Genomic DNA, 57,671 nt, shown 5'->3' with positions numbered 1-57,671 from the left:
TGTATTACAACAAAGATGCCTTTAAAAAAGCGGGTCTGAACCCGGATCAGCCGCCGAAAACCTGGCAGGATCTGGCCGAATACACCGCCAAGCTGAAAGCAGCCGGGATGAAATGCGGCTACGCCAGCGGCTGGCAGGGCTGGATCCAGATTGAGAACTTCAGCGCCTGGCATGGCCTGCCGGTTGCGACCAAAAACAACGGCTTTGACGGTACTGACGCGGTACTGGAGTTCAATAAGCCGGAGCAGGTGAAACACATCGCCATGCTGGAAGAGCTGAACAAAAAAGGCGATTTCAGCTACTTCGGGCGTAAAGATGAGTCCACTGAGAAGTTCTATAACGGCGACTGCGCCATTACTACTGCCTCTTCTGGTTCGCTGGCAGATATTCGCCATTACGCCAAATTCAATTATGGCGTTGGCATGATGCCGTATGACGCCACCGTGAAAGGTGCGCCGCAGAACGCCATCATTGGCGGCGCAAGCCTGTGGGTGATGCAGGGTAAAGACAATGCCACTTACAAAGGCGTTGCCCAGTTCCTCGACTTCCTGGCGAAACCGGAAAACGCAGCGGAGTGGCACCAGAAAACTGGCTACCTGCCGATCACTACCGCAGCGTACGATCTGACGCGTAAAGAGGGCTTCTATGACAAGAACCCGGGCGCAGATATCGCTACGCGTCAGATGCTGAACAAGCCGCCGTTGGCGTTCACCAAAGGTCTGCGTCTGGGCAACATGCCGCAGATCCGTACCATTGTTGATGAAGAGCTGGAAAGCGTGTGGACCGGTAAGAAAACCCCGCAACAGGCGCTCGATTCCGCCGTTGAGCGTGGTAACCAGTTGCTGCGCCGCTTCGAGCAGTCAACCAAGTCTTGATGTAGCGCTTTGCCGGGGAAGATGCACTTACCCCGCAGACAAACACGGCCTACTTTACGGTAGGCCGTTGCTATCCGGCCTATCTGAAAAGAGTTGCTTATGTCCTCATCCCGTCCGGTGTTTCGTTCGCGCTGGCTCCCATACGTGTTAGTAGCGCCGCAGCTGGCGATCACCATTATTTTCTTTATCTGGCCTGCGGCTGAAGCGCTGTGGTATTCGGTACAAAGTGTCGATCCCTTCGGCCTCTCCAGCCAGTTTGTCGGGCTGGATAATTTCGTCGCGCTGTTTCACGACAGCTATTACCTGGACTCTTTCTGGACCACCATGCGCTTTAGCGCGTGGGTGACGTTCAGCGGCCTGCTGGTTTCCCTGTTTTTTGCCGCGCTGGTGGATAACGTGGTGCGCGGCAGCCGCATTTATCAAACGCTGATGCTGCTGCCCTACGCCGTTGCGCCAGCGGTTGCCGCTGTGCTGTGGATTTTTCTCTTTAACCCCGGTCGCGGCTTGCTTACCCATTTTCTGGCGCAGTTTGGCTATGACTGGAACCATGCGCAAAACAGCGGCCAGGCCATGTTCCTCGTGGTTTTTGCTTCGGTATGGAAGCAGATCAGCTACAACTTCCTGTTCTTCTTTGCCGCTTTGCAGTCAATTCCGCGCTCATTGGTTGAAGCCGCCGCCATTGACGGTGCCGGGCCGATCCGTCGCTTCTTCAAATTGTCACTGCCGCTCATTGCGCCGGTGAGTTTTTTCCTGCTGGTGGTTAACCTGGTGTACGCCTTTTTTGACACGTTCCCGGTGATCGACGCCGCGACAGCCGGTGGCCCGGTTCAGGCGACGACGACGCTGATTTATAAAATTTACCGCGAAGGTTTCGCCGGGTTGGATCTCTCCACGTCTGCGGCACAGTCGGTGGTGCTGATGTTTTTGGTGATAGTGCTGACGGTGGTCCAGTTCCGTTATGTTGAAAGTAAGGTGCGCTACCAATGATTGAGAATCGCCCCGGGCTGACGTTATTCAGCCATATCATGCTTATTCTCGGGATTGCGGTGGTGCTGTTCCCACTGTATGTCGCCTTCGTAACGGCGACGCTGGATATCAACGCCGTGTACGACACGCCCATGACGCTTGTCCCCGGCACCCACTTGTGGGAGAACCTGCGCAACATCTGGGTCAAGGGTATTGGCGCGAATAGCGCGCCGTTCTGGTTGATGCTGAGCAACAGCTTCATCATGGCGTTTGTCATCACCGTCGGCAAAATCGCCGTATCGATGCTCTCTGCCTTCGCCATTGTCTGGTTCCGCTTTCCGCTGCGTAACCTCTTCTTCTGGATGATCTTCTGCACACTGATGCTGCCGGTTGAGGTGCGTATTTTCCCAACGGTGGAAGTGATTGCGAACCTGAAAATGCTCGACAGCTACACCGGTTTGACGCTGCCGCTGATGGCCTCCGCAACAGCAACGTTTTTGTTCCGCCAGTTCTTTATGACCTTGCCGGACGAGTTGATGGAAGCCGCGCGAATTGATGGCGCATCGCCAATGCGTTTTTTCCGTGACATCGTGTTGCCGTTGTCAAAAACCAACCTCGCGGCGCTGTTCGTCATCACCTTTATCTACGGCTGGAACCAGTATTTGTGGCCGCTGCTGATCATCAGCGACGTCAATCTTGGCACCGCCGTGGCGGGGGTAAAAAGCATGATTGCCAGCGGTGAAAGCACCACGCAATGGAACCAGGTCATGGCAGCGATGTTGCTGACGTTGATCCCCCCGGTCGTTATCGTTTTAGCCATGCAGCGCGCCTTTGTGCGTGGCCTGGTCGACAGTGAGAAGTAGGTTGTATCCCTTGATTGTGCGTGACGTCGACGCTGAGCCGAAATCGTGTAATCAAGGCGGAGGATGATGGACATAGTGGGCCTATGTCCAAATCCGACAACGTAGAGTACGCGGTTTCGGCACGCGTCCCGAAGGACTGGGGCCATTTTTGCCCAAAGCTGCGTTACTCGCGTTTTATTTGGGCCCACCAAACTTCGCCGCTCGCGCCTTGCCTTGGGCAAAAATGGCCGCCAGCGACGTTCACGAACAATCAAGAGATGCAACCTTATATGGCAGGATTAAAATTACAAGCGGTCACCAAGAGTTGGGACAGCGGCAAAACCCAGGTGATCCAGCCGCTGACGCTGGATGTCGCCGATGGTGAGTTTATTGTGATGGTTGGCCCGTCGGGCTGTGGTAAATCAACGCTACTGCGCATGGTCGCAGGCCTGGAGCGCGTAACCAGCGGGGATATTTGGATTGATACCCAGCGCGTCACCGAAATGGAACCCAAAGATCGCGGTATTGCGATGGTGTTCCAGAACTATGCGCTCTACCCGCACATGAGTGTGGAAGAGAATATGGCGTGGGGGCTGAAAATTCGCGGCATGGGTAAAGAGCATATCGCCGGGCGTGTCGCGGAAGCGGCGCGTATTCTTGAATTAGAGGGCCTGTTAAAACGCCGCCCGCGCGAACTCTCTGGTGGCCAGCGCCAGCGTGTGGCGATGGGCCGTGCGATTGTCCGCGATCCGGCGGTGTTTCTCTTCGATGAACCGCTTTCCAACCTCGATGCTAAGTTGCGCGTACAGATGCGCCTTGAGCTGCAACAGCTGCATCGCCGCCTGAACACCACTTCGCTGTATGTTACTCACGATCAGGTGGAAGCCATGACGCTGGCGCAGCGCGTGCTGGTGATGAATAAAGGCGTGGCGGAGCAAATCGGTACGCCGGTTGAGGTGTATGAAAAACCCGCCAGCCGCTTTGTGGCGAGCTTTATCGGTAGCCCGGCGATGAACCTGCTTGATGGCCGTATCAGCAGCGCCGGTACGCACTTTGAACTGGAGAGCGGCATGGCGCTGCCGATCAACTGGTACTATCGCGGGTATGCAGGCCGCAAGATGACGCTGGGTATCCGCCCGGAACATATTGCGCTAAGCTCACAGGCCGCAGGCGGTGTACCGCTGGTGATGGACACGCTGGAGATCCTCGGCGCGGATAACTTAGCGCATGGTCGCTGGGGCGAGCAGAAACTGGTGGTGCGTTTGTCGCATCAGGATCGCCCGACAGCGGGCAGCACGCTGTGGCTCCATCTGCCGGAAAATCACCTGCACTTATTTGATGGTGAAACAGGACAACGAGTATGAGCAACTGGCCATATCCCCACATTGTCGCCCATCGCGGCGGCGGTAAACTGGCACCGGAAAACACACTGGCCGCCATTGATGTTGGCGCGCGTTACGGGCACACGATGATTGAGTTCGATGCCAAGCTGTCGAAAGATGGGCAGATTTTCCTGCTGCATGACGACAATCTGGAGCGTACCAGTAACGGTTGGGGCGTCGCGGGTGAACTGGCGTGGAACGATCTGCTGAAAGTGGATGCGGGTGGCTGGTTCAGCGGTGAATTCAAAGGCGAACCGCTGCCGCTGCTTTCTGAAGTGGCCGAGCGCTGCCGCCAGCACGGCATGATGGCGAATATCGAAATTAAACCGACCACTGGCACCGGGGCGCTCACCGGTAAAGTGGTGGCGCTGGCCGCGCGCGAGCTGTGGGACGGAATGACACCGCCGCTGCTTTCATCGTTTGAAATTGACGCGCTGGAAGCGGCACAACAAGCTGCGCCGGAACTGCCGCGTGGTCTGCTGCTTGATGAGTGGCGCGATGACTGGCAGGCGCTCACTGAGCGGTTGGGCTGCGTGTCGATCCATCTGAACCATAAACTGCTGGATGAAGCCCGCGTGCGTATGCTACGCGATGCGGGCTTGCGCATCCTGGTCTATACCGTCAATCAGCCCGCACGGGCGGCGGAACTTCTGCGCTGGGGCGTTGACTGCATCTGCACCGATAAAATCGACGATATCGGGCCGCACTTCCAGTACTAAGGTGTTGTCGACGGCGATGTGCTTTGCAGCATGTCGCCGTTTTGCGTTTGCGGCAGCATATGTTGCTGCGTCATACCGCTGCTAGTTGTTCCCCCGCTGAGCATCCCGGGACTGTTGTTGGGGAGCACTTGCTGGCCGCCGGGATTGAACTCCCCCGGCTGCGCCTGCCTTACCCGTTGGGAATTGTTATTCATCTGCATCTGCAATTGTTGCTGTTGTAGCTGGGTTTGCGTCTGCATCTGCTGTTTCAGCATTCCTTGATGCTGTTGCTGCTGGTTGAGCATCTGCGTCTGCATCCGCTGCTGGCTTGGGATCACATACCCAGGCTGGTGCGGATCATTGGTGGTGTTTAATGACTGTGCGAAAGCGCTAAAGGGCAGCAGCGCCGCCAGAATCAGTAATCGTTTCATCGTCCTGTCCTCCATTGAGGTTTCCTATCAGTTTACTCGCTTTCATTCGTGACAATGCATTTTTAAGAGTTGTGAACCAGGCTTAAGCGGGGACTGTAGCCCTTACCTGGGAGAACGACGATGATGAAACAGAAGTTTGCGCGTTGGCTGGCGATTGCCGCGCTGATGGCGGGAGGATGTTTTGGCGTTGTGGCAGCGCCGCCAGAAGGGCAGGCAACTGCGCCGCCTCCTGTGTCTTACGGGGTTGAAGCCGATGTCTTTCATCCTGTTGTAGCGAAACAAGGCATGGTTGCCTCGGTGGATGAAACCGCCACGCGCGTCGGTGTCGATATTCTCAAGCAGGGCGGTAACGCGGTGGATGCTGCGGTGGCGGTTGGTTACGCGCTGGCGGTCACGCACCCGCAGGCTGGTAATCTTGGCGGTGGCGGCTTCATGCTGATTCGTAGCAAAGAAGGGAACGTTACGGCGATTGATTTCCGTGAAATGGCACCCGCTGGCGCGACACGCGATATGTTTCTCGACGATCAGGGCAACCCGGACAGTAAAAAATCCCTGACGTCCCACCTGGCGTCCGGCACGCCCGGCACCGTTGCGGGGTTCTCGCTGGCGCTGGAAAAGTACGGCACGCTGCCGCTGAACAAAGTGGTACAACCGGCCATCAAGCTGGCGAAACAGGGCTTTGTGGTGAACGATGCGCTGGCGGGCGATTTGAAAACCTATGGCAGCGAAGTGTTGCCTAACCACGAAACCAGCAAAGCCATTTTCTGGAAAGATGGCGAACCGCTGAAAAAGGGCGACAAGCTGGTGCAAAGCAATCTCGGCAAAAGTCTGGAGATGATTGCGGAGAAAGGCCCGGATGCCTTCTACAAAGGCGCGATTGCTGAGCAAATCGCCCAGCAGATGAGCAAAAATGGCGGGCTTATCACCAAAGAGGATTTAGCCAACTACAAAGCCGTGGAGCGCACGCCGATAAGCGGCAGCTATCGCGGTTACGAGGTTTACTCCATGCCACCGCCCTCATCAGGCGGGATTCATATCGTGGAAATCCTCAATATCCTGGAAAACTTCGATCTGGCGAAGTATGGCTTCGGCAGTGCGGATGCGATGCAGGTGATGACCGAGGCGGAGAAATATGCCTACGCCGACCGTTCGGAATATCTGGGCGACCCGGATTTTGTCAAAGTGCCGTGGCAGGCGTTAACCAACAAAGAGTACGCCAAATCGATCGCCGCGCAGATTGATGTCAACAAAGCACGCCCCTCCAGCCAGATCCGCCCCGGCAAGCTGGAACCTTACGAAAGTAACCAAACCACGCACTTCTCGGTGGTGGATAAAGATGGCAATGCGGTTGCGGTCACTTATACGCTGAATACGGTATTCGGCACCGGGATTGTCGCTGGCAATACCGGCATTCTGCTGAATAACGAAATGGATGATTTCTCTGCCAAACCGGGTGTGCCGAATGTCTACGGGCTGGTGGGCGGCGATGCGAATGCGATTGGGCCGGGCAAACGTCCGCTCTCTTCAATGTCGCCAACCATTGTGCTGAAAGATGGCAAAACCTGGCTGGTCACCGGCAGCCCCGGCGGTAGCCGAATTATCACCACGGTGCTGCAAATGGTAGTGAATAGCATCGATTTTGGGATGAATGTCGCCGAAGCTACTAATGCGCCGCGTTTTCATCATCAATGGCTACCGGATGAACTGCGCGTCGAGAAAGGCTTTAGCCCGGATACGCTAAAACTGCTTGAGCAGAAAGGACAAAAAGTGACGGTGAAGGAAGCGATGGGCAGTACGCAGAGCATTATGGTCGGGCCGGACGGTACGCTGTATGGCGCGTCGGATCCGCGTTCGGTGGATGATTTAACCGCCGGATACTGAACAAATCCTCTCCCCGTTGGGGAGAGGATATCTTTTTAGCCTTTCATGCGTGCCATAAAGTACGAATCAACAAATTCGCCATTACGCAGCGCATAGCGCTTAGCGGTGCCTTCGATTTCAAAACCAAACTTGCGATACACCGCCAGCGCCGGAGCGTTATCGACAAATACCGTTAGCTCAATGCGTTCAATACGCAGCCAGTTATCGCACAGGTTAATCATCTCACGTATCAGCGCGCTGGCGACGCCACGGTTCTGGAAGGCGGATGAAACCGCCATGCCGAATATCGCCACATGGCTGCGGCGCGGGTTTTGTTCCACCATTAACGTCAGGTTTCCGGCGACTTGCTCGTCAATACAGGCGACTAACTGGCGGCGACCGGGTTGCGGCTTCAGGCGATCTTCCCACAGTTCAGCAGGGGGATGAGGTAGCTGTAGCAGGTTATGGTACACCTCGGGTTGCGCATAAAACTGACGTAAAGATTCTGCATCGCGCGCTTCGGCATGGCGTACCACTATCTTGCTCATCCTGCTTCTCCTGTTGATGGGGTAGACAGCTACCTTCCTGGCTTTCTGACGAAGCGTCAACTGCCATTTTTTGCAAAAAAAAGTGGACAGGTGCGAATGATAATGATTATTATTGCCATGCGTTCAGGGAAACCGTTGCGGTAATCCTGAAAGCACGACATTGCTCACATTGCTTCCAGTATTTCTTAGCCAGCCGCGTGCTGGCTTTTTTTTGCCTGCGATTTGCCTTCCCGTTTGCCGCCCTTTTGGGAAAAGGGTCAGGGACATGTCCTTTGCAGATGCGCTATGGTTGTGAGAGTCAACTTGATAAGGACTGGATTATGACGCTACATTGCGCCTTTATCGGCTTTGGTAAAAGCACCACCCGTTATCACCTCCCGTATGTTCTGCACCGCAAAGACAGCTGGCATGTGGCGCATATTTTTCGCCGCCACCCGAAGCCGGAAGAGCAGCATCCGCAGTATCAACACATTCACTTCACCAGCGATATTGACGACATCTTTAATGATCCGCAGGTCAAACTGGTGATCGTCTGTACTCATGCCGACAGCCATTTCGACTACGCGAAGCGCGCACTGGAAGCGGGTAAAAATGTGCTGGTGGAAAAACCGTTCACTCCAACAATGGCGGAAGCGGTAACGCTGTTCGAGCTGGCAAAACGTAAAGGCCTGACGGTAACGCCGTACCAGAATCGCCGTTTTGACTCCTGCTTCCTCACTACGAAAAAGGCGATTGAAAGCGGCAAACTCGGCAACATCGTGGAAATCGAAAGCCATTTTGATTACTACCGCCCGGTAGCGGAAACCAAACCTGGTTTGCCGCAGGACGGCTCATTCTATGGCCTTGGCGTGCATACGATGGATCAAATCATTTCGCTGTTTGGCCGCCCGGATCACGCCGCGTATGACATCCGCAGCCTGCGCAATAAAGCCAACCCGGACGATACTTTCGAAGCCCAGCTGTTTTACGGCGATTTGAAAGCCATCGTCAAAACCAGCCATCTGGTGAAGATTGATTACCCGAAATTTATCGTCCATGGCACTAAAGGGTCGTTTATTAAATACGGCATCGACCAGCAGGAAACCAGCCTGAAAGCCAATATCATGCCGGGCGATCCCGATTTTGCTGCTGACGACAGCAAAGGCATTCTGGAATATGTGAATGCGGCAGGTGAAACGGTGCGGGAAGAGGTCGCTCCGGAAACTGGTGACTATGGCCGCGTCTACGATGCGCTGTACGAAACGCTTTCAAACGGTGCGCCAAATTACGTCAAGGAATCTGAAGTTCTCACCAACCTTGAACTGCTGGAACGCGCCTTTGAGCAGGCTTCTCCTGCCACGATAACCCTCGCGAAATAACTGAAAAAGACTCCTCGCAACTTGTTCACTTTTTTTGAACAGAGGAGTCAATTTTCACCCTCTATGATCGTTGGTCAATTGCGTCCACACTTACTCCATCGAAAACATACGGGGGTAAACAAGATGATCTTCTTACGCAAAGCAAATGACCGTGGCCATGCAAATCATGGTTGGCTGGATTCCTGGCACACTTTCTCGTTTGCCAACTATTACGACCCAAATTTTATGGGCTTCTCGGCACTGCGTGTGATTAACGATGACGTTATCGATGCAGGCCAGGGCTTTGGCACTCACCCGCACAAAGACATGGAAATCCTGACGTATGTGCTGGAAGGGGCGGTTGAACACCAGGACAGCATGGGCAACAAAGAGCAGGTTCCTGCGGGCGAGTTCCAGATTATGAGCGCCGGTACTGGGGTGCGTCACTCGGAATACAACCCGAGCAAAACCGACCGTCTGCGCCTGTATCAAATCTGGATCATTCCAGAAACTAACGGCATCACGCCGCGCTATGAACAGCGCCGCTTTGATGCGTTGCAGGGCAAACAACTGGTGCTGTCGCCGGATGCGCGTGATGGTTCGCTGAAAGTGCATCAGGATATGGAGCTTTACCGCTGGGCTTTGCTGAAAGATGAGCAGTCTGTACACCAGATTGCCGCTGAACGCCGCGTGTGGATCCAGGTGGTGAAAGGCGAAGTCACTATCAACGGGACAAAAGCCACCACCAGCGATGGTCTGGCCATTTGGGATGAGCAGGCTATCTCGGTGCATGCCGATAGCGACAGTGAAATCCTGCTGTTCGATCTGCCGCCGGTATGATGTTGGTTAAATAAATGACGCAACCTCCTGGTTTTGGCCGGAAGGTTGCGCGTTGTCCGTGATAAACTGAGGAAATCTCTTACTCAGAAAAAATGTCAGGACGATGAAAAAGAAAAGACCCGTACTTCAGGATGTGGCCGATCGCGTTGGCGTGACCAAAATGACCGTCAGCCGTTTTTTGCGTAACCCGGAGCAAGTTTCCGTCGCGTTACGGGGCAAAATAGCTGCTGCGCTTGATGAACTGGGTTACATTCCAAATCGGGCTCCCGATATTCTCTCTAACGCCACCAGCCGGGCGATTGGTGTGCTTCTCCCTTCCCTGACCAACCAGGTTTTCGCCGAAGTGTTACGCGGCATTGAAAGCGTGACCGACGCGCACGGGTATCAAACCATGCTGGCGCACTACGGTTACAAAGCCGAAATGGAAGAAGAGCGCCTGGAATCGATGCTCTCATGGAACATTGACGGCCTGATCCTTACCGAACGTACCCATACCCCGCGCACGCTGAAAATGATTGAAGTTGCTGGAATTCCGGTGGTGGAGTTAATGGACAGCCGCTCGCCTTGCCTCGATATCGCCGTTGGTTTTGATAACTTCGAAGCGGCGCGGCAGATAACGACCGCCATCATTGAGCGCGGCCACCGTCGGGTTGCTTATCTCGGCGCACGCCTGGACGAACGTACTATCATCAAACAGAAGGGTTACGAGCAGGCGATGCTGGATGCGGGTTTAACGCCATACAGCGTGATGGTGGAACAATCCTCTTCTTACACCGCTGGCATTGAGCTGATGCGCCAGGCGCGCCGCGAGTACCCTCAGCTTGACGGAATTTTTTGTACGAACGATGACCTTGCCGTTGGCGCGGCGTTTGAGTGCCAGCGTCTGGGGCTGAAAATTCCGCAGGATATGGCAATCGCCGGGTTCCACGGTCACGACATTGGCCAGGTAATGGAGCCGCGTCTGGCAAGCGTGCTCACGCCGCGTGAACGCATGGGGCGAATTGGCGCTGAACGCTTACTGGCGCGCATTCGTGGTGAGTCAGTTACGCCGAAAATGTTAGATTTAGGTTTCACTTTGTCACCGGGCGGATCTATTTAGTCTGACAAATTTGAGCTAGCTCACACTTATTTATCTCTGGCACGAATGGATATTGCTTCTCCATTACCCCGGCAGGACAATGTTACCGATAACAGTTACCCGTAACAATTCACTCTTGCACCAGTGGGGGCTACCCTTGAGCACGACTAACCTTGATCACCACGTTTATGTTCTGATGGGCGTTTCAGGCAGCGGAAAATCCGCTGTCGCCAGCGAAGTGGCGCATCAGTTACATGCCGCGTTTCTCGACGGCGATTTCCTCCATCCGCGCAGCAACATCACCAAAATGGCGTCCGGTGAACCGCTGAACGACGATGACCGCAAACCATGGCTGCAGGCGCTGAACGACGCCGCTTTCGCCATGCAGCGCACCAACAAAGTGTCGCTGATTGTTTGCTCGGCACTGAAAAAACACTATCGCGACCAGCTGCGCGACGGTAACCCGAACCTCTCTTTCATCTATTTGAAAGGCGATTTCGACGTGATTGAAGGCCGTCTGAAAGCGCGTAAAGGGCACTTCTTCAAAACGCAAATGTTGGTAACGCAGTTTGAAGCGCTGCAAGAACCGGGCGCGGATGAGCCGGATGTTCTGGTTGTGGATATTGACCAGCCGCTGGATGGTGTTGTTGCCAGCACCATTGAAGTCATTACTAAAGGCAGTGCTAAGTGAGTACATTAACGCTTGTTTTAACAGCAGTAGGCTCGGTTTTGCTGCTGCTGTTTTTAGTGATGAAAGCGCGTATGCACGCTTTCGTTGCTTTGATGGTGGTTTCCATTGGTGCAGGGCTTTTTTCCGGGATGCCGTTGATTAAAATCGCGCAGACCATGGAAAAAGGGATGGGCGGTACGCTCGGCTTTCTGGCGATTGTGGTCGCGCTCGGCGCGATGTTCGGCAAAATCCTTCACGAGACCGGCGCGGTGGACCAAATCGCTGTCAAAATGCTCCACTCTTTCGGCCACAACCGCGCCCATTACGCGATTGGTCTGGCGGGGCTGATTTGTGCGCTGCCGCTGTTCTTTGAAGTGGCGATTGTGCTGCTGATTAGCGTGGCGTTTTCCATGGCACGCCATACCGGCACCAACCTGGTGAAACTGGTGATTCCACTGTTCGCTGGCGTTGCGGCAGCCGCGGCGTTTCTGCTGCCGGGGCCTGCGCCGATGCTGCTGGCATCGCAGATGCACGCAGATTTCGGCTGGATGATCCTGATTGGCCTGTGCGCGGCAATTCCGGGCATGTTGATTGCCGGTCCGCTATGGGGCAACTTTATCAGCCGCCATGTGGAGCTGCACATTCCTGATGATATTAGCGAGCCGCACCTGGGCGAAGGCAAAATGCCCTCGTTCGGTTTCAGCCTGTCGCTGATTTTGCTCCCGCTGGTGCTGGTGGGGATGAAAACCATTGCCGCGCGTTTCGTTACCGAAGGCAGCAATTTGTACGACTGGCTGGAGTTTATCGGTCACCCGTTCACCGCGATCCTCGTTGCGTGCCTGGTGGCGATTTATGGCCTGGCGATGCGACAGGGGATGCCGAAAGATCGCGTGATGGAAATTTGCGGTCAGGCGTTGCAACCGGCGGGCATTATTCTGCTGGTGATTGGTGCGGGCGGCGTGTTCAAGCAAGTGCTGGTGGATTCCGGCGTTGGCCCGGCACTGGGCGAAGCGCTGACCGGCATGGGCTTGCCTATCGCGATCACCTGTTTTGTGCTGGCTGCCGCTGTGCGCATTATTCAGGGTTCCGCCACGGTTGCTTGTCTGACGGCTGTCGGCCTGGTAATGCCGGTTATTGAACAGTTGCATTTCAACGGCGCGCAGATGGCAGCACTCTCTATCTGCATCGCGGGCGGTTCGATTGTGGTAAGCCACGTGAACGACGCCGGTTTCTGGTTGTATGGCCGCTTTACCGGCGCAACCGAAGCGCAAACGCTGAAAACCTGGACGATGATGGAAACCATCCTTGGCACCACCGGTGCGATTATCGGGATGATTGCGTTTTCACTGTTGAGCTAAGTTTGCCAACCCTCTTCCGTCGGGAGAGGGTTCGTTTTACCCCTTCATCCACACCCGAATCCCATCCAGGAACATCTGGGTGGCGAGCATCACCAGAATCAGCCCCATCAGCCTTTCCAGTGCGTTAACCCCTTTCTCGCCGAGCAGGCGCAAAAACAGCGACGATTGCAACAAGATAGCCACCGTGCCGCCCCAGGCAATCAGCAGCGCAATCACCAGGTGGCTCATTTGATTCGGATATTGATGGGAAAGCAGCATTAACGTTGCCAGCAGCGTTGGGCCTGCCACCAGCGGGATTGCCAGCGGGACGATAAACGGCTCTTCGCCAGCGGGCAGGCCAGAGCTGCTACCGGATTCGCTAGGGAAAATCATCTTAATGGCAATCAGGAATAGAATAATGCCGCCGGAGATAGAAACCGTCTCCGCGCGTAAATTGAGTAGCGCGAGGATTTTTTCCCCGGCGAAGAGGAAGATAAACATCACCAGCAGCGCAATGAGCAGCTCGCGGATCATGATTGCCCGTCGGCGCTTCGGCTCGGTGTGTTTCAGTACCGACATAAAGATGGGCAGGTTGCCCAGGGGATCCATAATCAGGATCAACAACACGGTGGCGGAGATGATATCAGTCATTCACTCTTATCCCTGACGCAGTCGGCAAAATTACAGTAATTAGCTGCATTTCTGATACGTTCGCGATCATTGATTAATTTCACTTGCGACTTTGGCTGCATTTTGTAATGTGGCTATTCCCAGTGGGATACTGGTTCGTATACACAGCACACACCTTCGCAGGAACTTCGCTATGAAAAATGTTGGTTTTATCGGTTGGCGCGGAATGGTCGGCTCCGTTCTCATGCAGCGCATGATTGAAGAGCGCGATTTCGACGCCATTCGCCCTGTCTTCTTTTCCACTTCCCAGTTTGGGCAGGCTGCACCCGCGTTTGGCGGAAGTACAGCAGGCACGCTTCAGGACGCGTTCAATCTGGAAGCGCTGAAGGCACTCGACATCATTGTCACCTGCCAGGGCGGCGATTATACCAACGAAATCTATCCAAAGCTTCGTGAAAGCGGCTGGCAGGGTTACTGGATCGACGCGGCTTCCTCTTTACGCATGAAAGATGACGCCATCATTATCCTCGACCCGGTTAACCAGGCGGTGATCAACGACGGCCTGAACAACGGCGTGAAAACCTTTGTCGGCGGTAACTGCACCGTCAGCCTGATGCTGATGTCGCTCGGCGGGCTGTTTGCCAACGATCTGGTGGAGTGGGTATCAGTTGCCACTTACCAGGCCGCATCCGGCGGCGGCGCGCGCCATATGCGTGAACTGCTGACGCAAATGGGTCAGTTGCACAGCCATGTTGCCGCCGAGCTTGCCGATCCGGCGTCAGCGATTCTGGATATCGAACGTAAAGTGACCGCGCTGACCCGTAGCGGCGAGCTGCCGGTCGATAACTTTGGCGTACCACTGGCGGGCAGCCTGATCCCGTGGATCGACAAACAGCTTGATAACGGCCAGAGCCGCGAAGAGTGGAAAGGTCAGGCTGAAACCAACAAAATTCTCAACACCGCGAATGTGATCCCGGTCGATGGCCTTTGCGTGCGCATCGGCGCGCTGCGCTGCCACAGCCAGGCGTTCACCATCAAGCTGAAAAAAGATGTGTCGATTCCGACTATCGAAGAGCTGCTGGCGGCGCATAACCCGTGGGCGAAAGTGGTGCCAAACGATCGCGAAATCAGCATGCGCGAACTGACGCCTGCCGCCGTCACCGGCACGCTGACCACGCCGGTTGGTCGTCTGCGTAAACTGAACATGGGGCCGGAGTTCCTCTCAGCCTTTACCGTTGGTGACCAGCTGTTATGGGGCGCGGCCGAACCGCTACGTCGTATGTTGCGCCAACTGGCGTAACAGAGTTCACCACCACAAGGGGCGCTACGGCGCCCTTTTTTTGTGCTTTTTTGCCAGAAAGAAGCACAGATGTGTTTATTTTCTCAAGTGTTGAAAAGTGTTGGCTATGCTTTAGACAAGGTGTCGGAACATCTTGCCTGAAGATGGGACGGAGCAGAGAGGATGCACATTTGGTGCTGCGCCGTTCAGGTCAAAAAAGTGTCGCAACCGGACTTACTACGGTGGAAGGTGCGATGCCACAACAACAGGATGAGAACCATGTCCGTTCGTGTTGATAAAGACGTCATTAACGCGCTTATTGCGGGTCATTTTGCTGATCCTTTTTCGGTGCTGGGGATGCACCAGACCGAAGCCGGTCTGGAAGTACGTGCGCTGCTGCCTGATGCCACCGAAGTGTGGGTTATCGAGCCGAAAACCGGGCGCAAAGTGGGAAAACTGGAGTGCCTGGATTCCAGGGGATTCTTTAGCGGCGTGATGCAACGCCGTAAAAATCCTTTTTATTATCAGTTCGCCGTTATCTGGCACGGCCAACAAAACCTGATTGACGATCCCTACCGTTTTGGCCCGTTAATCCAGGATATGGATGCCTGGCTGCTGAGCGAAGGCACGCATATGCGGCCTTACGAAACGCTGGGAGCGCATGCCGATACGGTCGATGGCGTGGTGGGTACCCGTTTCTCCGTCTGGGCGCCGAATGCGCAGCGCGTCTCCGTGGTAGGGCAGTTTAACTACTGGGATGGCCGCCGCCACCCGATGCGCCTGCGTCGGGAAAGCGGTATCTGGGAGCTTTTCATCCCCGGCGCGCTCAATGGGCAGCTCTATAAATTCGAGATGATTGATGCGCAAGGTAAGCTGCGTATCAAAGCTGATCCTTATGCATTTGAGGCGCAAATGCGGCCCGACAGCGCGTCGCTGATTTGCGGCTTGCCGGGCAAGAAAACGCAGAGCGAAGAACGCAAACGCGCCAATGAATTCGATGCGCCAATCAGTATCTATGAAGTTCATCTGGGCTCCTGGCGTCGCCATACCGACAACAATTTTTGGCTCAGCTATCGCGAGCTGGCGGACCAGCTCGTGCCTTACGCGAAATGGATGGGCTTCACCCATCTTGAGTTGATGCCTGTGAATGAACACCCGTTCGATGGCAGTTGGGGGTATCAACCTACCGGTTTGTACGCGCCAACCCGCCGCTTTGGTACGCGCGACGATTTCCTGCACTTTATTCACACCGCGCACGCGGCTGGTTTAGGGGTGATCCTCGATTGGGTGCCGGGCCATTTCCCGTCCGATGATTTTGGTCTGGCAGATTTCGACGGCACCAAACTCTACGAGCACAGCGACCCGCGTGAAGGTTATCACCAGGACTGGAACACGCTGATTTACAACTATGGTCGCCGGGAAGTGAGCAACTACCTGGTTGGTAACGCGCTGTACTGGATTGAACGCTTCGGTATTGACGCCCTGCGCGTGGATGCGGTGGCGTCTATGATCTACCGCGACTACAGCCGCAAAGAGGGGGAATGGATCCCCAATGAATACGGTGGTCGTGAGAACCTGGAAGCGATTGAGTTTTTGCGCAATACCAACCGCATTATCGGTGAACAAGCGCCCGGTGCCGTCAGCATGGCGGAAGAGTCCACCGATTTCGCTGGCGTGTCGCGCCCGCCGTCGCAAGGCGGGCTGGGCTTCTGGTACAAATGGAACCTCGGCTGGATGCACGACACGCTGGATTACATGAAGCTTGATCCGGTGTACCGCAAGTACCACCACGACAAGATGACCTTCGGTATTCTCTATAACTACACCGAAAACTTTATCCTGCCGCTTTCCCATGACGAAGTGGTGCATGGCAAGAAATCGATTCTTGATCGTATGCCCGGCGATGCCTGGCAAAAGTTCGCCAATCTGCGCGCCTATTACGCCTGGATGTGGGCGTTCCCCGGTAAAAAGCTGCTGTTTATGGGCAACGAATTTGCGCAGGGGCGCGAGTGGAACCACGATGCCAGCCTCGACTGGCACCTGCTGGAGGGCGGTGATAACTGGCATCACGGCGTGCAGCGTCTGGTGCGCGATTTGAACCAGGTTTATCGCCATCACAAAGCGTTGCACGAGCTGGACTTCGACCCTTACGGTTTTGAATGGCTGGTGGTGGATGACCATGAAGCCTCGGTGTTTGCCTTTGTGCGCCGTGATAAGCAGGGCAATGAAATTATCGTGGTCAGCAACTTTACCCCTGTCCCGCGCCCCGGTTATCGCATTGGTATCAATCAGCCGGGTCGCTGGCGCGAAGAGCTGAACAGCGACTCAATGCATTACCACGGTAGCAACACCGGCAATGGCGGCGTGGTACACAGCGACGCGATCGCTAATCGCGGACGTGAACACTCTCTGCTGTTGACCATACCGCCGCTGGCGACGATCTGGCTGGTGCGGGAGGGCGAATGAGCAGGCTGATGACCGGAAAAGCGACGCCCCACGGAGCGCATGTGCAGAGCAACGGCGTAAACTTTACGCTGTTTTCCGCCCATGCTGAGCGCGTGGAACTTTGCCTGTTCGATGACGAAGGCAATGAACAGCGCGTCGACTTACCCGGTCGCACCGGCGATATCTGGCACGGTTTTCTGCCGGGCGCGAAGCCGGGCTTGCATTACGGCTACCGTGTTCACGGCCCGTGGGAACCCGCTCGTGGACACCGTTTTAACCCGGCCAAATTACTACTCGATCCGTGTGCGCGACGTGTTGAAGGCGAAACGCTCGACAACCCGTTATTTCACGGTGGTTATGACGCGCCGGATCCTCACGATAACGCCGCGCTCGGCTTACGCAGCGTAGTGGTGCATGACAATTACGACTGGGAAGAGGACACGCCACCGCGCATCCCCTGGGGTAACACGGTCATTTACGAAGCACATGTCAAAGGGCTGACGTGGTTGCACCCGGCGCTGCCGCAGGAAATACGCGGCACCTACAAGGCGCTGGGCCACCCGGTGATGATCAACTGGTTTAAACAACTGGGGATCACTGCGCTGGAATTATTGCCCGTGGCGCATTTCGCCAGCGAGCCGCGCCTGCAGCGGCTGGGGCTGTCTAATTACTGGGGTTATAACCCGCTGGCGCTGTTTGCGCTGGAACCCCGCTACGCCAGTAACCCGGCGCAGGCAATTAACGAGTTTCGCGATGCGGTAAAAGCGCTGCATCGGGCGGGAATCGAAGTGATCCTCGATATCGTCCTCAACCATAGCGCCGAAAGCGATCTCGACGGGCCGACCTTCTCGCTGCGCGGCGTCGACAACCGTAGCTATTACTGGATCCGCGAGGACGGCGATTACCACAACTGGACCGGCTGCGGTAACACGCTGAATTTGAATAACGCCGATGTGGTGGATTACGCACATGCCTGTCTGCGTTACTGGGTCGAAACCTTTCATGTGGATGGTTTCCGCTTTGATCTGGCCTCGGTGATGGGACGCACGCCGGAATTCAGCCAGCAGGCACCGCTGTTTAACGCCATTAAAAACGATCCGCTCCTGCGCGCTCTGAAGCTGATTGCCGAGCCGTGGGATATCGGTCCCGGTGGTTATCAGGTGGGGAACTATCCGCCGCCTTTTGCCGAGTGGAACGACCATTTCCGCGATGCGACGCGTCGGTTCTGGCTCGAACAATCTCTCTCATTGGGGGAGTTCGCCGGGCGCTTTGCCGCGTCCAGCGATGTGTTCAAACGCGATGGTCGTCTGCCATCGGCCTCGATCAATCTGATCACCGCGCATGACGGTTTTACGCTGCGGGATTGTGTCTCTTTTGACCATAAACACAACGAAGCCAATGGCGAAGACAACCGCGACGGCACCAACAGTAATCACAGCTTTAACCATGGAACAGAAGGACTCGGTGGCAGCCTTGATGTGGTTGAAAGACGGCGTGCGAGCATGCACGCGCTCTTAACCACGTTACTGCTTTCGCAAGGCACGCCGATGTTGCTGGCTGGCGACGAAATGGGGCATAGCCAGCACGGCAATAACAATGCTTATTGCCAGGATAACGCATTAACCTGGCTTGACTGGAGCCAGGTGGATAGCGGGCTGGTGACTTTTACCGCCGCGCTTATCCATTTGCGCCAGCGTATTCCTGCGCTCACGCGTGACGCGTGGTGGGAAGAGGGTGACGGCAACGTCGCCTGGTTAAATGACGAAGGGCAACAGCTCACGCCGCAGGCGTGGCAAAACGGGGTGCACCGCTTACAGATCCTGTTATCTGACAGCGTGTTAATCACCCTTAATGCCACCGCAGAAGTTGCAGAAATGGCTTTACCCGCAGGTGAATGGTGCGCCATTCCGCCTTTTGCCGGAGAGGACAATCCGGTCATCGTCTCTGTCTGGCACGGGCCCGCGCATGGAGTGTGCGTATTTCAGCGGTCATAAAAAAGGAGTTAGTCATGGTGAGATTAGATAAGAACGACCCAACAATGCTGGCGCGCCAGTTGCCACTAAAATCTGTTGCCCTGATCCTGGCGGGCGGCCGGGGGACGCGTCTGAAAGATTTAACCAAAAAACGCGCCAAACCTGCGGTGCACTTCGGTGGCAAGTTCCGCATCATCGATTTCGCACTTTCCAACTGCATTAACTCCGGCATTCGACGAATTGGCGTCATTACGCAGTACCAGTCGCATACGCTGATTCAACATATTCAGCGCGGCTGGTCGTTTTTTAATAACGAAATGAATGAGTTTGTCGATCTGCTGCCCGCTCAGCAGCGTGTGCATGGTGAAAACTGGTATCGCGGTACGGCAGATGCCGTCACGCAGAATCTCGACATCATTCGTCGTTATCGCGCGGAGTACATCGTCATCCTGGCGGGCGATCACATCTACAAGCAGGACTACTCGCGCATGCTGATTGACCATGTGGAAAAAGAGGCGCGCTGCACCGTTGCCTGCCTGCCGGTGCCCGTACATGAAGCCACCGCTTTTGGCGTAATGGCCGTTGATGAGAACGACAAAATAATCGACTTCGTAGAGAAACCCGCGTCGCCGCCCTGTATGCCAGGTGACGACAGCAAGGCGCTGGCCAGCATGGGGATCTATATTTTTGACGCGGAGTATCTGTACGACCTGCTGGAGCAGGACGATGAGAATGAAAATTCCAGCCATGATTTTGGTAAGGACATCATTCCGCAGATAGTGAAGTCTGGCATGGCGTATGCGCACCCTTTCCCGTTGTCCTGCGTGCAGTCCGATCCTGATGCTGGCCCATACTGGCGGGATGTCGGCACGCTCGAAGCTTACTGGAAAACGAACCTGGATTTAGCCTCGGTGATGCCGGAACTGGACATGTACGATCAAAATTGGCCTATCCGTACCTATAATCAATCTTTACCCCCGGCGAAATTCGTCCAGGACAGGTCGGGCAGCCACGGCATGACGTTGAACTCGCTGGTTTCCGGCGGTTGCGTTATTTCAGGATCGGTTGTTGTGCAGTCGGTGTTGTTTTACCGCGTGCGCGTCAACTCATTCTGCAATATCGACTCTTCGGTCTTGCTGCCGGAAGTGTGGGTGGGGCGCTCCTGTCGCCTCCATCGCTGCATTATCGACAGAGGCTGCGTGATACCGGAAGGCACGGTGATTGGTGAAAATGCGGAAGAAGATGCGCGTCGCTTTTACCGTTCCGAAGAAGGCATTGTGTTGGTCACACGAGAAATGTTGCGCAAATTAAAAGCTGAAAGCATCTGATTATAACCTTGCGCGGAAGGGGTCCGCGCGCTGTTTCCCCCTTTCTGGCGTCAAGGCCAACGGGTTTTGAACAGGAGCGATAATGCAGGTTTTACATGTATGTTCTGAGATGTTTCCGTTGCTGAAGACCGGGGGTCTGGCAGACGTGATTGGCGCGTTGCCTGCGGCACAAATTGCCGGTGGTGTTGATACTCGCGTTCTGTTACCTGCGTTCCCTGATATTCGTCGTGGCGTGAGCGATGCGAAAGTGGTGTCCCGGCGTGAGACGTTTGCCGGCCACATTTCGCTGTTATTCGGTCACTTCAACGGGGTGGGGATTTACATGATCGATGCGCCGCATCTGTATGATCGGCCCGGAAGTCCCTATCACGACACGAATTTGTTCGCCTATACCGACAACGTACTACGTTTTGCGTTACTCGGTTGGGTCGGCAGCGAAATGGCTAGCGGACTTGATCCATTCTGGCGCCCGGATGTGGTGCACGCGCACGACTGGCATGCAGGGTTGGCACCGGCGTACCTCGCGGCGAAGGGGCATCCGGCCAAGTCGGTGTTTACGGTGCATAACCTTGCCTATCAGGGCATGTTTTATGCACAGCATATGAATGACATCGAACTGCCATTGTCGTTCTTTAATATGCACGGGCTGGAGTTCAACGGACAGATTTCGTTTCTCAAGGCGGGGTTGTATTACGCGGACCATATTACCGCCGTCAGCCCGACGTACGCGCGTGAGATCACCGAACCGCAGTTCGCCTATGGCATGGAAGGATTGTTGCGCCAGCGCCAGCAGGAAGGTCGCCTGAGCGGCATCCTGAATGGCGTGGATGAGAAAATTTGGGATCCGGCCACCGATTTGCTGCTCGGTGCGCGCTACACGCGCGATACGCTGGAAGAAAAAGCGGAAAACAAACGCCAGTTGCAAGTGGCGATGGGGCTGAAAGTGAACGACAAAGTCCCGTTGTTTGCGGTGGTGAGCCGCCTGACCAGCCAGAAAGGGCTGGATCTGGTGCTCGAAGCCTTGCCTGGGCTGCTGGAGCAGGGCGGTCAACTGGCGCTGCTCGGCGCGGGCGATCCGGTATTGCAGGAAGGGTTCCTCGCCGCCGCCGCGGAACACTCCGGGCAGGTGGGGGTGCAGATTGGTTACCACGAAGCGTTCTCGCACCGCATTATGGGCGGGGCGGATGTGATTCTGGTGCCGAGCCGCTTTGAACCCTGCGGCCTGACGCAATTGTATGGCCTCAAGTACGGCACGCTGCCATTAGTGCGCCGCACGGGCGGGCTGGCGGATACGGTTTCCGACAGTTCGCTGGAAAACCTGGCGGATGGCGTCGCCAGCGGTTTTGTCTTTGAAGATAGTAATGCCTGGTCGCTGCTTAGGGCCATCAGGCGTGCTTTCGTGTTGTGGTCCCGTCCATCGCTTTGGCGTTTTGTGCAACGTCAGGCGATGGCGATGGATTTTAGCTGGCAGGTCGCCGCGCAGTCATACCGCGATCTTTACTTTCGGTTGAAATAGTTTTCCAGGAATCACTTATATGAATGCACCTTTTACTTATGCTTCACCTACGTTAAGTATTGAGGCGTTAAAACATTCGATTGCCTACAAACTGATGTTCACCATCGGTAAAGATCCGGCTGTCGCCAATCGCCACGAATGGCTGAACGCCACGCTGTTTGCCGTGCGCGATCGGCTGGTGGAGCGCTGGCTGCGTTCCACCCGTGCGCAGCTCTCTCAGGAAGTGCGCCAGGTTTACTACTTGTCGATGGAGTTTCTGATTGGTCGTACCCTTTCTAACGCCTTGCTCTCACTCGGTATCTATGACGATGTGAAAAATGCGCTGGATGAAATGGGGTTCGACCTTGAAGAGCTGATTGATGAAGAGAACGACCCCGGTCTTGGCAACGGCGGGCTGGGTCGACTGGCGGCCTGCTTCCTGGATTCGCTGGCGACGCTGGGATTGCCCGGTCGCGGCTACGGCATTCGTTACGACTACGGGATGTTCAAGCAGAACATCGTCGACGGGCGGCAGAAAGAGTCGCCGGATTACTGGCTGGAATACGGCAACCCGTGGGAGTTTAAACGCCACAACACGCGCTACAAAGTGCGGTTTGGTGGGCGCATTCAGCAGGAAGGCAGAAAGAGCCGCTGGGTTGAAACCGAAGAGATCCTGGCTGTTGCCTACGATCAGATTATCCCCGGCTACGATACCGACGCGACTAACACGCTGCGTTTGTGGAACGCGCAGGCGAGTAGTGAAATCAACCTCGGCAAATTCAACCAGGGTGACTACTTTGCCGCCGTGGAAGATAAAAACCACTCGGAAAACGTCTCCCGCGTCCTCTACCCGGATGATTCAACCTACTCCGGTCGTGAGTTGCGTCTGCGTCAGGAGTACTTCCTGGTCTCCGCGACGGTGCAGGATATCCTCAGCCGCCACTATCAGCTGCACCAGACTTTTAGCAATCTGGCAGACAAAATTGCCATTCACCTCAATGACACTCACCCGGTACTGTCGATTCCCGAACTGATGCGTCTGCTTATAGACGAGCATAAATTCGAATGGGATGACGCGTTTGAGGTGACCTGTCAGGTCTTCTCTTACACCAACCACACGTTGATGAGTGAGGCGCTGGAGACCTGGCCGGTAGACATGCTGGGTAAAATTTTGCCGCGCCATTTGCAAATCATCTTTGAGATTAATGATTATTTCCTCAAAACTTTGCAGGAGCAGCACCCGAATAACACCGATTTGTTGAGCCGCACGTCGATTATTGACGAAGCCAGCGGACGCCGGGTGCGTATGGCCTGGCTGGCGGTGGTGGTGAGCCATAAAGTGAATGGCGTTTCCGAGCTGCACTCCAATTTAATGGTGCAGTCGCTGTTTGCCGATTTCGCAGAAATCTTCCCGATGCGTTTTCTCAACGTCACTAACGGCGTGACGCCGCGACGCTGGCTGGCGCTGGCGAACCCGTCGCTTTCGCATGTGCTGGATGAAAATATTGGCCGCACATGGCGTACCGATCTCAGTCAGTTGAGCGAGCTGGAGCAGCATATTGATTACCCGACGGTGAACCAGGCGGTGCGCCAGGCGAAGCTGGAGAATAAAAAGCGGCTGGCGATTGTTATCGCCCAGCAACTGAACGTGGTGGTGAACCCGAAAGCGCTGTTCGATGTGCAGATCAAACGCATTCATGAATATAAGCGCCAGCTAATGAACGTGTTGCACGTTATTGTTCGTTATAACCGCATCAAGGCCGATCCCACGGCGCAATGGGTGCCGCGCGTCAATATCTTCGCCGGCAAGGCCGCATCTGCTTACTACATGGCGAAACATATTATCCATCTGATCAACGATGTCGCGCAGGTGATCAACAACGATCCGCAGATTGGTGACAAACTGAAAGTGGTGTTTATCCCCAATTACAGCGTCAGTCTCGCGCAGGTTATTATTCCGGCGGCGGATCTTTCCGAGCAGATTTCACTGGCGGGCACGGAAGCATCCGGCACCAGTAATATGAAGTTTGCCCTCAACGGCGCGCTGACGATTGGCACGCTGGATGGCGCGAATGTTGAGATGCAGGAACATGTTGGTGAAGAGAATATCTTTATCTTCGGTAACACGGCGGATGAAGTCGAAGCGCTGCGGCGCAAGGGCTATAAGCCGCGTGAATACTACGAGAAAGATGAAGAGTTGCATCAGGTGCTGACGCAAATCGCCACTGGCTTATTCAGCCCGCAGGAACCCGGGCGCTACCGCGATCTCGTCGATTCCTTGATCAACTTTGGCGACCATTATCAGGTACTGGCGGATTTCCGCAGCTATGTCGACTGCCAGGAAAAAGTGGATGAGCTTTATCGCCACCCGGAAGAGTGGACCAATAAAGCGATGCGTAACATCGCAAATATGGGGTACTTCTCGTCGGATCGCACTATTCAGGAATATGCCGAGAATATCTGGCATATCAAACCGGTTCGACTGTAATAAAAAACCTCTCCCGGTTGGGAGAGGTTTCTTCTCTTGCGATGCCACTCTCCCATAGGGGAGAGACTGATTCTGTTACGACGCCAGCGACAGTTCCGCTTTATGATGACGCGTTAACCATTGCGCTACGCGCGACTGCTCTTCCGCATCCAGCCACATGCCGAGTTTGGTGCGACGCCAGATAGCGTCGTCCAGGCGTCTTACCCATTCGTGTTCGACCAGGTAACGCAGTTCGGCCTCATACAACTCGTGACCGAAATGCTCGCCTAACTCTTCAAGGCTGGTAGCATTCGCCAGTATCAACTCGCTGTTGCTGCCGTAAGTGCGGGCATAATGGCGCGCCAGCGATTCGCTGATAAACGGATAACGGCGGCGTAATTTGGCGGCGTAATCATCGCGATCGCCGGCAATATCCCCGCCTGGTAATACGCAGCTTTTCGTCCATGCCGGGCCAATGCCTTTGTAGTACGGCGTCAGTTTTTCCAGCGCGTGTTCGGCCAGCTTACGGTAAGTGGTCAACTTGCCGCCAAACACAGACAGCAGCGGCGCTTTGCCGTTTTCGTCGTGGATATCCAGCGTATAGTCACGGGTGATGGCCTGCGGTGAATCGGATTCGTCATCACACAGCGGGCGTACGCCGGAGTAAGTCCAGACAATGTCCTCGCGGCTCAGCTGTTTCTTGAAGTGGCCGTTATAGACTTTCAGCAGGTAGTTGATCTCGTTTTCGTCGATCTCCACGTGCTTCGGATCGCCTTTATATTCCACATCCGTGGTGCCGATAATCGAAAACTCATCCATCCACGGAATCACAAAGACAATACGCTTATCTTCGTTTTGCAGGATATACGCCTGTTTCTGCGCGTGTGCGCGCGGCACCACAATATGGCTGCCTTTGATCAGGCGGATGCCGTACGGGGATGGCAGATGCATGCCGTCATCGAAGAATTCTTTCACCCATGGGCCGGTGGCGTTAACCAGACCGCGCGCCTGCCAGCTGAATTTTTCTCCGGTGTCGATATCTTCCGCTTCAACAATCCACATGCCGTTTTCGCGGCGTGCGCTGGTGGCGCGGGTGCGGGTCATCACTTTACCGCCTTTTTGTTCCACCATCTGCGCATTGGCCAATACCAGACGCGCATCGTCCACCCAGCAGTCAGAATATTCGAAACCGCGCACGATTTCCGGTTTCAGCACCGATTCTGCGCCAAAACGCAAACCGCGCGATGCAGGCAAACTGGTGCGTTTACCGAGGTGATCGTACATAAACAGACCAATGCGGATCATCCACGCCGGGCGCAGGTGCGGGCGGTGCGGCAGACGAAAACGCATCGGAAAAGCGATGTGCGGTGCCATTTTCAGCAGCACTTCGCGTTCGGCCAGCGCTTCGCTCACCAGGCGGAATTCGTAGTGTTCAAGGTAGCGCAGGCCGCCGTGAATCAATTTGGAGCTGTTGCTGGATGTCGCGCAGGCGAGATCCTGTGCTTCCAGCATCAGCACGGACAAACCACGCCCTGCGGCGTCAACCGCGATACCGGCACCATTAATGCCCCCGCCTATCACAATCAGATCTTTGGTTTCCATGCTGTCCTCATGCACTTTCGTTATAGCTCAAAAATGTTCGATATCGCTCATAATAGCAAAGGAACGCGCTTTTGGTAACATCAAAAAAACAATTTAGAGTGATATGCATAACATAATGGCGCTAACCCGCTGTCACGACGTACACTTGACGGCAGGATAGCCATTAACTGTGTCAATTAAGAGAACGTCATGGATCACTTTGAGTGTATTAACGTAGAAGAAGCCCACCAAAAATTGCACCAGCAGCAGGCTGTACTGGTGGATATTCGCGACCCACAGAGCTTTGCGATGGGGCATACGCCAGGCGCGTTTCATCTCACCAACGACACGCTGGGCGCGTTTATGCGTGATAACGACTTCGAAACGCCGGTGATGGTGATGTGCTATCACGGCAACAGCAGTAAAGGCGCTGCGCAATATTTATTGCAGCAGGGCTACGATCAGGTCTACAGCGTGGACGGCGGTTTCGACGCCTGGCATCGCCACTTTCCGTCTGAAGTGATGCACGGCGCGCTGTAGGCATTGCGCTCGTCTTCGGTATACTGTCTTTTTTTGTAGGGACTAAACGACGCCTGCCATGTTGATGATTACCTCTTTTTCCAACCCTCGCGTCGCCCAGGCGTTTGTTGATTATATGCAGACCCAGGGTGTGATCCTCACCCTTCAACACCATCAGCAAAGCGATGTCTGGCTGGCAGATGAAAGCCAGGCGGAGCGCGTGCGCAGCGAACTGGCGCGGTTTATGGAAAACCCCGGCGACCCGCGTTATCTGGCGGCGAGCTGGCAATCCGGGCAAATCGATAGCGGCTTGCACTATCGCCGCTTTCCGCTGCGGGCGGCGCTGCGTGAGCGCGGCGGGCCATTAACGTTGCTGATGTCGGCGCTGTGCGTCGTGGTGTTTGTGATGATGAGCATCATCGGCGATCAAACGGTGATGATGTGGCTTGCCTGGCCGTGGGACGCAAGCGTGCAGTTTGAAGTCTGGCGCTACTTTACCCATGCGGTAATGCACTTTTCGCTGGTGCATATCATCTTCAACCTTTTCTGGTGGTGGTATCTTGGCGGCGTGGTTGAAAAACGTCTGGGCACCGGAAAGCTGGTGGTCATTACCCTCATTAGCGCTTTATTGAGCGGTTTTGTGCAGCACCAGCTTACTGGCCCATGGTTTGGCGGCTTATCCGGCGTGGTTTACGCGCTGATTGGTTATGTCTGGCTGCGTGGTATACGTGACCCGGAATCGCAGATTGCGTTACCTAACGGATTGTTTATCTTCACCGTTGTGCTGATGGTGGCGGAGTGGTTCGGTTTGACCGGTTTCGCCATTGCTAACGGCGCGCACACGGCGGGGATGGTGATTGGGCTGGCGATGGCGCTGGTCGACACGAGAAATGTGCGAAAACGAACATAATTATCCAGGGACAATTCATGAAACAAACACAGCGTCATGACGCAATTATTGAACTGGTTAAACAGCAGGGATACGTCAGTACTGAAGAGTTAGTCGAGCAATTTTCCGTTAGTCCACAAACGATTCGCCGCGATCTGAACGATCTGGCAGATCAAAATAAAATTTTGCGTCATCACGGTGGCGCGGCGCTGCCATCGAGCTCGGAAAACACCTCCTGGCACGATCGCAAAGCGACGCAAACGGCGGAAAAAGAGCGTATCGCCCGCAAAGTGGCGGAACAAATTCCCAACGGCGCCACGCTGTTTATTGATATCGGCACCACGCCGGAAGCGGTCGCCCATGCGCTGCTCAACCACAGCGATTTACGCATCGTCACCAACAACCTGAACGTCGCCAATACATTAATGAAAAAAGACGATTTCCGGGTGATTCTGGCGGGCGGTGAGTTACGCAGTCGTGACGGCGGGATTGTGGGCGAGGCGACGCTCGATTTTATCTCTCAATTCCGCCTCGATTTCGGCATCCTCGGCATTAGCGGCATTGATGCCGATGGCTCATTGCTGGAGTTTGATTATCATGAAGTGCGCACTAAACGGGCGATTATTGAAAACTCGCGCCATGTGATGCTGGTGGTGGATCACTCGAAGTTTGGCCGCAACGCGATGGTCAATATGGGCAGCATTAGCATGGTGGACGCGGTTTACACCGATACCATGCCACCCGCCAGCGTGGTGCAGGTGATTACCAGCAACAACGTGCAACTGGAGCTGTGCTAAACCGCCTTGCGGCGGTTTTTACACCCCGTAGCCCATGATCTTCAGCAACTGCTGCGCATGCTGAACCGCGTCCTGGCGATGGGCGACGCCGAGTTTCTGATAGAGGTTGCGGATATGGGTTTTAATGGTCGTCGCCGCGACAGCCAGCTCGCCCGCAATCTGTTCATTGCTGTAGCCAGAATAAATCAGCCCCAGCACCTGCCATTCGCGCTGGGTCAGCGGGCTGGTGCGGATCAGTTCCGGTACTTCCGGATGAGTTAGCAGCCGTTCGACAAAGTTCTCGTCAAAATGCGCGAACTTGTGACGGTGGTGCTGATTAATGTCGCGCAAAATGCGCTGGGCGCGGTGCTGATCCAGCTCCGGCAGCGTATTCAGCTGAATTAACTGACGCAACTGCTGCGCCATCGCCTCACCTTCAATCACGAAGTGGCTGATAAATCCGGTGCGGTTAGCCAGTTGTAAGGCCTCCAGCAACACCCGCTGCGCGTCATTTTTACGTCCCGCCTGCCAGTAAAGCTGGTTCAACAGCAACAGGTTACGGTTGATATCACTCATCAGACGCAGACTGCGCGCGTTTTCGTTTAGCTCTTCAAGCACCATCTCAGCAGGGTCGTAATCGCCGAGCAGGATCTGCGCGCGGGCAATATTGCGCCACTGGCTTTGCAGGAAGTGGTTATTGGCAAATTCTGGTTTAGGCGTCTGGCGCAGCCACTGAGCCGCCGCTTTTTTATCGCCGGTCATTTGCCAGTAGATCACCCGCACTTTGTCGGCGTTCGACACCCAGTCACTATGGTACTGACCATTGCCGAGCAAGTTTTCCAGCCGGTGCAGATGACTGCGGGCATTATCGAGATCGCCACGCGCCAGCGAGTTTTGCACCAGCAACGCCAGACACTGCAACTGCTGCTGCGGTTGCAGGGCGGAAAGCACCTCCATACCCTGGCGTGCCGCCGCTTCGGACTCGTCCAGCCGCGCCCACGCCCACAACAGTTGCGCGCGGATGCGCAGTAAAAATTCATGCATCGGCAGTTGTTCAAGATGCTGCTCACGGATAAGCGTGAAAGCCTTCTCTTGCATCTCCCAGGCCGCTTGCAGGAAGCCCTGGGCGAAGAGAATTTCGCTTTGCTGAATAAGGCTCCACAACGCGTAGTGCCAGACATCGTGGCGACGCGCCATCTGCTCGGTTTGCTGCATAACCGACAGCGAATTAGTTAACTCGCCTTTGCAGTGCAGCACTTCGCCGTGAACCGAGGTGGCCACAATGCGGCTGTAATAATTTGCCAGCGGCAACTCTTCGAGCGCCACCATCGCCAGCCGTTCGGCTTCCACCGGATCACCATCGTTGATCGCGACCTGCGCGCGCAACGCGTTGAAATCGCCATGCAGCGAGGCGTCCATTTGCGTGGTCATCTCCTGTTCGGCGCGCGCCAGCAGGGTGTTCACTTCGCTGTAGCGGTGCTGGCTTTGCATCAACCAGGCTTGTAACAGCACCAGCCGTGGGTTTTCCAGCAGGCTTTCCCACGGCAGCGCTTTTAGCGACTCTTCCAGCACGCTCAGCTCGCTGTGGTTGAATAGCCCCCAGGCGTGATGCAGCAGAATATCGCGCAGCATAATGCCATCGCCCGCCGCCAGCGCATGGTGAATAGCTTCGCTCGGGAAACCTTGCGCCATCCAGCTTTCCGCTGCCGCGCGGTGAATATCCGGTAATTCTGTCGCCAGTTCCCACTGGCAGCGCTGGCGCAGGAAGTTGCCAAACAGCGGATGGTAGCTAAACCATTCGCCGGAATCGTCCATCCGTTGCAGGAACAGGCCCTGGCGCTCAATCTCTTCCAGCCGCATCTGCCCGTTCTCTTCGCCGGTCACGCGCACAATCAGCGCATCGTTCATCGAACGCAGCAGCGCGCTTTTTAGCAGGAAATGACGGGTATCGACATCGACATTATCCAGCACTTCATCAACCAGATAATCCGAAAGATGGCTGGCGTTAATGCCCGCCAGACGGCGCGCAGACTGATGCGGCGCGCTGTGGTTTTGCCGGGCAGAAAGCGCGATAAGCTGGAGCGCCGTTGCCCAACCGGCCACGTCGTCGCACAGACGGCTGCTCTCTGCCGCTTCAATAGGGGAGGTCAGGCGACAGTCAAAGAACTGTTTGGCTTCCTGGTGGGTAAAGGCAAGCTGGTGGCTGCCAATTTCCAGCAATTGCTCGCGCACACGAAGATTTGCGATGCCTAACTGCGGCAAGTTGCGCGACAGCACAATCAGCGTCAGGTTTTCTGGCTGATGGCGTAAGAAAAAGCGCATTGCATCGTGAATGACCGGGTTGGTGACGAGATGGTAATCATCAATCACCAGATACAACGGGCGCTGCCATTCGGTCAGCTCAATAAACAGCTGTGAAAAGAGCGACGGCAGGCTGGCATACTGGCGCTTTTGCGCCATCACTTCACTGCTGACACAGTGCCCGCCCGTCGCCTGCTGCACGGCGGCGATAAAATAACTGGCAAAGCGTTCCTGCTGGTTGTCTCCTTCATCCAGCGAATACCAGCCAACGTCGTTCTTACCTGCCGCCCACTGTGAAATGAGCGTAGTTTTGCCGTAACCCGCAGGGCTGGTTACCAGCGCAAGCCGATAATTGTTGGCGCCGGAAAGTTTAGCCAGCAGCCGTTCCCGCACCACCGTGTGGTCGAGACGAACCGGGCGACTTAATTTGGACGGAATCAACATAGTTATCACTTCACTGTGCGAAAAACGGAGGGGACGATTTTTTTTGCGCTTCGTAATTAATAGTAATAAGGTCGGCCAGATGAAGAAATATTGCAAGTTATGTCCGAATCTGGCGATTGTGAATTTGCACCATGTCACATTTCTATTTATGTCGTGAATAAAGAAAGCACAATTATGGCAAAAGAGGAGGAGTCAGGGCTGGCGGGCGATGCAGGCCGGAATTTGTAATACAATCGGCAACTATAAGGTCTTTATAAGAAATATTAAGACATTGGCCGACATAAACGCACAAATAGCAAAAAATGAACAATTCCGCTCAGCGAAATATTATTTCGCCTAATTCTCAGCGGTCAGCAATATTTATTCTCTCCGAAACGTCATTTCATTTTTCCTGCGCGCACGCTGAATTTCTACACATCTGTTGCTGCTTTTTTGATTGAATAATGTTCAAAAATGACGCTACCTTTAGGTGGCGGCGATCACACTTTTCGCTCATCCCCGCTACTCCTCCCCGGCTAATCCCTGGCAGGATGAGGAAGTCACCTGTTGAGCCAGGCACACTAGCGCAAACGTCGATCTACTTCATTACAGGACCCGGATTCTTTATGTCAAAGCCAACGTTTAATAAAGCGGAATTTGAAACGGCTCTTACGCGCCAGTGGCAGCGTTTTGGGGTTCAGGCCGCGAGCGACATGACAACCCGTCAGTGGTGGCAAGCGGTCAGCGGTGCGCTGGCAGAATTGCTGGCGGCGCAGCCCGCGCCGAAAACGGCGAAAAATCAGCGCCACGTTAACTATATCTCCATGGAGTTTTTGATTGGTCGCCTGACCGGCAACAACTTGTTGAATCTGGGCTGGTATCAGGACGTTGGCGAGGTGCTGCAACACCACAACATCAACCTCACCGACCTGCTGGAAGAGGAGATCGATCCGGCGCTCGGCAATGGTGGTTTAGGGCGCCTGGCGGCCTGTTTCCTCGATTCGATGGCCACCGTTGGTCAGTCGGCCACTGGTTACGGTCTGAACTATCAATACGGCTTGTTCCGCCAGTCTTTTGTTGACGGGCAACAACACGAAGCGCCGGACGACTGGCATCGCCGTAGCTATCCGTGGTTTAGCCATAACGAGCAATTAGATGTGCAGGTGGGCATTGGCGGGAAAGTCAGCAAAGAAGGCCACTGGCAACCGGCTTTCACGATTGTAGGCGAAGCCTGGGATCTTCCGGTTATCGGTTATCGCAATGGTGTCACTCAGCCGCTGCGTCTGTGGCAGGCGACCCACGCGCATCCGTTTAATCTCACTAAGTTTAACGATGGTGATTTCCTGCGTGCCGAACAAACGGGTATTGATGCGGAAAAACTTACCAAAGTGCTCTACCCGAATGACAACCATCAGGCGGGCAAAAAGCTGCGTCTGATGCAGCAATATTTCCAGTGCGCCTGCTCGGTAGCCGATATTTTGCGCCGCCATCACCTGGCCGGGCGCAAGCTGGCGCAACTGCCGGACTATGAAGTTATTCAACTCAACGATACGCACCCGACCATCGCCATACCGGAGCTGCTGCGTGTGCTGATCGATGAACATCAGCTGAGCTGGGATGATGCGTGGGCGATCACCAGCCGCACTTTCGCCTATACCAACCATACGTTGATGCCGGAAGCGCTGGAGCGCTGGGACGAAACGCTGGTGAAAGCGCTGCTGCCGCGCCATATGCAAATCATTAAGCAGATCAACGACAAATTTAAAGTGCTGGTCGAGAAAACCTGGCCGGGCGACAAAGCGGTGTGGGAAAAACTTGCGGTAGTGCATCACAAGCAAGTCCGCATGGCGAACCTGTGCGTGGTTGGCGGTTTCGCGGTCAACGGCGTTGCGGCGCTGCACTCGGATCTGGTGGTAAAAGATCTGTTCCCGGAATACCACCAGTTGTGGCCGGGCAAATTCCATAACGTCACCAATGGCATCACTCCGCGCCGCTGGATCAAACAGTGCAACCCGCAGCTGGCTGCGTTGCTTGATAAGACGCTGAAAAAAGAGTGGGCCAACGATCTCGACCAGTTGATTAACCTGGAGAAATACGCCGACGACGCGGCGTTCCGTAAACAGTACCGCGAGATAAAACAGCACAACAAACAACAACTGGCGGAGTTTGTGAAAGCGCGTACCGGCATCGAAATCAATCCGCACGCGCTGTTTGATATCCAAATCAAGCGCTTGCATGAGTACAAACGCCAGCATCTTGGTTTGCTGCACATTATCGCGCTGTATAAAGAGATCCGCGAAAACCCGCAAGCTGACCGCGTACCGCGCGTGTTCCTGTTTGGTGCGAAGGCCGCGCCGGGTTACTACCTGGCGAAAAACATTATCTATGCCATTAATAAAGTGGCGGAAGTAATTAATAACGACGCCAGCATTGGCGACAAACTGAAGGTCGTTTTCCTGCCGGATTATTGTGTATCGGCGGCGGAAAAATTGATTCCGGCGGCGGATGTTTCCGAGCAGATCTCCACGGCCGGTAAAGAAGCCTCCGGCACCGGCAACATGAAGCTGGCGCTGAATGGCGCGTTAACCGTCGGTACGCTGGACGGTGCCAACGTCGAGATTGCCGAACAGGTGGGCGAGGAGAATATCTTTATCTTCGGTAACACCGTTGAGCAGGTAAAAGCGCTGAAAGCGAAAGGTTACGACCCGCTGAAGTGGCGCAAAAAAGACAAACAACTTGATGCGGTGCTGAAAGAGCTGGAAAGCGGTAAATACAGCGATGGCGATAAACACGCCTTCGACCAGATGTTGCACAGTCTCGGCAAACAGGGCGGCGACCCGTATCTGGTGCTGGCGGATTTCGCTGATTACGTAGCCGCGCAAAAACGTGTCGATGTGCTCTACCGTGACCAGGAAGCCTGGACGCGTGCCGCGATCCTGAACACCGCGCGCTGCGGTATGTTCAGCTCCGACCGTTCGATCCGCGATTATCAAACCCGTATCTGGCAGGCGAAACGCTAAGGAAGGGTGATGGAGAGTAAACGTCTGGAACAGGCCGCGCTGGCGGCGGGGATCAGCCCGAACTACATCAATGCGCACGGTAAACCGCAATCCATTACCGTGAAAACCAAGCAGCGTTTGCTGGATGCGATGCATCCGGCGCCTGCGGTGGCGACCAGTGCGCCGCCGGTGCCCGTGGTACAGGTGTTTATCCATGGCAAGAAAAAGGTGCTGCCGGTTGTTGGTCAAGGTGATTTCCAGTGGCAACTCACCACGGAAACGGGCAAGCAGTACCAGGGAGAGGTGCGCGGTGGGGCGAATGTGCCGCTGCCCACCGGTCTGGCGCTGGGTTATCACACGCTGAGCGTGACGCAGAAAAATCAGCACTGGCAGTGCCGGGTGATCATCGCGCCGGGGCGGTGTTATGAACCTCAGGCGCTGCTCGACGGTAAGAAACTGTGGGGCGCCTGTGTGCAGCTTTACACCCTGCGTTCTGAGAGTAACTGGGGGATTGGCGATTTCGGCGATCTGAAAAAGATGCTTGGCGAGGTGTCCAGTCGTGGCGGGGCGTTTATCGGGCTTAACCCGATTCATGCGCTCTATCCGGCGAACCCGGAGAGCGCCAGCCCGTACAGCCCGTCATCGCGCCGCTGGTTAAATGTTATCTATATCGATGTCAATGCGGTGGCGGATTTCCGCGACAGCGAAGAGGCGCAGGCGTGGTGGAATTTACCCACCACGCGCGAAACGCTACAGGCCGCCCGCGATGCACAATGGGTGGATTACGCCACCGTCACCGCGCTGAAACTGGAGGCATTGCGCATGGCGTGGCAGCGCTTTCGCCAGCGTGCGCAGAGTGATGAACAGGCTGTGGTGTTCCAGCGTTTTGTGCAGCAGGAAGGCGAGAGCCTTTACTGGCAGGCGGCGTTCGATGCGATTCACGCTAATCAGGTGAAAGAAGATGTGCTGCGCTGGGGCTGGCCGGTGTGGCCGGAAGGGTATCAGAATACGAACAGCCCGCAGGTGAAAGCGTTCTGCAAAGAGCATGAGGATGAGGTCAATTTTTACCTCTGGCTGCAATGGCTGGCTTACACCCAGTTCGCCGAATGCTGGCAAACCAGCCAGGGTTACGCGATGCCGATTGGTTTGTACCGCGACCTGGCCGTGGGTGTAGCGGAAGGTGGTGCAGAAACCTGGTGCGATCGCGAGTTGTATTGCCTGAAAGCATCCGTTGGCGCACCGCCGGATATTCTCGGCCCGCTGGGGCAAAACTGGGGCTTGCCGCCGATGGATCCGCACGTGATCCACGCCCGTGCTTATGCGCCATTTATCGATCTGCTGCGTGCCAATATGAAAAACTGCGGTGCGCTGCGGATTGATCATGTGATGTCGATGCTGCGTCTGTGGTGGATCCCGTATGGTGAAACGGCGGATCACGGCGCGTATGTGCAGTACCCGGTCGATGACCTGCTCGCCATTCTCGCGCTGGAAAGCCAGCGTCATCAGTGCATGGTGATTGGTGAAGATCTGGGAACCGTGCCGGTGGAGATTGTCGGTAAATTGCGTAGCAGCGGTGTGTACTCTTACAAAGTGCTCTACTTCGAAAACGATCATGAAAAAACGTTCCGCGCGCCGCAGGCGTACCCGCAACAGTCAATGGCGGTGGCGACAACGCATGATCTCCCAACATTGCGAGGCTACTGGGAAAGCGGCGATTTGACGCTCGGTAAAACGCTGGGGCTCTATCCGGATGAAGTGGTTTTACGCGGGTTGTATCAGGATCGCGAACTGGCGAAACAGGGACTGCTTGATGCGCTTCATCAGTACGGTTGTTTGCCGCAGCGTGCCGGGCATAAAGCGTCGCGTATGCCAATGACGTCGGTACTCAACCGTGGAATGCAGCGTTATATCGCCGACAGCAACAGTGCGCTGTTGGGGCTGCAACCGGAAGACTGGCTGGATATGGCCGGGCCGGTGAATATTCCGGGCACCAGTTATCAGTATAAAAACTGGCGGCGGAAGCTGGCGGTGTCGCTGGAGGCGATGTTTGCCGATGAAAAGGTCAATAAGTTATTAAAAGACCTCGACCGACGTCGCAAAGCGGCGGCAAAGCGGAAATAAAAAAGGCCCGGTTATCCGGGCCTTTTTACGTGCAGCGACTGAATTAAACCACCATGCCCAACAGCAGGCAGCCAACCAGACCGCACACGGAAATGATGGTTTCCAGCGCCGACCAGGAGCGCATGGTCTCGCCGATGGTCAGGTTGAAATACTCTTTGAACAGCCAGAAACCCGGATCGTTAACGTGAGAGAAAATCACGCTACCGGAACCGACTGCAATCACCATCAATTCCGGGCTTACGCCGGTGGTGGCAATCAACGGCGCCGCAATACCACCTGCGGTGATTGCCGCAACGGTGGCGGAACCCAGCGCGATACGCAGCACTGCGGCAATTGACCACGCCATAAACAGCGGGGAGAGATTGGTGGAATGCATCATTGAAGCGATGTATTTATCGACGCCGCTATCAACCAGAACCTGTTTGAACGCACCACCACCACCGATGATCAGCAGCATCATGGCAATGATTTTGATGGAGCTGGTCAGCGTTTCGTTGATGTCGTCCATCGAACGACCACGGTTCAGGCCGAAGGTGAATACCGCAATCAGCACCGCAATCATGGTTGCCATGACCGGGTCGCCGAAGAATTCAGCGTAAGGCAGCAGCGCATGGCCTTTCGGCAGCAGCATTTCTGCTACCGCGCGCAGTGCCATCAGGATCACCGGTACCAGCGATGTCCAGACGCTGACGCCAAAGCCCGGCATCTCTTCTTCGGTGAAGGTTTTCGCGTTGTAGAGACCATCCGGGATCGGTTTATCAATGCTTTTCAGGAAACGGGCATAGACCGGGCCAGCAAGGATAACGGTTGGGATACCGAGCAGTGTTCCGTAGAGCAGCGTTTTGCCCATATCCGCATGGAAAATGGTCGCAATCGCTGTGGGGCCCGGGTGTGGAGGCAGGAAGCCGTGCGTCACGGACAGCGCTGCCGCCATCGGCACACCCACATACAGCAGCGGAATACGTGCGGATGCCGCAATAGTAAACACCAGCGGCAGCAGCAGTACGAAGCCAACTTCATAGAACAGCGCGAAACCGACGGTAAAACCGGTCAGCACCACTGCCCACTGAATGTACTGGCGACCAAATTTTTCGATAAGCGTGGTGGCAATGCGCTGTGCGCCGCCGCAGTCCGCCAGCAGTTTGCCGAGCATGGCACCAAAACCCATGATCAGCGCAAGGCTGCCGAGCGTACCGCCAACACCATTTTTAATGGATTTAATAACGGCATCAAGCGGCATGCCCTGCATCATCCCCACGGCGAGCGCCACAAGGATCAGGGCGATAAATCCGTTCAGTTTGAAGCGGATCATTAACAGGAGTAAGAGAGCAACACCGATAGCGACTATGACTAATGGCATGATTTACCTGGCCTTTAATTTGTTATGGGTAACGTCAGTATTTCTGGCAGCCGCTGAAAATTCCCGAAAGAGGAAGGAGCGAGCTGCGGCACCGTTGCGGCTGACATCCATTGCTAAAAATTGTAGTCGGATGTTTTTTAAGTTGTCGGTGCTGGCAGGAATGATACGGGTAACATCCACGAAAAGAGAATCACTCTGGCGATCTAAATGTAAGATCTGAGACGTGCGTCATATTAACGCCAGGAAACTAAACAGGTATGAAAAGAGAAATGTGGGCAGGGAGATACGGGTAACACACGGATTAACGTTGTAGACCCGGCAAGCAGAACGCCGCCGGGCAATCTACAGCAGAAAGCAGGCTTAGTAGTAAGAGTGCTCGCCGCGCTGGTGCTCGGTTAAATCGCGCACACCTTTCAGCTCCGGGAACTCGGTCAGCAACTGCTTTTCGATACCCTCTTTCAGCGTTACGTCAACCATGGAGCAACCGTTACAGCCGCCGCCAAACTGCAGAATGGCGTAGCCTTCATCGGTGATCTCCATCAGCGAAACACGGCCGCCGTGGCCGGCTAACTGCGGGTTAATTTGCGACTGCAGCAAATACTCAACGCGTTCCATCAGCGGCGCGTCGTCGGACACTTTACGCATTTTGGCGTTCGGCGCTTTCAGCGTCAGCTGGGAACCCAACTGGTCGGTGACAAAATCGATTTCCGCATCTTCCAGATACGGCGCGCTCAGCTCATCGACATAGGCAATCAGTTGTTCAAATTTCAGCGCGGTGTCGGTGGCTTCAACCGCGTCCGGCGGGCAATAAGAGACGCCACACTCAGCGTTGGGTGTGCCTGGGTTAATCACAAATACGCGGATTTGTGTCCCTTCTTCCTGATTTGCCAGCAGTTTGACAAAGTGCGCTTGGGCAGCGTCGGAAATACGGATCATAGCAATGGCCTAATAGTTGACTATTTTACTTGGTTATAATACGCCCATCATCGAGGGTCTACAAGGTTCGACACAGGCACCAGACCTGAACAGTTGCTGCGCCGCTGCGTAATAGCAGCCGGGTGATTTCCGCAACGGTGCTGCCGGTCGTGACGACATCATCCACCACGACGATATGGAGACCGGCAACGGGCAATTCAAGACGAAAGGCATTTTTCAGGTTCTGCTTGCGCAAACGGGCATTGAGTTGATGCTGCACAGGCGTCGCCCGCACCCGGCGTAGAGCGCCTGAAGAGTATGGGCATTGCAACCAATGCGCCAGCGCCCGGCACAGGAGATCGCTTTGATTAAAGCCTCTGCACCACTGACGACGCGCATGTAGCGGTACGCTGAGGATAATATCCGGCGTCTGCCAGTTTCCGCTGCGGCGGGCGTTTAACACGGCTAACAGCAGCAGACGGGCCAGCGCGCGGGCGATTTCCGGGCGAGGCATAAATTTAAACTGCTGTACCAGCGGGCTAAGCGGTGGTGCATAACGGCTGACGGCAATCAGCCGCTGCCAGGGCGGCGGTTTTTGCAGACAGCGCCCGCAGGCAATGTCGTCGCGAGCGGCGGGTAAACCGCACAAAGGGCAAACTTTTTCGCGCACTTCCATGGCGCGCGTGCAGCCGGAACAGACTCCCCACTGGCTCAGCATTAATGGCATTCGACATAGCCAGCATAAGCCTGGCACTGTTAGCATGTGCCACCTCCTTGTGTGAAAGAAGAGAACGATAGCTGATGAAGAACATCTGGTGGCAAACCAAAGGCGAAGGAAATTGTCATCTTGTGCTGCTGCACGGATGGGGGCTGAATGCGCAGGTCTGGGATTGCATTACACCGGAACTGAGTTCGCAATTTACGCTGCATTTAGTGGATCTGCCGGGCTATGGCAGAAGCGAAGGGTTTGGCGCACTGGCGCTGCAACAAATGGCGGATATCGTGTTATCTCACGCGCCACCAAAGGCGATATGGCTGGGCTGGAGCCTGGGCGGGCTGGTGGCGAGCCAGATTGCGTTGCAATCACCTGAACGCGTCAGTGCGTTGGTTACGGTTGCTTCATCGCCTTGTTTTAGCGCACAGGGCGATTGGGAGGGTATCAAACCTGAGGTGCTGGCCGGTTTTCAACAGCAATTGAGTGAGGATTTTCAGCGTACCGTTGAGCGTTTTCTGGCCTTGCAGACGCTCGGCACCGAAACCGCAAGACAGGATGCGCGCCAGCTTAAAAGCGCGGTGTTGTCGCTTCCGATGCCGCCAACAGAGGTGCTGAACGGCGGACTGGAGATTTTAAAAACGGTGGATTTACGCGAAGTACTGAGTGGACTGACGCTGCCGTTTTTACGTATGTATGGCCGTCTTGACGGACTGGTGCCGCGTAAAATCGTTCCGTTACTGGATGATATGTGGCCGCAGAGCGAGTCGTTGATTTTCCCGAAAGCGGCACATGCGCCGTTTGTTTCCCATCCTGCCGCGTTCTGCGAGGCGTTGCTGGCGCTGAAAGCCAGGCTTGTTTAACGTAGCGCCCACCACTCGCGAGAACAGGCGCTTTTCCCTTCCGGGCACTGCTTGCAGCTACCGGTTAAACAACCGGTAGCCTCTTCCTGAATACGCACGGCTTTACCCATGGCTTCCATGCGAGCGAGTATGGCATCGATCATCGCGCGCGGCGTATGCAGCGCGGCGCTCAATTGCTGAGCCTCCATCCGGCCTTGCAATGCCAACAAATCACGCACTTCAATTAACGACGCCATCGTTGTTGCTCCTTAGTGACAATCGCCCGCCGGGCTGTCACAGCAGCTGGCGACGGTTTTACGCGTTGCCAGCAGGCTGACGTCCACCCGGCTTCTGGCGCGGCGAAGGGCGCTAATTACCACCACGTTAAACAGCAGAACCGCCAGAATACAGGTCAGGCTGTAGACCGGATGCTCGCTGAAGGTCGCCGTCTGGTAAAAGAGCGTGGCGAGCGAGTAGGCGATATTCAGCCCCCACAGCACCGAGAAGCCCATCCAGCCACGGCTGGATTCGCGGGCGATAGCGCCCATTGCGGTGATACACGGTACGTAAAGCAGCACAAAAATCAGGTAGCTGTAAGCGGCTGCCGCACTGCCGAATTTTTCGCTCATTACGCCCATGGTACCGGTCGCCATTTCGCCATCGCCTTTGCTGGCTTCGATTGGGTTAGCCAGTACGCTCAGGCTAAACGTCTCTTTCACGCTTTTCGCCGTATCTTCCAGAGCGGCAATCAGCTCACCCGTCAGGCTGAATTCCGCCGGGTTAAAGGCTTCCTGCTCAATATTTTCCGCGGTGTAAAGTGAGTTCAGCGTACCGACGACCACCTCTTTCGCCATTGCGCCCGTAACAAGACCCACGGTGGCTTGCCAGTGGTCACCATGCACGCCAATCGGCTCCAGCAGCGGGGTAAAGACGCGGCTGACTGAGGCCAGTGCAGATTCATCAATTTTGTGTACGGTACGACCATCCAGCGAGAAGCTGTTCATCGCGCTGAGGAAAATGCTGACGATGATAATCACTTTACCCGCGCGGATGACAAAGCCTTTCAGACGCTGCCAGGTTTGCAGCAACAGGCTTTTCAGATGCGGCACGTGATACACCGGCAGTTCCATCACAAACGGCGATGCTTCGCCGCGAAGCAGCGTATGTTTCAGCACCAGACCAGTAAGAATCGCCATCACGATACCAATCACATACAGCGAGAAGACGGTGAGCGCTCCTTGCTGGCCGAAAAAGGCGGCAGCGAAAACTGCGAAAATGGCCAGACGCGCACCACAGGACATAAACGGCGCCATCATGATGGTTATCAAGCGCTCACGCGGCGCGTCTAATGTACGTGCGCCCATCACTGACGGTACGTTACAGCCGAAACCGACAATCAGCGGTACGAAAGATTTGCCTGGTAGCCCCAGCGACTGCATCAGACGATCCATCACAAACGCGGCGCGCGCCATATAACCGGAGTCCTCAAGAAAGGACATAAACAGGTACATCATGCCGAGCTGCGGCACCAGCGGCAGCACGGTATTCACGCCGCCACCAAGCCCTTGTGCGAGGAATACGGTCAGCCATTCCGGGAAGTGCAGCGTATAACCCAGCCACTGAATACCGTGAATGAAGATCGCGACTGAACCTGCGTCGAAAATCGGCTGGAACGCGCCGCCGATGTTAATCGCGAACAGGAACATCAGATACATGACGAACAAAAAGATCGGCAACCCTAAAAAGCGGTTAATGATGATGCGATCAACCGCGGCGGTGAACTGGCTTGGCTCGGCGGTGAGCGTGTTGCTGACGGTATCGCAAATCGCCGCAATTGACTGATAACGCGCATCAGCAATATGCAACGCAGGGTCGTCCATTTCCGCTCCCAGGCGAGCGAGCGAGGCAGCCAGTTGCTGTTCGTTTACGCCAGAATTGGCGCGGCTGTAGATATCACCTTCCAGCATTTGCAGGCCCATCCAGCGGCGTTGCTGCAATGGCACATCATCGGCCATTTGCTGCGCCAGCGCGTCTGCTTCGCGGGAAAGGGGTTGGGCGTAATGCACCAGTTCTACGTTGTCGTTGTGTTGGTGACGGTCGACAGCCATTTTTAGCGCTTCAATCCCACGACCACGCGTGGAAACCAGCGGGATCACCGGGCAGCCCAGGCGCGCGGCAAGACCATCGATATCAATACGGACTTTCTGTTTTTCCGCGATATCCAGCATGTTGAGGGCGATAATGCACGGCACGCCCAGCTCCAGCAATTGCAGCGTCAGGTAAAGGTTGCGCTCAAGATTGGAGGCATCGACCACGTTGATCACCAGATCGGCGTCACCGCTTAAAATGTAGTGGCAGGCGATTTGCTCATCGAGCGACGTTTGCGCGGAAATGGTGGTGAGCGAATAGGTGCCGGGAAGATCGACCAGCGTCACCTGGTGGTCGGTCGTGTTGAACTGTCCCTCTTTGCGCTCAACGGTTACGCCGGACCAGTTTCCCACCCGCTGACGCGCGCCGGTGAGCTGATTAAATAACGTTGTCTTGCCAGAATTCGGGTTACCAATTAAGCCAATGGTCAATTTTTTCATTTTTACTTAGCACTCTTTGTAACAACTGGCTGATTAACGAGATACCGCTTCCAGTTCGAGGAACGCGAGATCTTTTTTCCGTAACACTAAATTAACGCGGCGGGTTTCAATATGAATAGGGTCACCCAAAGGGGCGACGCGCACCACATTAAAAGAGGAGCCGGGCAACATCCCTAATGACAGGAGTTTCTGTCGCCAGGCCGGACTTATTTCTTGGGAGAAACCGGTAATTTTCCACGCACTGTCTGGAGAGAATTGCATAGAGCCTACTTATTTACGCTGCGAGCCAAGAGTTATCACGCGCCGTCTGGCGCACTGTCCATCATCGAAGGAGTGGAGAAAGAATCTACTGACCCAATGATAATGAGAATAGTTTTTATCATCAATCATAAAAATGCGTTTGCGGGGGGCAGAATTGATAATTTGATTCTCTTTTGACGTAACTCAAAAATTTGTAGGGTTGTGAATTACCAGCGCAAAACGAGAAAATATTACCGCCAGGTTAAAAAGGTAATTTTTATTTTACAAAGTTAATTCGCGTTTAATGTTTGTAATATGCGCCGCGCAAGGAAAATAACGCCGATGCCGATTGCGTAATTAAATACAGGTAGTGATTAGTTAATAATTTTGAATATTAAATAACAGCTGAAATAACGAGTTAATTGCTTTTCGTTCATCATTTGACAGATTTAATCTGGACTTTTTCGAACGTGTTTTCAAAAAATACCCCTCCCGGTGAAGGGAGGGGTAAAGATTAACGTTTTTTACCCATTGCCGCAGCGAGTGCATCCATCATTGCGCTGTTGCCGCCTGGCTGGTTGTCGCGACCGCGTGGCGCTTTCGCCGGACGAGCCGCGTTGCGGTTCGCGTTATCGCGATTGCCCGTGTTGCCGCTTCCTCGACGGGAATTGGTCTCGCCTGGCTGCTCGTCCAGACGCATGGTCAACGCGATTCGTTTGCGCTGTAAATCCACTTCCAGCACTTTGACCTTCACGATATCGCCCGCTTTCACCACGGTATGCGGATCTTCGACGAACTTATCTGCCAGCGATGAGATATGCACCAGGCCGTCCTGATGCACGCCGATATCAACGAAGGCGCCAAAGTTAGTCACGTTGGTTACCGCGCCTTCGAGCACCATGCCCGGTAGCAGGTCATTCATCGTTTCCACGCCTTCGGCAAAGGTCGCGGTTTTAAACTCCGGACGCGGGTCGCGGCCTGGTTTTTCCAGCTCTTTGATAATGTCGGTGACCGTCGGTACACCAAACTGCTCATCGGTAAAATCGCTGGCTTTCAGCTTGCGCAACTCCGCGCTATTGCCCATCAGATCGCGCAGTGACTGCTCAGTTGCCGCCAGAATACGTTCAACCACCGGGTAGGTTTCCGGGTGAACGGTGGAGGCGTCGAGCGGGTTGTCGCCGTGGTTAATTCGCAGGAAGCCCGCACACTGTTCAAAGGCTTTCGGCCCCAGACGGCTCACTTTCAGCAACTGCTGGCGGTTCAGGAACTGACCGTTCTCATCGCGCCAGGCGACAATATTCTGCGCCATCATGCGAGTTAAACCGGCGACGCGCGTCAGTAGCGGCACAGAGGCAGTATTCAGGTCGACGCCAACGGCGTTTACGCAATCCTCCACAACTGCATCCAGTTTGCGCGCCAGTTGCGTCTGGCTGACATCGTGCTGGTACTGGCCGACACCGATAGATTTCGGATCGATTTTCACCAGTTCCGCCAGCGGGTCTTGTAAGCGGCGGGCAATAGAGACCGCACCGCGCAGTGAAACATCCAGATCCGGGAATTCGAGCGCTGCCAGCTCGGAAGCGGAATAAACCGATGCGCCCGCTTCGCTGACAATCACTTTCTGCGCGGTCACGTTCGGGAACTGTTTCTGCACATCGAGGTAGAAGCGTTCTGTTTCGCGCGAGGCGGTGCCGTTACCAATCGCCACCAGTTCAACATTGTGTTTTTCACACAGCGCTGCGACGGCTACCGCCGCTTTTGCCGCTTGCCCGGTATGCGGATAGATCGTGTCGGTGGCGACCAGTTTGCCGGTGGCATCCACCACCGCGACTTTCACACCGGTACGCAAGCCCGGATCAAGACCCATCGTGGCTCGCAGCCCGGCAGGGGCGGCCATCAGCAGATCGTGCAGGTTACGGGCGAAAACATTGATGGCTTCGTCTTCAGCGCGTTCGCGCACCGTGCCCATCAGCTCCGTTTCCAGATGCATCAACACTTTGATACGCCACGTCCAGCTCACCACGCCTTTACGCCAGCTGTCCGCTGGCGCGTTGTTCAGGCGCAGGCCGAGGTGGTCGATAATAATTTGCTCGCAGTGGCTCTCTTTTGGCGGCTCATCAAATTGCGGATCGGCGTTCAGCGCCAGTTGCAGTACGCCTTCGTTACGCCCGCGAAACATCGCCAGCGCGCGGTGCGAAGGGACAGTCGAAATCGGTTCGTGATGATCGAAATAGTCGCGGAATTTGGCACCTTCATCCTCTTTACCGCTTACCACAGTGGAGACGAGATGGGCGTTTTTCCACAAATAGTCACGCACTTTTGCCAGCAGTGCGGCATCTTCCGCGAAGCGTTCCATCAGGATATAGCGCGCGCCATCCAGCGCCGCTTTGCTGTCGGCAACGCCTTTATCGGCATCGACAAACGTTGCGGCCAGCGTTTCCGGATCTTGCGACGGATCATTCCACAGGGAATCTGCCAGCGGTTCCAGCCCGGCTTCAATGGCAATTTGCCCGCGCGTGCGGCGTTTTGGTTTGTACGGCAGGTAGAGATCTTCAAGCTCGGTTTTGCTCAGCGTACCGTTAATGGCTTTTGCCAGCTCATCGCTGAGTTTGCCCTGTTCGCCAATCGATTTCAGAATCGCCTGGCGGCGCTCTTCCAACTCGCGCAGATAACCAAGGCGGGTTTCGAGCTGACGCAATTGCGTGTCGTCCAGACCGCCGGTGACTTCTTTACGATAGCGCGCGATAAACGGCACTGTGTTCCCTTCATCAAGCAGGCGAACGGCGGATTCCACCTGTTCGGTTCGTGCCTGAAGTTCACCCGCAATAATGCGGCAGAGCGAATCATTCATCATGTCATTTCATCTTCTGAACAAAAATCAGGGGATAGTTATACGGACTGGCATCGCAAAATGCCAGCCGCACAAGGCTTCTCGGACGGTTCTGGGGGCTATTTCACGTATTCAATTTGATTGACGTACCAGGTTGCTTCACCGCCGGGCGTTTGCACTACCGCCACGTCGCCTTCCTCTTTCTTGAGCAGGGCGCGCGCCATCGGCGAATCGATAGAGATGTAATCTTTGCGGCCGAAAATTTCGTCATAACCCACAATGCGAAAACGCAGTGTATCGCCGTCGTCGTTTTCGATTTCCACCCAGGCGCCAAAAAAGACTTTGCCTTCCTGCTGAGGGGAGTAATCAACGATTTTGAGATTTTCCAGGCATTTGGTGAGATAGCGTACGCGGCGGTCTATCTCGCGCAGGCGCTTTTTGTTGTACTGATAATCGGCGTTTTCGCTGCGGTCGCCGAGGCTGGCCGCCCAGGTGACTTTTTTGGTGACTTCCGGGCGCTCCTGACGCCAGAGAAAATCGAGTTCCTGCTTCAGTTTTTCATAACCTTCGCGGGTAATCAGGGGCGTTTTCATTCCTGGGCCTTATTTCCGTGACGTTCTTGCCTGCACACACGTTACAAACGCGATAGTGTAAGGTGCAGATTAATCATGCTTTCTGTGATGACATATGCATATAAGCTGCTGTTAAATATGCTTTGTAACAATTTCGACTAGAATGTATACCAGATTTCGCTGGTCGTGAACGCGCACTTTTCTAGAATACGGAAACATTATTGTCGGAACCTTTGGGAGTATAAACAATGCAAGAGAATTATAAGATTCTGGTCGTGGATGACGACATGCGCCTGCGCGCATTGCTTGAGCGTTACCTTACCGAGCAGGGCTTCCAGGTTCGCAGCGTGGCTAACGCTGAGCAGATGGATCGTCTGTTAACCCGTGAATCTTTCCATCTGATGGTGCTGGATCTGATGCTGCCAGGCGAAGATGGCCTCTCTATCTGCCGCCGTTTACGCAGCCAGAGCAACCCGATGCCGATTATTATGGTGACGGCGAAAGGCGAAGAAGTGGACCGCATTGTGGGTCTGGAAATTGGTGCCGACGATTATATTCCCAAACCGTTTAACCCGCGTGAGCTGCTGGCGCGTATTCGCGCTGTGCTGCGCCGCCAGGCGAATGAATTGCCGGGCGCGCCGTCTCAGGAAGAAGCGGTAATTGCGTTTGGTAAGTTCAAGCTGAATCTTGGTACGCGCGAAATGTTCCGCGAAGATGAACCGATGCCGCTGACCAGCGGTGAATTCGCGGTGCTGAAAGCACTGGTCAGCCACCCGCGTGAGCCGCTGTCGCGCGATAAGTTGATGAACCTGGCGCGCGGGCGTGAATACTCGGCGATGGAGCGTTCTATTGACGTGCAGATCTCGCGCTTGCGCCGCATGGTGGAAGAAGATCCGGCACATCCTCGTTATATTCAGACGGTTTGGGGTCTGGGCTACGTATTTGTGCCGGACGGCTCTAAAGCATGATGCGAGTGCGTTTCTCGCCGCGCAGTTCTTTTGCCCGCACCCTGTTACTTATCGTCACCTTGCTGTTCGCCAGCCTGGTGACGACCTACCTGGTGGTGCTGAACTTCGCCATTCTGCCCAGCCTCCAGCAGTTTAATAAGGTTCTCGCGTACGAAGTGCGTATGTTGATGACCGATAAACTGCAACTGGAGGACGGCACGCAGCTGGTGGTGCCTCCGGCGTTTCGCCGTGAGATTTACCGCGAGCTGGGCATTTCGCTTTATTCCAACGAGGCCGCAGAAGACGCCGGCCTGCGTTGGGCGCAGCATTACGAATTCTTAAGCCAGCAAATGGCGCAGCAGCTTGGCGGCCCGACCGAAGTGCGCGTTGAGGTGAATAAAAGCTCACCGGTGGTGTGGCTGAAAACCTGGCTGTCGCCCAATATCTGGGTGCGCGTACCGCTGACCGAAATTCATCAAGGGGATTTCTCCCCGCTGTTCCGCTACACGCTGGCGATTATGCTGCTGGCGATAGGCGGTGCCTGGTTGTTTATCCGCATTCAGAACCGACCACTTGTTGACCTGGAGCACGCCGCGCTGAAGGTGGGGAAAGGGCATATTCCGCCGCCGCTGCGTGAATATGGCGCGTCGGAAGTGCGCTCGGTTACCCGCGCCTTTAACCAGATGGCCGCCGGGGTGAAGCAGCTTGCCGACGATCGAACGTTATTGATGGCGGGCGTCAGCCACGATCTGCGTACGCCGCTCACGCGTATTCGCTTAGCGACGGAGATGATGGCGGAAGAAGATGGCTATCTCGCTGAATCCATTAATAAAGATATTGAAGAGTGCAACGCGATTATCGAGCAGTTTATCGATTATCTGCGTACCGGGCAGGAAATGCCGATGGAAGTGGCCGAACTGAACGCGGTACTCGGTGAAGTCATCGCGGCGGAAAGTGGTTACGAGCGTGAGATCGATACCGGGTTGAAAGAGAGCGAGATTTTCGTGCGTATGCACCCGCTTTCCATTAAACGTGCGGTTGCCAATATGGTGGTTAACGCGGCGCGCTACGGCAATGGCTGGATCAAAGTTAGCAGCGGTACCGAGCACAATCGCGCCTGGTTCCAGGTCGAAGATGACGGCCCGGGTATCAAACCGGAGCAGCGCGAACATCTGTTCCAGCCGTTTGTCCGCGGTGACAGTGCGCGCAGCACCAGCGGCACTGGCCTCGGGCTGGCGATCGTGCAGCGTATTGTGGATAACCATAACGGCATTCTTGAATTGGGCACCAGCGAGCGGGGCGGGCTCTGTATTCGCGCCTGGCTGCCGATCCCGATTGCCCGACTGAGTGGGCAGAATAAAGAAGCATAAAAAAACCCGCCATCTGGCGGGTTTTGTTTCTCTTGCGTAGCCAAATTACACTTTTGGCCCGGCGCTGACTAACGCGGCGCCGGCAGCGGTATCGGTGTACTTCTCGAAGTTTTCAATAAACAACGTTGCCAGCTGCGCGGCTTTCTCCTGCCACTGCTCCGGGGACGCATAGGTATTGCGCGGGTCAAGAATGCGCGTATCCACGCCGGGCAGCGAGGTCGGGATTGCCAGGTTGAACATCGGCAGGGTAAAGGTTTCCGCATCGTCCAGCGAGCCATTAAGGATCGCGTCGATAATCGCCCGCGTGTCCTTGATAGAGATGCGTTTACCGGTGCCGTTCCAGCCGGTATTGACCAGATACGCCTGCGCGCCGGCGGCCTGCATTCTTTTCACCAGAACTTCTGCATATTGCGTTGGATGCAGCGACAAAAACGCGGCACCAAAACAGGCCGAGAAAGTTGGTGTCGGCTCGGTTACGCCGCGTTCGGTTCCGGCAAGTTTAGCGGTAAAACCGGAAAGGAAGTGGTACTGCGTCTGGCTGGCGGTCAGGCGTGAAACCGGCGGCAGCACGCCGAACGCATCTGCCGTCAGGAAGATAACTTTCGTGGCGTGGCCTGCTTTGGAGACCGGTTTTACGATGTTCTGAATATGGTAAATCGGGTACGACACCCGGGTGTTTTCCGTTTTCGACGCATCATCATAATCAATGCTGCCGTCGGCGCGGACGCTGACATTTTCCAGCAGCGCATCGCGACGGATGGCGTGGAAGATATCCGGTTCAGCCTCTTCCGAAAGCCGAATGGTTTTGGCGTAGCAACCGCCTTCGAAGTTGAAAACGCCGTCATCATCCCAGCCGTGTTCGTCATCGCCAATCAGGCGGCGTTTCGGATCGGTAGAGAGGGTGGTTTTGCCGGTGCCGGAGAGGCCGAAGAACACGGCTACATCGCCTTTTTCACCGACGTTTGCTGAACAGTGCATCGAAGCGATGCCCTGTAACGGCAGCAGGTAGTTCATGATTGAGAACATACCTTTCTTCATCTCGCCGCCGTACCAGGTTCCGCCAATCAACTGGATGCGTTCGGTGAGATTAAAGGCGACAAAGTTTTCCGAGTTGAGACCTTGCTCTTGCCATTGTGGGTTGGTGCATTTCGCGCCATTCATCACGATAAAATCCGGCGTAAAGCTTGCCAGCTCTTCTTCGGTCGGGCGAATGAACATGTTCTTCACAAAGTGCGCCTGCCAGGCCACTTCGGTGATAAAACGCACCGAGAGACGTGTGTCCGGGTTTGCGCCGCAAAAGGCGTCAATAATAAATAGACGCTTGCCGGAAAGCTGCTGGGTGACTAGGCCTTTTAGATGTTGCCAGACCTCAGGCGAGATCGGCTTGTTGTCGTTCTTGCCTTTGCCTTTATCAGACCACCACACGGTATCGCGGGTGGTGTCATCACGCACAATATACTTATCCTTCGGCGAACGGCCGGTAAAAATACCGGTGTCGACGGCGACAGCACCAGAATTCGTCAGCACTCCACGCTCATATCCTTCCAGGTCTGGACGGAGCTCCTCCTGATACAGCGTATCGTAATCGGGGTTGTAGACGACATCCTGAACATCGTTGATACCATAAGCCTTGAGATCCTGCGGGGTTAAGCTCTTAACGCGCATGTCACTGCTCCTTAGCCAATATGTACTGCCTGAAATTGTAGGGTTGTTTTTTACCCGCTTACCGGGACGAGGCTCATAGATTTACCTAACTCGACAAACCCAGACTGACGGAAAACACTGTGATTGTGGTCACGTAACGAGACGGATTATGGCAAAAATAGTCTCATTTATGGGGTAAATGTTTCAAAAATGGCGTAAGACGACATTTTTAACCGCGGCTTTGTGACTGTAATCGCTTTCATGAAAGTAAGTTACGTAACACTTTCATTGGGGATTTTAGCGGAAACGTGACGAGTGATGCAAAAGCGCCGCCCGCAGGCGGCGTAAGGAAGGATGTTTAGTGCACCTGTGGATCGGCAGGGGAGGCGTTGTTGCGGATCTCGGCAATATCCATCGCGTTAAACAGATAGTGGCTGCCGCAATAGTCGCAGTGCATGTCGATTTCGCCTTCTTCCGCGAGGATGCTATCCACTTCTTCGTCCGGCAGCGTCTTCAGCGCACCCGCGCAGCGTTCACGTGAGCAAGTGCATTTGAATTCCACATCTTGCGGATCGTACAGCGTGACTTCTTCTTCGTGATACAAGCGCCACAGCACATCTTCCGCCGCCAGCGTCAGCAACTCTTCCGCTTTGATGGTCTCTGTCAGCACGGCCAGATGCTCAAAATCTTCGGCCTGCGTTTCCTGCGCCGGTAATACCTGCAGCAGCATGCCGCCCGCCGCCGGCTGGCCATCAACCTCGCCGGTGCGGATAAACAAGCGTGTTGGCAATTGCTCTGAACGCATAAAGTAATCTTCCAGGCATGCCGCCAGCGTATCACCTTCAAGACCCACCACGCCCTGATAACGCTCGCCCTCTTCCGGCGTGATGGTGATAACTAAATAACCGTTACCCACCAGCGTTTTCAGATCCGCATTTTCCGGCACATCGCCCTGAACACGTGCCACACCGCGCATTTGCTGGCGATTGTTACCATTAATCACCGCCAGACTCATCGGGCCATCGCCCTGCAACTGCACGGTGATATCTCCGGCAAATTTCAGCGTTGCCGTCAGCAGGCTGGTGGCAACCAGCAACTCGCCGAGCACCGTTTTTACCGGCAGCGGATAGTTGTGGTTTTCAAGGATCTGTTTCCAGGTATGGGAAACGGTCACCAGCTCGCCGCGAACAGCGTAGTTTTCAAAAAGATAGCGGTGTAATTGGTCTTGAATGGCCATGATTATCTCTCTTGCGGGTGAGCGTTATTCGCTATCACCTAATTTAAATTTTATAAGATCGCGACGTTCTTTCTTATCCGGGCGGCGATCGGGGTGGGGCATGGTGAGCGCGTTAAGTTTGCGGGCCAGCGCCATTTTTTCGCGTTTCTCGATGCTTTCTGCCGTCTCTTCATACAGCTCAACCGCTTCATTTGCCGGTCGACGCTGCTCCGTAATGCCTTTAATAATGACGGTTCGTTCATCATTTCCCTGACGCAGCGTGAGCGTGGCGTTCAGCTCGACGATTTTACTCGGCTTGCTGCGTTGCCCGTTGTAATGCACTTTGCCGCCGTCAATCATTTCGCGGGCAAGGGCGCGGGTTTTATAAAAACGCGCGGCCCACAGCCACTTATCCAGACGAACTTCCTGCGCAGGCTGCTGTTTCATCACATCTCCTTGAGAAGTGAGGGGATCAAGCCGCGGTAGTCATTAGTGCCGGGATGGCGCAAATAATGTTTTTCCGCAAGCCCGGAATCCGGGTTGGTGACGCCCAGGCAATAGCGGATGCCAAATTTCGCCGCCGCATCAAGAATCGGTTCGCTGTCATCGATAAACAGCGTCCGTTCAGGATTGAGCCCGGTTTCATGCGCGACAGCCTGCCACAGGCGCTGATCCTCTTTCGGATAACCAAATGTATGGGTAGAAAGTAATAAATCAAGGTGCGACGCGAGACCCGTGTGCTCAAGTTTGACCGCCAGATTATGCGGGTGCGCATTGGTCAGCAAAATGCGGCGTTTACCGCTTTTTTGTAGCGCATCCAGAAACGGCACCGTATCTTCACGCAGCACCGCGCGCGGCCCCTGCTGGGTGGTCATAGCGCAAATATCCAGACCCAGGCGTTCGCTCCAGTAATCCAGACAGTACCAGTTTAGCGTATGCTGCACGGCGTGATACTCCTGACGGAGAACGTTCTGCGCTTCTTCCGGCGTTAAGCCTTGTTTGACGCCAAAGGTTTCCGGCACCAGTTTTTGCCAGAAGAAGTTATCAAACGCGAGATCGAGAAGCGTGCCGTCCATATCCAGCAAAACGGTATCGACGTCCTGCCATGCGATATCAAGGTGCATTAAAAACTCCAGCCAGAGAAAACGTGCGCGACAGGTTAACACAGCTCGCACGACAGATCGTTAGCTGCTGAGGCTGTCCTGGGTGGGCAGAAACTGGGGGTTCAGACAGCTTGCATAATACTGCTGAATCTCTTCGATACGTGTGCGGTTGCGCTGGTAACGCCGCAGCGCCAGCACACCGTTGTAGAGGCTGCAAATCACCATTGCGACCAGCAGAAGTGTGGTTCCCGCATAACGCCACAGGCCGCTGGCATCTGGCATGCGATGCAGGCTGATGTGTTTGGTGCCGTTTGCATCGGTATAGATACTGGTAATGATCCCTTCCGCGCGAAACGGCGTCTGCATCAGCATTTGCGCCAGCCGCTGGAATTCATTCCATTGTTCCTGTGCCGGGTAGTCATACAGCGCAATTGGCGGCCAGGGTTGATCAACCAGTTCGCTACCTTCTTCACTGCTAATCACAAAACCGCCCGGTGCCGGGCTGTTCAGCGCCTGCGCCGCACGGGTGGTTTCCCGCATAATGAACGGCGCGGTGGACGTAGTAACCAAATTATCCAGCGACTCGGCGCTTACCGGGCGCAGCAATACGTTCACGCCGGTGAGTTTCCCGTCGCTGGCGCGTTTGGTTAGTGTCTCCCAGTCTTTACTGTTTCCGAGGTTGACCAGCGCGTTTTTCAACCGCAGACATTCATCTTCGGCAGCGCACAAATCCTGCGTTTTCAGTACGATATCTGCAAAGTCATCCAGCAGTACCATGCCGGATTTCTGAATGGCTGAGCGCAGCACCGGGCTCACGCGGGAGTCTTCTTCGGTAGTGGGATGAAGCTGGCGGCTGACCGCCTGAGCAAGCGCGGTGGCTTTGTTCACAATATCGGATTCTGGCAACGGCAGGGGCGGGGCGTTGTTCCAGATAATTTGCGAGCAGTCGAACGGCGTAAACGGTGACGTCTGGCGCGAGGTCCAGTTGTTTTGCATGTGGATATTACACATGCCGGTGCCGCTGATGCGCAGCGTGTCACCAATCCGCAACCCGGCGGCTTCGAGCTGATTCACGCTGCTGGCTTCAACGGTCTGCGCGCCTTTAATCCACGACACGGTAAATTTGATCGGCATATCCAGCGGCACCCAAATCAACAACATCGCCAGCACCACCAGCGAACCGATGGAAATGACGGCGCTGCGCACCCAGTGCTGCAGCGGGAAATTTTTCACTTCATCGTGCAGGGAGAGAAAACGTCCCTGGCGCACAACGTGGCGATCAAGGTAGATATCAATGTCGGTTTGCTGGCCCAAATCCTGTGTGACGAAGGGCTGCCAGTGACGCGGATAAATCAGGTCGATAATACCTAACGAGATATTATTCATTTGCTCCTGATTATTCTCACCGAACAGCCCCCAGCGCTTTGGCGTGCCACGCAGACAATGAATCTCCCGCAGCGTGTTTTTAGCCGGTGGCGCATATAACCCCCAGAGCCCGGCGGCAAGCAGCATCACGCCACCGCCCGCCAGCCACGGGATAAAGACATCGGGCGAGGCCAGACAGAAGAAAAACAATAGAAACGAGACCGAGATCAGCAGCGCTTCGCGCATGCCGTCCGGGCGGCTTAATGCGTACTCTTCCGGGGTTTCCCGGCGAATATTGAGCAGCTCAATTTGTTCACTCTCTTCGCCACGGATCGCGGATTGGCTCGACGAGACGCGTTCCAGTTCACCGCCGCGCTCTTCGCTCATGTATTCGCTAAGCGTATGCCCGTTAAGCGAAATAACCAGCGGCATGGAGTCGGTGCGGATCAGTTCAACATTGTTCTCGTCGGTAATGTACTGCTCCCAGGACGGGGGCAAATGGACTTCGACGGAATCAAGGTAGTAGCGCCATTTATTCGGGGCGTCAGTGGTGATGCCATAGCGGGTGATCGAGTGCGTGACATACAGCACCGTGTTGCTATGCGCGGTAAGATTGATCGAAACAGGGGCGGCTGTCGCGCCCGTCGGGGCGAGATTGTTTTGCGTACGGGAAAGCGTTTCCAGATAGCGTTCCGCCGTTTCACGCTCTTCAGGGGTTAATTTACGGGTCGTCGCGCCGGTGAAAGCCTGTAAATACGGCAGTCGATACCGACGTTGCGACCTGAACCTGAAAATCCATCCGGCGAGGAATGCGCAGGCCAGCATAGCAGCGAAAAAAATCAAAATGGTGCTCATGCTTTCCCCATCTTACTTTTTCTAACAGGTGTAGTCAGTTGCACCCTTCCCGTAACAATCTAATGTGGTTGGCCTTTTAAGCAAGCAATTAACTTGAGTATTTTTAAGCGCATACCAATGTCAAAGAGAATAGCAAAACCACCCTAACGGGAATATCAGCAAATTCTTAGTTTTATTTCAAGCTATTGACTTTTGGGTTAAATTGGGAATTGATTTCGAAGAGGTTGCAGGAATGTAAATTAGCGGCAAAGTACATTGCCCAAACAGTGCGTAGTGTCGCACAATAACGAAAGTTTCTCTGCAAAGACCGATAATAATGAGCGAATCATTGCAAAAACCCACCATTCTTAACGTAGAAACGGTCGCCTCTTCACGACTTTTTAACGTAGAACGTGTGGATCTGGAATTCAGTAACGGCGTGCGCCGTGTTTATGAACGTATGCGCCCCTCTACGCACGAAGCCGTGATGATTGTGCCAATTGTTGACGATCACCTGATCCTGATCCGCGAATATGCGGTTGGCACTGAATCCTACGAACTGGGGTTTTCCAAGGGTCTTATCGATCCGGGTGAGAGTATATACGAAGCGGCGAACCGTGAACTAAAAGAAGAAGTCGGATTTGGCGCAAAAGAGCTTACTTTTCTGAAAAAACTCAGTATGGCGCCTTCTTACTTCTCCAGCAAAATGAACATTATCGTGGCAGAAGATCTCTATCCGGAGTCGCTGCCGGGTGATGAACCAGAACCGCTACCGCAGGTACGCTGGCCGCTGAAGCATTTGATGGACCTGCTGGAAGATCCTGATTTCAACGAAGCCCGCAATGTCAGCGCGCTGTTTTTGGTTCGCGAATGGCTAAAAGGACAGGGGCGACTCTGAACGCACAAAATAATAAATGAAAAGGGCGCATTTGCGCCCTTTTTGCTGTCTGTCAGCCGGGACTAGCCCGGCGCAGAGTTAAAAGAGTTCGTGAGACTCGCCGTTATCCATTAACGTGGTGCCCACTTCATGGACGGCTTGCTGCGTTGGCTGCGTGCCTTCAATAAAGTATTCCTGGCGGCTGCTACCACCGTTCGCCAGTTGGCCGGTGCTGCGGTCGATATTCACCGTCACTATGCCTGGCGGCGGGGTTAATGGCTCTTCAGGAACCCCATCCAGCACGACTTTCATATACGCATCCCAGGCAGGTTGTGCGCTTTTCGCGCCGCCTTCGTAGCCGGAAATCTGATCTTTAATCGCGCCGGATGCGGTTGTACGCCCCAAATCCCTACGATGATCGTCAAAGCCGATCCAAACGGAGGTCACCACACCTGGTCCATAGCCCGAGAACCAGGCATCTTTCGAACTGTTCGTGGTCCCGGTTTTACCGCCAATATCATTGCGTTTGAGATCACGACCTGCGCGCCAGCCTGTGCCCTGCCAGCCTGGCTCGCCAAAGATGTTACTGTTCAGCGCGCTTTTGATCAAAAACGACAGCGGGGTGCTAATAACGTGTGGCGCGTACTCTTCGGCGCCGCTTCTTTGCACCAGCGCCTGGTTGGCCTGCTCAAGCTGCGGCTGCGGTACGGCTGCGTTCTGCTGCTCTTGTGAGGTGGCGACGTTTTCCATGTCTTTGTTTTCCAGCACGTTCGATTTCGGCGTATCGCCGTAAATCACCGGAATATCACAATCGGCACAGGCGATTTTCGGACGTACTTCAAACAGCACGTTGCCCTGATCGTTTTCGATTTTGGTAATGAAATACGGATCGATCAGGAAACCACCGTTCGCCATCACCGAATAACCGCGGGCAACCTGCATTGGCGTAAAGGAAGCAGAGCCCAGTGCCAGCGATTCGGTATGCACAATGTTTTGCGCCGGGAAGCCGAAACGCTGCAGATATTCCGCCGCGTAATCCACGCCCATTGCGCGCATTGCACGCACCATCACCACGTTTTTCGACTGCCCCAAACCCTGACGTAAACGAATCGGACCGGCATACTCATCCGGCGAGTTTTTCGGTCGCCAGTCGGAACCTGCGCCTGCATCCCAGCGGGAAATTGGTGCATCATTCAGAATGCTCGCCAGCGTCAGGCCTTTATCCATTGCCGCGGTGTAAAGGAACGGCTTGATGTTAGAACCTACCTGGCGCAGCGCCTGTGTCGCGCGGTTAAACTTGCTTTGGTTAAAATCGAAGCCGCCAACCAGCGCCAATACGGCGCCATTACGCGGGTTGATGGAAACCAGCGCGGAGTTAACATCTGGCACCTGCGCCAGCCACCAGGCATCGTCCACCTGGCGAACCCAAATCTGCTGTCCGGCCTGCACCACGTCAGTAACTTTGCGTGGCGTTGCGCCTTGTTGCGTGTCGGAACGATACGGACGCGCCCAGCGCATACCTTCCATGCGCAAAGAGACCGAGGTGCCATCTGCCATCATCGCCGTTGCTTCTTGCGGATTGGCGCTGGTCACCACTGCTGCCGAGAGTGGGCCATAAGACGGCAGCGTTTTCAGGGAGTCGATGATTTTTTTACTGTCCCACGCCGCTTCGCCCACTTTCCACAACACATTCGACGGGCCGCGATAACCGTGGCGCATGTCGTAATCCATCACGTTATTACGCACGGCGGTCTGCGCGGCCTGCTGCACTTTACGGGTAATGGTGGTGTAAACGCGGTAGCCATCTTCGTAGGCTTTATCGCCATAGCGATTGACCAAATCCTGGCGCACCATTTCGGAAAGGTAAGGCGCGGAAAAAGCGATTTCCGGCGCATGGTAATTGGCATCGATAGCTTCACCACGCGCTTGATCATACTGCTGCTCGGTGATGTAGCCTTCGCTCTCCATACGTGCCAGCACCACATTACGGCGCGCGGTAGCGCGATCAAGTGAATAGAGCGGGTTAAACGTAGACGGTGCTTTTGGCAAACCGGCAATCACCGCCATTTCACTCAGCGTTAACTGATCGACCGTTTTCCCAAAGTAGACCTGCGCCGCGGCACCCACGCCGTACGCGCGATAACCGAGGTAGATCTTATTGAGATA

45 protein-coding genes (2 of these 45 only partly in view) are annotated in these 57,671 nt (G+C 54.9%); 26 read left to right on the top strand and 19 right to left on the bottom strand.

The annotated features are described in order from the left end of the window. The 5 genes from ugpB to ugpQ all read left to right on the top strand — a co-directional run. Positions 1 to 875, top strand: partial view of a sn-glycerol-3-phosphate ABC transporter substrate-binding protein UgpB gene (gene ugpB / locus M8Q36_RS04325; RefSeq protein WP_017459565.1) — the 3' portion only. Its footprint begins 442 nt before the window's first position; 875 of the gene's 1,317 nt are visible here — the last part of the coding sequence; its start codon lies beyond the left edge, outside the window; its stop codon occupies positions 873 to 875. A 99-nt stretch (positions 876 to 974) separates the two neighbouring features. Continuing rightward, complete coding sequence (gene ugpA / locus M8Q36_RS04320; protein ID WP_020455584.1) at positions 975 to 1,862, top strand: sn-glycerol-3-phosphate ABC transporter permease UgpA; 888 nt, start codon at positions 975 to 977, stop codon at positions 1,860 to 1,862. Further along, positions 1,859 to 2,704 carry a sn-glycerol-3-phosphate ABC transporter permease UgpE gene (gene ugpE, locus M8Q36_RS04315; RefSeq protein WP_249880108.1) on the top strand — a complete coding sequence of 282 codons (846 nt, stop codon included), beginning with the start codon at positions 1,859 to 1,861 and terminating at the stop codon, positions 2,702 to 2,704. Before ugpA ends, ugpE begins: the two co-directional genes overlap by 4 nt. Before the next feature lie 269 nt (positions 2,705 to 2,973). After that, positions 2,974 to 4,047 (top strand): sn-glycerol-3-phosphate import ATP-binding protein UgpC, encoded by a 1,074-nt coding sequence (locus M8Q36_RS04310; RefSeq protein WP_017459562.1) that lies wholly within the window; start codon positions 2,974 to 2,976, stop codon positions 4,045 to 4,047. Then, positions 4,044 to 4,784: a glycerophosphodiester phosphodiesterase gene (gene ugpQ / locus M8Q36_RS04305; RefSeq protein WP_249880107.1), complete on the top strand. Its 741-nt coding sequence runs from the start codon at positions 4,044 to 4,046 to the stop codon at positions 4,782 to 4,784. The genes M8Q36_RS04310 and ugpQ overlap by 4 nt, the downstream gene beginning before the upstream one ends. Here the strand turns inward: ugpQ and M8Q36_RS04300 are convergent. Next, complete coding sequence (locus M8Q36_RS04300) at positions 4,781 to 5,194, bottom strand: DUF2756 family protein (RefSeq protein WP_249880106.1); 414 nt, start codon at positions 5,192 to 5,194, stop codon at positions 4,781 to 4,783. The genes ugpQ and M8Q36_RS04300 overlap by 4 nt on opposite strands. Before the next feature lie 123 nt (positions 5,195 to 5,317). On the opposite strand from M8Q36_RS04300, the gene ggt reads away from it, so the two are divergent. Continuing rightward, positions 5,318 to 7,075 carry a gamma-glutamyltransferase gene (gene ggt, locus M8Q36_RS04295; protein ID WP_502825487.1) on the top strand — a complete coding sequence of 586 codons (1,758 nt, stop codon included), beginning with the start codon at positions 5,318 to 5,320 and terminating at the stop codon, positions 7,073 to 7,075. Between the two features lie 35 nt (positions 7,076 to 7,110). On the opposite strand, the gene yhhY is transcribed toward ggt, so the two are convergent. Continuing rightward, positions 7,111 to 7,602: an N-acetyltransferase gene (gene yhhY, locus M8Q36_RS04290; RefSeq protein WP_249880104.1), complete on the bottom strand. Its 492-nt coding sequence runs from the start codon at positions 7,600 to 7,602 to the stop codon at positions 7,111 to 7,113. Between the two features lie 320 nt (positions 7,603 to 7,922). Between yhhY and M8Q36_RS04285 the strand changes: the two genes are divergently transcribed. From M8Q36_RS04285 to gntU, 5 genes are all read left to right on the top strand, one after another. Further along, positions 7,923 to 8,960, top strand: coding sequence for an oxidoreductase (locus M8Q36_RS04285; protein ID WP_249880103.1), 1,038 nt, complete (start codon positions 7,923 to 7,925; stop codon positions 8,958 to 8,960). 123 nt (positions 8,961 to 9,083) lie between these two features. After that, entirely contained in the window at positions 9,084 to 9,779 is a 696-nt protein-coding gene (locus M8Q36_RS04280; RefSeq protein WP_200551355.1) for a pirin family protein, read from the top strand. A 103-nt stretch (positions 9,780 to 9,882) separates the two neighbouring features. Then, positions 9,883 to 10,878, top strand: a complete 996-nt coding sequence (gntR, locus tag M8Q36_RS04275; RefSeq protein ID WP_097406480.1) for a gluconate operon transcriptional repressor GntR — start codon at positions 9,883 to 9,885, stop codon at positions 10,876 to 10,878. 136 nt (positions 10,879 to 11,014) lie between these two features. Further along, positions 11,015 to 11,548 carry a gluconokinase gene (gene gntK / locus M8Q36_RS04270; RefSeq protein WP_249880102.1) on the top strand — a complete coding sequence of 178 codons (534 nt, stop codon included), beginning with the start codon at positions 11,015 to 11,017 and terminating at the stop codon, positions 11,546 to 11,548. Continuing rightward, a complete protein-coding gene (gene gntU / locus M8Q36_RS04265) occupies positions 11,545 to 12,885 on the top strand; it encodes a gluconate transporter (protein ID WP_249880101.1) in 1,341 nt (446 codons plus the stop codon). Before gntK ends, gntU begins: the two co-directional genes overlap by 4 nt. A gap of 36 nt (positions 12,886 to 12,921) precedes the next feature. Here gntU and M8Q36_RS04260 read toward each other — a convergent pair whose 3' ends face one another. After that, positions 12,922 to 13,515, bottom strand: a complete 594-nt coding sequence (locus M8Q36_RS04260) for a YhgN family NAAT transporter (protein ID WP_017459552.1) — start codon at positions 13,513 to 13,515, stop codon at positions 12,922 to 12,924. Positions 13,516 to 13,687: 172 nt separating this feature from the next. On the opposite strand from M8Q36_RS04260, the gene asd reads away from it, so the two are divergent. From asd to glgP, 6 genes are all read left to right on the top strand, one after another. Next, entirely contained in the window at positions 13,688 to 14,794 is a 1,107-nt protein-coding gene (asd, locus tag M8Q36_RS04255) for an aspartate-semialdehyde dehydrogenase (protein WP_020455572.1), read from the top strand. 258 nt (positions 14,795 to 15,052) lie between these two features. Next, positions 15,053 to 17,239: a 1,4-alpha-glucan branching enzyme gene (glgB, locus tag M8Q36_RS04250; RefSeq protein ID WP_249880100.1), complete on the top strand. Its 2,187-nt coding sequence runs from the start codon at positions 15,053 to 15,055 to the stop codon at positions 17,237 to 17,239. Next, on the top strand, positions 17,236 to 19,212 hold the full coding sequence (gene glgX, locus M8Q36_RS04245; RefSeq protein ID WP_249880099.1) for a glycogen debranching protein GlgX: 1,977 nt from the start codon (positions 17,236 to 17,238) through the stop codon (positions 19,210 to 19,212). The genes glgB and glgX overlap by 4 nt, the downstream gene beginning before the upstream one ends. A 14-nt stretch (positions 19,213 to 19,226) precedes the next feature. After that, entirely contained in the window at positions 19,227 to 20,519 is a 1,293-nt protein-coding gene (gene glgC / locus M8Q36_RS04240; RefSeq protein WP_020455569.1) for a glucose-1-phosphate adenylyltransferase, read from the top strand. Positions 20,520 to 20,601: 82 nt separating this feature from the next. Next, positions 20,602 to 22,035 (top strand): glycogen synthase GlgA, encoded by a 1,434-nt coding sequence (gene glgA, locus M8Q36_RS04235; protein ID WP_017459547.1) that lies wholly within the window; start codon positions 20,602 to 20,604, stop codon positions 22,033 to 22,035. Positions 22,036 to 22,054: 19 nt separating this feature from the next. Continuing rightward, positions 22,055 to 24,502 carry a glycogen phosphorylase gene (gene glgP, locus M8Q36_RS04230; RefSeq protein ID WP_249880098.1) on the top strand — a complete coding sequence of 816 codons (2,448 nt, stop codon included), beginning with the start codon at positions 22,055 to 22,057 and terminating at the stop codon, positions 24,500 to 24,502. Between the two features lie 75 nt (positions 24,503 to 24,577). On the opposite strand, the gene glpD is transcribed toward glgP, so the two are convergent. Beyond that, complete coding sequence (gene glpD / locus M8Q36_RS04225; protein WP_249880097.1) at positions 24,578 to 26,083, bottom strand: glycerol-3-phosphate dehydrogenase; 1,506 nt, start codon at positions 26,081 to 26,083, stop codon at positions 24,578 to 24,580. 189 nt (positions 26,084 to 26,272) lie between these two features. Here glpD and glpE point away from each other — a divergent pair, with 189 nt between their 5' ends. From glpE to M8Q36_RS04210, 3 genes are read left to right on the top strand one after another with little or no spacing between them, the layout of a single operon-like run. Then, positions 26,273 to 26,602, top strand: coding sequence for a thiosulfate sulfurtransferase GlpE (gene glpE / locus M8Q36_RS04220; protein ID WP_017459544.1), 330 nt, complete (start codon positions 26,273 to 26,275; stop codon positions 26,600 to 26,602). A 58-nt stretch (positions 26,603 to 26,660) separates the two neighbouring features. Then, a complete protein-coding gene (gene glpG, locus M8Q36_RS04215) occupies positions 26,661 to 27,491 on the top strand; it encodes a rhomboid family intramembrane serine protease GlpG (protein WP_175274143.1) in 831 nt (276 codons plus the stop codon). A 17-nt stretch (positions 27,492 to 27,508) separates the two neighbouring features. Next, positions 27,509 to 28,267, top strand: coding sequence for a DeoR/GlpR family transcriptional regulator (locus M8Q36_RS04210; RefSeq protein WP_017459542.1), 759 nt, complete (start codon positions 27,509 to 27,511; stop codon positions 28,265 to 28,267). 18 nt (positions 28,268 to 28,285) lie between these two features. On the opposite strand, the gene malT is transcribed toward M8Q36_RS04210, so the two are convergent. Next, positions 28,286 to 30,991 (bottom strand): HTH-type transcriptional regulator MalT, encoded by a 2,706-nt coding sequence (malT, locus tag M8Q36_RS04205; RefSeq protein ID WP_249880096.1) that lies wholly within the window; start codon positions 30,989 to 30,991, stop codon positions 28,286 to 28,288. A gap of 605 nt (positions 30,992 to 31,596) precedes the next feature. On the opposite strand from malT, the gene malP reads away from it, so the two are divergent. Next, a complete protein-coding gene (malP, locus tag M8Q36_RS04200; protein WP_249880095.1) occupies positions 31,597 to 33,990 on the top strand; it encodes a maltodextrin phosphorylase in 2,394 nt (797 codons plus the stop codon). Between the two features lie 9 nt (positions 33,991 to 33,999). Beyond that, a complete protein-coding gene (gene malQ / locus M8Q36_RS04195) occupies positions 34,000 to 36,090 on the top strand; it encodes a 4-alpha-glucanotransferase (protein WP_249880094.1) in 2,091 nt (696 codons plus the stop codon). Positions 36,091 to 36,133: 43 nt separating this feature from the next. Here the strand turns inward: malQ and gntT are convergent, their stop codons facing one another. The 3 genes from gntT to gntX all read right to left on the bottom strand — a co-directional run bounded on the left by gntT (position 36,134) and on the right by gntX (position 39,128). Then, complete coding sequence (gene gntT, locus M8Q36_RS04190) at positions 36,134 to 37,450, bottom strand: gluconate transporter (RefSeq protein WP_020455560.1); 1,317 nt, start codon at positions 37,448 to 37,450, stop codon at positions 36,134 to 36,136. A 360-nt stretch (positions 37,451 to 37,810) separates the two neighbouring features. Then, positions 37,811 to 38,386, bottom strand: coding sequence for a Fe-S biogenesis protein NfuA (gene nfuA / locus M8Q36_RS04185; RefSeq protein ID WP_017459535.1), 576 nt, complete (start codon positions 38,384 to 38,386; stop codon positions 37,811 to 37,813). Between the two features lie 58 nt (positions 38,387 to 38,444). After that, positions 38,445 to 39,128, bottom strand: a complete 684-nt coding sequence (gene gntX, locus M8Q36_RS04180; protein WP_249880093.1) for a DNA utilization protein GntX — start codon at positions 39,126 to 39,128, stop codon at positions 38,445 to 38,447. A gap of 38 nt (positions 39,129 to 39,166) precedes the next feature. Between gntX and bioH the strand changes: the two genes are divergently transcribed. Continuing rightward, on the top strand, positions 39,167 to 39,940 hold the full coding sequence (gene bioH / locus M8Q36_RS04175; protein ID WP_249880092.1) for a pimeloyl-ACP methyl ester esterase BioH: 774 nt from the start codon (positions 39,167 to 39,169) through the stop codon (positions 39,938 to 39,940). Here the strand turns inward: bioH and feoC are convergent. From feoC to greB, 5 genes are all read right to left on the bottom strand, one after another. Further along, the gene (feoC, locus tag M8Q36_RS04170) at positions 39,937 to 40,176 is read right to left on the bottom strand and encodes a [Fe-S]-dependent transcriptional repressor FeoC (RefSeq protein ID WP_249880091.1); all 240 of its coding nucleotides are present in this window, start codon (positions 40,174 to 40,176) and stop codon (positions 39,937 to 39,939) included. The genes bioH and feoC overlap by 4 nt on opposite strands. 12 nt (positions 40,177 to 40,188) lie before the next feature. Beyond that, positions 40,189 to 42,507 (bottom strand): Fe(2+) transporter permease subunit FeoB, encoded by a 2,319-nt coding sequence (gene feoB, locus M8Q36_RS04165; protein WP_020455556.1) that lies wholly within the window; start codon positions 42,505 to 42,507, stop codon positions 40,189 to 40,191. Between the two features lie 33 nt (positions 42,508 to 42,540). Further along, positions 42,541 to 42,768 (bottom strand): ferrous iron transporter A, encoded by a 228-nt coding sequence (feoA, locus tag M8Q36_RS04160; RefSeq protein ID WP_017459530.1) that lies wholly within the window; start codon positions 42,766 to 42,768, stop codon positions 42,541 to 42,543. Positions 42,769 to 43,261: 493 nt separating this feature from the next. Continuing rightward, a complete protein-coding gene (locus tag M8Q36_RS04155; RefSeq protein WP_249880090.1) occupies positions 43,262 to 45,601 on the bottom strand; it encodes a Tex family protein in 2,340 nt (779 codons plus the stop codon). A 95-nt stretch (positions 45,602 to 45,696) separates the two neighbouring features. Continuing rightward, positions 45,697 to 46,170, bottom strand: coding sequence for a transcription elongation factor GreB (gene greB / locus M8Q36_RS04150; RefSeq protein ID WP_017459528.1), 474 nt, complete (start codon positions 46,168 to 46,170; stop codon positions 45,697 to 45,699). A gap of 227 nt (positions 46,171 to 46,397) precedes the next feature. Between greB and ompR the strand changes: the two genes are divergently transcribed. Together ompR and envZ are read left to right on the top strand one after the other, a co-directional pair. Next, positions 46,398 to 47,117 carry an osmolarity response regulator transcription factor OmpR gene (gene ompR, locus M8Q36_RS04145; RefSeq protein ID WP_001157751.1) on the top strand — a complete coding sequence of 240 codons (720 nt, stop codon included), beginning with the start codon at positions 46,398 to 46,400 and terminating at the stop codon, positions 47,115 to 47,117. Further along, positions 47,114 to 48,466 carry a two-component system sensor histidine kinase EnvZ gene (envZ, locus tag M8Q36_RS04140; RefSeq protein ID WP_017459527.1) on the top strand — a complete coding sequence of 451 codons (1,353 nt, stop codon included), beginning with the start codon at positions 47,114 to 47,116 and terminating at the stop codon, positions 48,464 to 48,466. The genes ompR and envZ overlap by 4 nt, the downstream gene beginning before the upstream one ends. 45 nt (positions 48,467 to 48,511) lie before the next feature. Here the strand turns inward: envZ and pckA are convergent, their stop codons facing one another. The 5 genes from pckA to M8Q36_RS04115 all read right to left on the bottom strand — a co-directional run bounded on the left by pckA (position 48,512) and on the right by M8Q36_RS04115 (position 54,649). Then, the gene (gene pckA, locus M8Q36_RS04135; protein WP_249880089.1) at positions 48,512 to 50,131 is read right to left on the bottom strand and encodes a phosphoenolpyruvate carboxykinase (ATP); all 1,620 of its coding nucleotides are present in this window, start codon (positions 50,129 to 50,131) and stop codon (positions 48,512 to 48,514) included. A gap of 337 nt (positions 50,132 to 50,468) precedes the next feature. After that, positions 50,469 to 51,347, bottom strand: coding sequence for an Hsp33 family molecular chaperone HslO (hslO, locus tag M8Q36_RS04130; protein WP_045507837.1), 879 nt, complete (start codon positions 51,345 to 51,347; stop codon positions 50,469 to 50,471). A gap of 24 nt (positions 51,348 to 51,371) precedes the next feature. Beyond that, positions 51,372 to 51,773 (bottom strand): ribosome-associated heat shock protein Hsp15, encoded by a 402-nt coding sequence (gene hslR, locus M8Q36_RS04125; RefSeq protein WP_249880088.1) that lies wholly within the window; start codon positions 51,771 to 51,773, stop codon positions 51,372 to 51,374. Beyond that, positions 51,773 to 52,450 (bottom strand): GMP/IMP nucleotidase, encoded by a 678-nt coding sequence (yrfG, locus tag M8Q36_RS04120; protein WP_086872853.1) that lies wholly within the window; start codon positions 52,448 to 52,450, stop codon positions 51,773 to 51,775. Before yrfG ends, hslR begins: the two co-directional genes overlap by 1 nt. 60 nt (positions 52,451 to 52,510) lie before the next feature. Beyond that, entirely contained in the window at positions 52,511 to 54,649 is a 2,139-nt protein-coding gene (locus M8Q36_RS04115) for an intracellular growth attenuator family protein (RefSeq protein ID WP_249880087.1), read from the bottom strand. Positions 54,650 to 54,965: 316 nt separating this feature from the next. Between M8Q36_RS04115 and nudE the strand changes: the two genes are divergently transcribed. Beyond that, complete coding sequence (gene nudE, locus M8Q36_RS04110) at positions 54,966 to 55,526, top strand: ADP compounds hydrolase NudE (protein ID WP_020455546.1); 561 nt, start codon at positions 54,966 to 54,968, stop codon at positions 55,524 to 55,526. 78 nt (positions 55,527 to 55,604) lie between these two features. Here nudE and mrcA read toward each other — a convergent pair whose 3' ends face one another. After that, positions 55,605 to 57,671: the 3' portion of a peptidoglycan glycosyltransferase/peptidoglycan DD-transpeptidase MrcA gene (gene mrcA / locus M8Q36_RS04105; RefSeq protein ID WP_249880086.1), read on the bottom strand. 486 nt of this gene lie beyond the right edge of the window; 2,067 of the gene's 2,553 nt are visible here — the last part of the coding sequence; its start codon lies beyond the right edge, outside the window; the stop codon is at positions 55,605 to 55,607.

Source organism: Kosakonia sp. R1.Fl, from assembly GCF_023516815.1.
Taxonomy (GTDB): domain Bacteria; phylum Pseudomonadota; class Gammaproteobacteria; order Enterobacterales; family Enterobacteriaceae; genus Kosakonia.
The sequence above is the reverse complement of the archived record's forward strand: the minus strand, read 5'-3'. Positions and strand labels throughout refer to the sequence as shown.

Coding starts and splice junctions, on each gene's coding strand:
- ugpA (WP_020455584.1), top strand. CDS start 975: ATGTCCTCATCCCGTCCGGTGTTTCGTTCGCGCTGGCTCCCATACGTG.
- ugpE (WP_249880108.1), top strand. CDS start 1,859: ATGATTGAGAATCGCCCCGGGCTGACGTTATTCAGCCATATCATGCTT.
- M8Q36_RS04310 (WP_017459562.1), top strand. CDS start 2,974: ATGGCAGGATTAAAATTACAAGCGGTCACCAAGAGTTGGGACAGCGGC.
- ugpQ (WP_249880107.1), top strand. CDS start 4,044: ATGAGCAACTGGCCATATCCCCACATTGTCGCCCATCGCGGCGGCGGT.
- M8Q36_RS04300 (WP_249880106.1), bottom strand. CDS start 5,194: ATGAAACGATTACTGATTCTGGCGGCGCTGCTGCCCTTTAGCGCTTTC.
- ggt (WP_502825487.1), top strand. CDS start 5,318: ATGAAACAGAAGTTTGCGCGTTGGCTGGCGATTGCCGCGCTGATGGCG.
- yhhY (WP_249880104.1), bottom strand. CDS start 7,602: ATGAGCAAGATAGTGGTACGCCATGCCGAAGCGCGCGATGCAGAATCT.
- M8Q36_RS04285 (WP_249880103.1), top strand. CDS start 7,923: ATGACGCTACATTGCGCCTTTATCGGCTTTGGTAAAAGCACCACCCGT.
- M8Q36_RS04280 (WP_200551355.1), top strand. CDS start 9,084: ATGATCTTCTTACGCAAAGCAAATGACCGTGGCCATGCAAATCATGGT.
- gntR (WP_097406480.1), top strand. CDS start 9,883: ATGAAAAAGAAAAGACCCGTACTTCAGGATGTGGCCGATCGCGTTGGC.
- M8Q36_RS04260 (WP_017459552.1), bottom strand. CDS start 13,515: ATGACTGATATCATCTCCGCCACCGTGTTGTTGATCCTGATTATGGAT.
- asd (WP_020455572.1), top strand. CDS start 13,688: ATGAAAAATGTTGGTTTTATCGGTTGGCGCGGAATGGTCGGCTCCGTT.
- glgB (WP_249880100.1), top strand. CDS start 15,053: ATGTCCGTTCGTGTTGATAAAGACGTCATTAACGCGCTTATTGCGGGT.
- glgX (WP_249880099.1), top strand. CDS start 17,236: ATGAGCAGGCTGATGACCGGAAAAGCGACGCCCCACGGAGCGCATGTG.
- glgC (WP_020455569.1), top strand. CDS start 19,227: ATGGTGAGATTAGATAAGAACGACCCAACAATGCTGGCGCGCCAGTTG.
- glgA (WP_017459547.1), top strand. CDS start 20,602: ATGCAGGTTTTACATGTATGTTCTGAGATGTTTCCGTTGCTGAAGACC.
- glgP (WP_249880098.1), top strand. CDS start 22,055: ATGAATGCACCTTTTACTTATGCTTCACCTACGTTAAGTATTGAGGCG.
- glpD (WP_249880097.1), bottom strand. CDS start 26,083: ATGGAAACCAAAGATCTGATTGTGATAGGCGGGGGCATTAATGGTGCC.
- glpE (WP_017459544.1), top strand. CDS start 26,273: ATGGATCACTTTGAGTGTATTAACGTAGAAGAAGCCCACCAAAAATTG.
- glpG (WP_175274143.1), top strand. CDS start 26,661: ATGTTGATGATTACCTCTTTTTCCAACCCTCGCGTCGCCCAGGCGTTT.
- M8Q36_RS04210 (WP_017459542.1), top strand. CDS start 27,509: ATGAAACAAACACAGCGTCATGACGCAATTATTGAACTGGTTAAACAG.
- malT (WP_249880096.1), bottom strand. CDS start 30,991: ATGTTGATTCCGTCCAAATTAAGTCGCCCGGTTCGTCTCGACCACACG.
- malP (WP_249880095.1), top strand. CDS start 31,597: ATGTCAAAGCCAACGTTTAATAAAGCGGAATTTGAAACGGCTCTTACG.
- malQ (WP_249880094.1), top strand. CDS start 34,000: ATGGAGAGTAAACGTCTGGAACAGGCCGCGCTGGCGGCGGGGATCAGC.
- gntT (WP_020455560.1), bottom strand. CDS start 37,450: ATGCCATTAGTCATAGTCGCTATCGGTGTTGCTCTCTTACTCCTGTTA.
- nfuA (WP_017459535.1), bottom strand. CDS start 38,386: ATGATCCGTATTTCCGACGCTGCCCAAGCGCACTTTGTCAAACTGCTG.
- gntX (WP_249880093.1), bottom strand. CDS start 39,128: ATGCTAACAGTGCCAGGCTTATGCTGGCTATGTCGAATGCCATTAATG.
- bioH (WP_249880092.1), top strand. CDS start 39,167: ATGAAGAACATCTGGTGGCAAACCAAAGGCGAAGGAAATTGTCATCTT.
- feoC (WP_249880091.1), bottom strand. CDS start 40,176: ATGGCGTCGTTAATTGAAGTGCGTGATTTGTTGGCATTGCAAGGCCGG.
- feoB (WP_020455556.1), bottom strand. CDS start 42,507: ATGAAAAAATTGACCATTGGCTTAATTGGTAACCCGAATTCTGGCAAG.
- feoA (WP_017459530.1), bottom strand. CDS start 42,768: ATGCAATTCTCTCCAGACAGTGCGTGGAAAATTACCGGTTTCTCCCAA.
- M8Q36_RS04155 (WP_249880090.1), bottom strand. CDS start 45,601: ATGATGAATGATTCGCTCTGCCGCATTATTGCGGGTGAACTTCAGGCA.
- greB (WP_017459528.1), bottom strand. CDS start 46,170: ATGAAAACGCCCCTGATTACCCGCGAAGGTTATGAAAAACTGAAGCAG.
- ompR (WP_001157751.1), top strand. CDS start 46,398: ATGCAAGAGAATTATAAGATTCTGGTCGTGGATGACGACATGCGCCTG.
- envZ (WP_017459527.1), top strand. CDS start 47,114: ATGATGCGAGTGCGTTTCTCGCCGCGCAGTTCTTTTGCCCGCACCCTG.
- pckA (WP_249880089.1), bottom strand. CDS start 50,131: ATGCGCGTTAAGAGCTTAACCCCGCAGGATCTCAAGGCTTATGGTATC.
- hslO (WP_045507837.1), bottom strand. CDS start 51,347: ATGGCCATTCAAGACCAATTACACCGCTATCTTTTTGAAAACTACGCT.
- hslR (WP_249880088.1), bottom strand. CDS start 51,773: ATGAAACAGCAGCCTGCGCAGGAAGTTCGTCTGGATAAGTGGCTGTGG.
- yrfG (WP_086872853.1), bottom strand. CDS start 52,450: ATGCACCTTGATATCGCATGGCAGGACGTCGATACCGTTTTGCTGGAT.
- M8Q36_RS04115 (WP_249880087.1), bottom strand. CDS start 54,649: ATGAGCACCATTTTGATTTTTTTCGCTGCTATGCTGGCCTGCGCATTC.
- nudE (WP_020455546.1), top strand. CDS start 54,966: ATGAGCGAATCATTGCAAAAACCCACCATTCTTAACGTAGAAACGGTC.